Source organism: Pseudomonas sp. 3MAES_34.3B, from assembly GCF_058145875.1.
On sequence record NZ_CM176960.1, the window covers coordinates 4,719,754 to 4,774,856 of the forward strand.

The window sequence follows — 55,103 nt, forward strand, 5'->3', positions numbered from 1 at the left end:
ACGATCGGAACTGGGAGCTGCGCTGGGCCCAGGAGCGGCCGTTGATCAACCTGTCCCGAGCCGTGGCCGTGGACATGGAAAGCGGCACCATCGCCGCCCAGGGTTATCGCCTGCGCGTGCCGTACGGGACGCTACTGTGTGTGTCCGACAAGCCCTTGCACAGCGAGATCAAGCTGCCCGGCTCGGCGAACGCGTTCTACAACCGTGCCGTTAGCCAGCACCTCACCATCGGGATTGCCGCACTGGACCTGTTGCGCACGCAGTTGAATGCCCTCCATTCACGCAAACTGCGCAGCTTCGACGAGCCACCCTTCCGCTGATCGGCCGCAGCGGGGCTGGTATGCTATCGGCCCCGCTGCAATTGGTTGACCTTCATGCCCGCCCCCACTCGCCGCCCTCCGCCACGCCGTGTTGCCAAGGCCCCGCCTGTTGCGCCTCGCCTCGTAGTGCTCAACAAACCCTACGATGTGCTCACCCAGTTCAACGACGATCAGGGCCGGGACACGCTCAAGAACTACCTCGACATGCCCGGCGTCTACCCCGCCGGCCGCCTGGACCGGGACAGCGAAGGCTTGCTGCTGCTGACCAATGACGGTCGCCTTCAGGCGCGTATTGCCGACCCTAAGCACAAGCTGGCGAAAACGTACTGGGTGCAGGTAGAAGGCGAGCCCGAGGAGGCGCAACTGGCGCAGCTACGAGCAGGCGTGGTGTTGAATGACGGCCCCACACTCCCCGCCGAGGCGCGGCTGCTCGCCGAGCCCGACCTGTGGCCACGAAACCCGCCGGTGCGTTTTCGCAAGAGCGTGCCCACGGCCTGGCTGGAACTTACCATCCGCGAAGGCCGCAACCGCCAGGTGAGGCGCATGACCGCCGCGGTAGGCCTGCCGACCTTGCGCCTGGTGCGGGTGCGGATCGGGCCGTTCGATCTGGAAGGCCTCGCGCTCGGGGCATGGCGAGAGGTTGATCCAGCGGTTCTCAAATAGTCTGTGGGACCGCAGCGCGGGGGCTTTGCCCCCTCCTACAGGCCAGGGGCGGATCGCTGGATAAGTTGCTCGACAGCGATACCCCGCGGCAAGGCGCCATAAGCGCCGGCCCTTTGCTCCAGCCGGCTGGCAATAAAAGCATCGCTGACAACGTTGTTGCCACCTTCGAGTAACAGCTTGGCCTGGAGCGTGAGGGCGATGTTTTCGGTGAGTTGCCTGGCTCGATAAGGCAGCTCGGCGGTATCGCGCAAATCGCCCTTCAGTTGTTCAATGGCTGTAGCGAGCCGACGGTCGCCGTGGCCATTACCCAATTCGGCGAACAGAGCGTCCAGCACACCGGCCTCTTTTGATAGCGCCCGCAGCACATCCAGGCATTGCACATTGCCTGAGCCTTCCCAGGTTGAATTCACCGGAGCCTCGCGGTACAGACGGGGAAGAATGCTGTCCTCCACATACCCTGCGCCGCCCAGGCATTCGGCGGCTTCGTTGATCATCCCCGGCGCTCGCTTGCAGATCCAGTATTTACCCACCGCTGTAACCAAGCGGGCGAACAAGGCTTCGGTCGGATCGCTCAGCCGGTCCAGTGCCTGGCCCATGCGCAGGCTCAAGGCCAGGGCAGCCTCGCTCTCCAGCGCCAGGTCTGCCAGTACGTTCTGCATCAAGGGCTGATACACCAGCGGCCGGCCGCCCACGCTACGGTGCGCGCAATGATGCATCGCCTGGGTAAGAGCCTGACGCATCAGTGCGCTGGAGCCCACCATGCAGTCGAACCGGGTCATGGCCACCATTTCGATGATCGTCGGCACTCCCCGACCGGGCTCGCCCACCATCCAGGCCAGCGCGCCACGGTATTCCACTTCGCTGGAGGCGTTGGACTGATTGCCCAGCTTGTGTTTGAGCCGTTGGATATAAAACGCGTTCCGGGTGCCGTCCGGCCGATGGCGCGGCAGTAAAAAGCAGCTCAAGCCTTCGTCGGTATACGCCAGGGTAAGGAAGGCGTCGCACATGGGCGCCGAGCAAAACCATTTGTGGCCCAGCAGTTCATACGGCTGCCCTGGCCCCGGTTGGCCCACGGCAAACGCTCGGGTGGTGTTGGCGCGTACATCCGTGCCGCCCTGCTTCTCGGTCATGGCCATGCCAATGGTCGCACCGGCCTTCTGGCCAATCTCGATATTGCGCGGGTCGTATTCGGTGGAAAGCACCTTGGGCAGCCAGCGCTCGGCAAGGTCCGGCTGCAAGCGCAAGGCGGGTACGCTGGCGAAGGTCATGGTGAGGGGGCAGCCACTGCCGGCTTCGGCCTGGGTATGCAGGTACGTCATCGACGCCCGCGCCACATGAGCGCCCGGCTGTGGCTCCCGCCAGGGCAGCGAGGGCAGGCCATGCTCGATAGCAGCGGCCATGAGCTGATGGTAGGCGGGGTGGAATTCTATAAGGTCGATCCGGTTGCCGTAGCGATCATGGCTATGAAATACCGGCGGGTGCTCATTGGCGAGAAACCCGGCCGCCATCAGCGGCCCGCCCGCCAAGGCCCCATAGGCATCGATTCGTGGCTGCGCCCAGCCCGCACCGAAGCGGCGCGACCACTCCTGCAACGGCAGGTCCAGGCGATAAAGGTTGGCGCCCTCCAGGCCCGGCGGCTGATTGGTCACCTCGTGGGTTTCGGCGAATCGTTGCAGGCTCATGTAAGGCTCCGCGGCATTGGCTGTGCTTGTTCAGTGAAGCACGAGTTGTCGCGAAGCGGCCATGGCCATTGATCTCAACCCGCAGTCAAGCCATCCCCCCCGCCGCCCCGCCATATTGCTGGCCGCTTTCCGCGGCACGTCCGTCTTCCAGCAATACCTCGCTGAACAGGGCTTGCAGTGCCTCGAAGCGTACCGGCCGGGCGATGACGCCGCTGATGCCGGCGTCGCGGCAGCGTTGGCGATCATTGCCCCCACCGCTATCGAGCACCGCCAGCAGTTTCCATTGGGCATTGCTCGCCATTTGCTGCAAGCGCCGGGCCTGTTCCAGCAGGGGCTCCAGCGCGCCGTTACCGTCCAGCAACAACGCGGCTGCAGGGTGGGCGGCCAAGGTTTCGAGCGCCGCAGCCTCGCCTTCTACCGTGCGCACCTCATAACCTAGCCGGAGCAACATGCCACGCGTGAACAGTTGATCTACCCGCTCACTTTCGATCATCACCACCAGGCAATCGCCGGGCCGCCGAACCACTCCATCGGTATCCACAGCGCGGGGGCGCACTGGTTGGGCGGCGGGCGGTGCGTCCACGCCCAAGCTGAGGGTCAATTCAAAGCAGCTGCCTTCACCCGGTGTAGATTGGTGGCTCAGGCTTCCACCTACCAGCGTTGCCAGTTGCCGACAGATTGCCAGGCCAATCCCGAGCCCGCCGTGCTCACGGGTCATCGAGCCATCTACCTGATAAAACTGCTGATACAACGCATCGCTGTCCAGGCTGAAGCCGATGCCGGTGTCGATCACCCGAAACACCACGCGCACTTCGCTGTAATGCTGTTCCACGGCTTCTACCATCAAGGTAACGCCGCCTTCACGGGTGAACTTGATGGCGTTGTCCAGTAGACGGGCCAGGCACAGCGCCATTTTCTTCAAGTCGCCTTGCAGTACACCAGGCACGCCGGGTACCACTTCGGTACGCAGCGCCAGGCCTTTTTCGTTCGCTTGCGCCACAAATTGCATGTGCAAACTGTCGAGTAACACCTGCAAGCGGAAGGGTTCCACCCGCGGCGCCAGCCGGCCGGCTTGCAGCTCGGTAAGTATCAGAATGTCGTCGACCATGCGCATCATGTCGCGGGCCGAGCGGGTGGCGGTTTGCTGATATGAACTGAGCTCGCCGTTCATCGGCACGGTCTGCATCAGCTCCAGGGACCCGATCACTCCGTTCATTGGCGTGCGCAGTTCATGGGTAACCGTAGCCAGGAACTCGTCCTTCAGGCGATTGCTCTGGGACAGGCGCTGGTTCAATGCCTCGAGTTTATGGCCAGCATCCAGCAACACCTGCGCCTGCTGCTCGCGCATCACGTTGATGCGATCGGCCAAGGCGAGCGACAGCAACGCTACTTCCAACGCTGAGCCCAACTGGCTAGCGTACATGGTGAGAAACACGTTAGGCAGCAGCCCGAGCACCATCAAGGTGTTGACGATGCCGCCCACCAAAAACGCCGACCAGGCGATCATGAAATAACGCGCCTGCCGCTGCCCCTTGAACCAGGCGATGATCCCCGCGCTGAAGATCACCACCGTGAACACCAGCGCCAGCCCGGTAGCCAGGCGCAAGGCCAGCCCATAGCTCGCCATCAGGGAGATTGCCATCACCCCAACCCCTGCGCCCATCAACAGCTTGAGCAGCCAATCCAGCCAGCGTGCGTGGCCCGCCGTGCGGAGGAAGTGCCGGGAAAACTGGCAGCCAAAGAAGGCCGCAGCACCGATCAGGAAAGGGGTGGCTGCGTTGGCCCACCAAGGGTTGTTCGGCCAGAAGAACTGGATGCCCGCGCCGTTCACCGACACCTGGTACAGCCCGAACGAGGCGATATAAAGGATGTAGTAGAGGTAGCTGGTATCGCGAACGCTCAGATAAATGAAGAGGTTGTAGACCAGCATCACCAGCAACACGCCGTAGATCAGGCCGAATACGTAGAGCCGTTCGGGTTGGGCCTCCAGAAAGGCTTCGGCAGACCACAGCGACAATGGCACCTGCACCGACCCCTCGCTCTGTACCCGAACCAGGGCCGTGCGTGCTTCGCCGGGTTTGAGCGGCACGTTGAACACATAGTTGTTCTGACGGATGGGACGGCTGTCCCAGGGAAGTTCATCGCCGGTTTTCGCCTCCAGGTGCCAGCTGCCGCGGCCATCCTGAAGGTAAAGATCAACGTGGTCCATCGGCGGATACGCAAGCTCCAGCAGCCACGTTCGCGCACCGCTGTCATCCTGGCGTGGCAAATAACGCAACGGGATTTTCAGCCAGAAGGCCGAGCTGGAATAGCCGGCGTTCAACACCTGGGTGGTGTTAGGCGTGAAGGGCTGGGACAACACCTGCTCAAGGGTTGCGGTGCCGGTTTTATCTTCGAAGTACGACAGCTCCCGGCCCAGCGGCAGGTTGCGGGTGGTGTCGTCAAAGTCGACGGCGGTCGCAAGCGATGGCAACCAGCACAGCATCAGAAAGAGAATGTAGCGCATACAGCCCCAGTTCAGGCACCTGCAGCATCGGGAAGCCTCCCCAGTTCCCTTTGAGTCGACGTGCTGGCAACCTGTTATCAATTTTGCCGCATCCTACCATAGCCTTCGGCGTCTGCATCCTGCTTGCTACAAATGCCGACGACCGCTCTGTGATGCACCGCCGCTGCCCGGGAACAGGGGCTCAGAGGCTTCAAAACGGGTACGCCCCCCGCGAGCCGCACGGCGGGTTTGGTGGTAAGCTCGCGCACCATGAATACCTATACCTCTCGCCCTGTTGTTCTATGCCTCTCGGGCCATGACCCGAGTGGTGGTGCCGGCCTGCAGGCCGATATCGAAGCCCTGCTTGCGCAAGGTTGTCACGCCGCGCCCGCGGTAACGGCCCTTACGGTGCAGAACACCGTGGACGTCATCGACTTCCGCGTGCTCGACCGCGCCTGGGTGCTGGCCCAGGCGCAGGCGGTCATGGCCGATTCGCCTATCGCCGCAATCAAGCTAGGCATGCTCGGCTCGCTGGAAATGGTCGATACCGTCGCCGAGCTGATCCTCGCCAACCCGGGCGTTGCGGTGGTGTGCGATCCCGTGCTGCGCGCGGGCGGGGGTGGGCGGTTGGGCAAGGATGAAGTGGGCTATGCCATCCGCGAGCGGATCTTGCCGCTGGCCACTATCACCACGCCTAACCTTCCCGAGGCTCGCATCCTGGCCGAGCTGCCGGACGGCAGCGCCGAGGCCTGTGCCGAACGGCTGCTCCAGCACTGCGCCCATGTGTTGATCACGGGCGGCCACGGTGACGAACAGGAAATTCATAACCGGCTGTACGGCCGTAACGGCCTGCGAGACACCCGCACTTGCCAGCGCCTGCCTGGCAGCTACCATGGGTCTGGGTGCACCCTGGCCAGCGCCTTGGCCGGCCGCCTGGCGCTGGGCGAAACCCTGCCCAGCGCGGTGCGTTCAGCGCTCGACTACACCTGGCGCACACTGCGTGACGCAGAACGCCTGGGCCAGGGGCAATACGTCCCCCGGCGGCTGCCGCTCGACTTCTGTTCCTGATGATCCGCGACGCCAGGCGCAGGACGCTCCTCGACGCCCCAAGAGGTTTGACATGAAACTACGCGGCCTTTACGCCATCACCGACCACAAGTTGCTCAGTGGCCATTTTCTCGATTACGTGAAAGCGGCCCTGGATGGCGGCGTAACGCTGCTGCAGTATCGAGACAAACGCCAGGAAGATGCCCGGCGCCTGCGCGAAGCCGAAACGCTCAAGCGCCTCTGCGAAGGCTACAAGACCCAACTCATCATCAACGACGACGCCGAGCTGGCCGCCCGCCTTGGTGTTGGGGTTCATCTGGGGCAGACCGACGGCCCGCTGCCTCCGGCACGCAGCCTGCTTGGCCGCAACGCGATAATCGGCGCCACCTGCCACGCCAACCTCGAGCTGGCCCGTGAAGCCGCCACCAATGGCGCAAGCTATGTTGCCTTCGGCCGCTTTTTCAACTCCTCCACCAAACCGGAAGCGCCGCCGGCCAGCCTCGACCTGCTGGCCGATGCCCGGCGCCAGCTCAAGCTGCCGATCTGCGTCATCGGCGGCATTACGCTGGATAACGCGCCCCTGCTGCTTGAACGCGGCGCCGACCTGCTGGCGGTCGTGCATTCGCTGTTCGCTGCAGATACCGCAAATGAAGTCACCCGCCGCGCCCGCGCTTTCAATGCGCTGTTCGGCGCCTGAACCGATCGAGAGAATTGCCCCATGTCCCGCTCTGAAAACCTGTTCGCCGCCGCCCAGAAACACATCCCCGGCGGCGTGAATTCACCCGTCCGCGCGTTCAAGAGCGTTGGCGGTACGCCCCTGTTCTTCAAGCATGCGGCCGGCGCGTATGTGACCGACGAAGACGACAAACGCTATGTGGACTACGTAGGCTCGTGGGGCCCGATGATCCTGGGGCACAGCCACCCCGACGTGCTTCAGGCCGTGCGGGACCAGCTCGAGCATGGCCTTTCCTACGGCGCGCCCACCGAGATGGAAACGCACATGGCCGAGCTGGTGTGCTCGCTGGTGCCCTCCATGGAAATGGTGCGGATGGTCAGCTCCGGCACCGAAGCCACCATGAGCGCCATTCGCCTTGCCCGAGGCTTCACCGGGCGTGACAGCATCATCAAGTTCGAAGGCTGCTACCACGGCCACTCCGATAGCCTGTTGGTAAAGGCCGGCAGCGGCGCGCTCACCCTGGGCGTGCCAAGTTCACCGGGTGTGCCGGCTGCGTTTGCGCGCCACACACTTACCCTGCCCTTCAACGACCTGGACGAAGTTGAAAAAACCCTCGCCGAGTCGGGGTCGGAAGTCGCCTGCATCATCGTTGAGCCCGTGGCCGGGAACATGAACTGCGTGCCGCCAGCGCCGGGCTTCCTGGAAGGCTTGCGCACGCTGTGTGACCGCCATGGCGTGGTGCTGATCTTCGACGAAGTGATGACCGGCTTCCGCGTGGCGCTCGGTGGTGCCCAGGCGTACTACGGGGTCACGCCAGACCTCTCCACCTTCGGCAAGATCATCGGCGGCGGCATGCCCGTGGGCTGTTTCGGCGGCAAGCGCGAGATCATGTCCCACATTGCGCCGCTGGGCCCGGTGTACCAGGCCGGTACGCTCTCAGGTAATCCGCTGGCCATGGCTGCGGGGCTGACCACCCTCAAGCTGATCAGCCGCCCGGGGTTCCATGATGAACTGACGGCCTACACCAGTGCGATGCTGGACGGCCTGCAGCAGCGCGCCGATGCGGCACAGATCCCCTTCGTAACGACCCAGGCGGGTGGCATGTTCGGGCTCTATTTCAGCGGTGCCGACGATATCGTCACGTTCCAGGACGTGATGGCCAGCGACGCGGAACGATTCAAGCGGTTCTTCCATCTCATGCTTGACGGCGGCGTCTATCTCGCGCCTAGCGCGTTCGAAGCGGGCTTCACCTCCATTGCTCATGGCGAAGCGGAAATGAAGATCACCTTGGACGCTGCCGAGCGGGCCTTCGCCCAGCTGTAAGGGGCAATGCCGAGCCACGCGCCCTTATGGCGTGTGGCTATCACGGAAAAATCCGAGTAAAGACTTTGTAAGGTGTGACCGGCTTATTTCATAATGCGCACATTGTTATCCCGAGGGTGGCACTGCCCGCCCGCTCAGAGGTAAATCGATCCCCATGAACCGCACCGGCCGCGCCCTCGCCATGGGCTGCCTGTTGCTTCTCGGTCCGCTGCTGGCTCAAGCTGACGGCAATTCGTTGCTGGTGCCCGCCCCCAGCCGCTGCACCCTTGATACCGCTCCCGCTTCGCTCGCCCAGGCCGTTACGGCATGCCAGCAGGCGGCGGCAGGTGGTGACGCCCAGGCGCAGTACGAACTCGGCCGGTTCTATTACGACGGCAAGCAGACCGAGCGCGACCTCAATCAGGCCTTGAATTATTTCGAGCAGGCTTCGTTGCAGGGCAATGCCGACGCCCAGTATCACCTGGGGTTGATGTTTTTCCGGGGCGAAGGCGTGCCGGCTAACAACATCCAGGCGTATATCGTGCTGAAAATGGCGGCTGTAAACGGGGCCGAGGATGCATTGGACTCTGCCGACGAGGTATCGGCGAGCATGAGCCACGAAGACCTGGAGCGCGCTACCGAGGTGCTGGGGCAGATCTTCCGTAAATACCTGGTCGAGCTACAGACTGCAGACGGGCGCACCCCGTTCGCCCCGCTTCCGTAGCCTATTTTTCGGGCAGGGGAACCGGGAACGGCATCACGTTGCCGGTCATTTTTGCGTCGGAAATCTTTGCGGTACCCAACCGCTCCACTTCATCGATCCGCACGATCGAATGCACCGGTACGAAGCTGCGGGTAACGCCTTCGAACTGAGCCTTGAGCTTTTCTTCGCCCGGATCGACGATCATCTGGGTGCGTTCGCCGAACACGAACTCTTCTACCTCGAGAAAGCCCCACAGGTCACTCTGGTAAATATGCCGGGCATACATTTCGAACACCTGGCCCTGGTTAAGGAAGATCACTTTGTAAATAGGTTCTTCGCGCTTGGTCATCGTAGGCAGGAGTAACAACTGGAAAGAAAAAGGGCGCCGATCATACCACGCTGCCCCCGGCCCAATTCCACCGCTGATGCTTGCCGCGCGGCGCACACGCAACTACCGTGACCCATTGCACCCCCGGTCGAGAGCGCCACGCGTTGCGCTTTCCCCTTCCCGGCTCTGGGGTTATCCTTGAGCCCAACTTCTCAGCCGTAGAGCGGCCAAAAAACGACCTTGAACGCACCCATAGAACCCCATCGTTTCACCCTGGAGCCCTTCGAAGCTCGCCGTTTCGCCAACCTGTGTGGCCAATTCGACGAGCATTTGCGCCTGCTTGAGCAACGCCTGGATGTGGAAATCCGCAACCGGGGCAACCAGTTCGAGCTGATCGGCGACCCCGGGCATACCCATTCCGCCGAGCTTCTTCTGCGCCGCTTGTATCGGGAAACCAAGGCTACCGAGCTTTCACCGGGCCTGGTTCACCTGTTCCTGCAGGAATCTGCCGTCGAACAGTTGGACGACCCGGCCAACAACGAGGTCGCAGTTACCCTGCGTACCCGCAAGGGCATGATCCGCCCCCGCGGGCTGAATCAGCAGCGCTACGTAAAGGCCGTGCTGGCCAACGATATCAACTTCGGTATCGGCCCGGCGGGCACTGGCAAAACGTATCTGGCGGTGGCGTGCGCGGTGGATGCGCTGGAGCGCGAACAGGTGCGCCGCATTCTTCTGGTAAGGCCTGCGGTTGAAGCCGGCGAAAAGCTCGGCTTCCTGCCGGGGGACCTCGCGCAAAAGATCGACCCCTACCTGCGCCCCCTCTACGACGCCTTGTATGAAATGCTCGGCTTCGAACACGTAGCCAAGCTGATCGAGCGCCAGGTGATCGAAATCGCCCCGCTGGCCTACATGCGCGGGCGAACGCTGAACAACAGTTTCATCATCCTCGATGAAAGCCAGAACACCACCACCGAACAGATGAAGATGTTCCTGACCCGGATCGGCTTCGGCTCCACAGCGGTAATCACGGGGGACATCACCCAGGTCGACCTGCCCAAGGGCACTCGCTCGGGCCTGGCACACGTGATCGAAGTGCTCAAGGACGTCCCGGGTATCAGTTTCACCCACTTCAAACCCAAGGATGTGGTGCGCCATCCGCTGGTGCAGCGAATCGTCGAGGCCTACGAGCGGTTCGACGAGCCGAAGCCGCGGGAAACCACACCCCATGGTTGAGCTCGACCTTCAGCAGGCCACTTCAAGCCCGGTGCCCAGCGAGGCGAAATTCCGTCAATGGTGCGAACTGGCCCTACGCCAGCGCACGGCGGATTCGGAACTCACGATCCGCCTCGTTGACGAAGCGGAAGGGCAGATGCTGAACCGCACATACCGCCAGCGGGACTACGCCACCAACGTACTCTCGTTCCCGGCCGATGTGCCTGACGACATGCTGGACATCCCGTTGCTCGGTGACCTTGTCATCTGCGCCGCGGTGGTAGAGCGCGAGGCATCGGAGCAAGCCAAGGCGCCAGAGGCCCATTGGGCCCACATGGTGATCCACGGCTGCCTGCACCTGCTTGGCTACGATCACATCGACGATGAAGAGGCTGAAGAGATGGAAAGCCTGGAACGGGAGTTGCTTGCAGAACTCGGGCACCCGGATCCGTATGCTGAAACCGTCACTGCGCCCCCTACCCTTTAATCCGCTGTATCCAAGGAACACGAGTAAACAACGCCATGAGCGAAGATCGATCGAGCAACGGGCAGAGGTCCTGGCTGGAAAAAATCACCCAGGCTTTTGTCCATGAGCCCAAGAATCGCCAGGAGCTGCTAGAGCTTCTGCGCGAAGCCCACAGCAACAAGCTGCTGGACAGCGAAGCCTTGAGCATCGTTGAAGGCGCCATCCAGGTCGCCGACCTGCAAGTACGGGACATCATGGTCCCGCGCTCGCAGATGATCACCATCAAGGCCGTGCAAACGCCAAAGGACTTCCTTCCTTCGGTCATCGATGCGGCCCACTCGCGCTACCCGGTCATGGGCGAGAACCATGACGAAGTGCTCGGGGTGTTGCTGGCCAAGGACCTGTTGCCGCTTATCCTTCAGGGCAGCACCGAAGGCTTCAATATCAAGGACCTGCTGCGGCCCGCGACGTTCGTGCCCGAGTCCAAGCGCCTGAACGTGCTGCTTCGCGAGTTTCGCGCCAATCACAACCACATGGCGATCGTGATTGACGAATACGGCGGCGTGGCAGGCCTGGTGACCATCGAAGACGTGCTCGAGCAGATCGTAGGTGATATCGAAGACGAGCATGACGTTGAAGAAGACAGCTACATCAAGCCGCTGCCCAGCGGTGACTTCCTCGTCAAGGCACTGACACCGATCGAAAACTTCAACGAGTTTTTCGATAGCGAATTCTCCGATGATGAGTTCGACACCGTGGGCGGCCTGGTAATGAGTGCCTTTGGCCACCTGCCCAAGCGCAACGAAACCACCGTGATCGGTGAATATCGTTTCCGCATCCTCAACGCCGACAGCCGGCGAATCCACTTGCTGCGTATCACCCCGATCAACCGCTAAGGACCTTCATGCGCTGGATTACCCACCCCGGCTGGCCCGGTAACCTGCTGGCCGCGGTGGCCGGCAGCCTGACCACCCTGGCCTTGGCCCCGTTCGATATCTGGCCGCTGGCGGTGCTGTCGCTGGCACTGTTCTATCTGGGCCTGCGCGAGCTCAGCCCGCGCCAGGCGCTTCTACGCGGCTGGTGCTACGGGTTTGGTACCTTTGCCGCCGGCACCAGCTGGATCTACGTCAGCATTCATACCTATGGCGGGGCTTCGGCGCTGCTGGCGGGCTTGTTGATGTTCGGATTCATTGCCGGGGTAGCGCTGTTTTTTGCCCTGCCCGCCTGGCTGTGGGCGCGGCTACTGCGTCGCACCTACGCTCCATTGGCCGACTCACTGGGGTTTGCTGCGCTCTGGGTCGCCCAGGAGGCCTTCCGGGGCTGGTTCCTTACGGGTTTTCCCTGGCTATACGCGGGATACAGCCAGCTGGATGGGCCACTGGGTGGGCTGGCGCCTGTCGGCGGCTTGTGGCTGGTGTCGTTCTGCCTGGCGCTGACGGCCGCGATTCTTTGTAACCTTGTGCGCCTGCGTCAATACAAGGCCGCTCTGGTTACCGCTCTGGTGCTGCTCGTATCCCCCTGGTTGGCCGCCTACGGCCTTCAAGGCCACGCCTGGACTGCGCCGGCAGGCAAGCCGCTGAGCGTTGCCGCACTGCAAGGCAACATTGCACAAAGCCTCAAATGGGACCCTGCGCAAATCGACGATCAGCTGGCGCTTTACCGGGACCTTACGCTGAACGCGCGCCGTACCGACCTGATCATCTGGCCGGAAACGGCAGTGCCCGTTTTGCTGGACAATGCCAGGGGTTACCTGGACCGCTTGGGTGATTTTGCCAATAGCCGGCAGTCGGCGCTGATCACGGGCGTACCGATTCGCCAGGAGGTACGGCATGAACGCCGCTATTTCAATGGCATCACCGTGGTAGGCGCGGGCGAAGGGACGTACCTCAAACAGAAGCTCGTGCCATTCGGCGAATATGTTCCGCTGCAAGACCTGCTCAGAGGGCTGATTGCGTTCTTCGACCTGCCGATGTCCGACTTTGCCCGCGGCCCGGCGGATCAGCCATTGCTGCAGGCCAAGGGCTACGAGATCGCTCCGTTCATTTGCTACGAGGTGGTGTATCCCGAGTTTGCCGCAAGTATGGCTGCACGCAGTGACCTGTTGCTGACGATCAGTAATGACACCTGGTTCGGCACCTCGATCGGCCCCCTTCAGCACTTGCAGATGGCCAGGATGCGGGCATTGGAGGCCGGGAGGTGGATGATCCGGGCCACAAACAGCGGTGTCACTGCATTGATCGATCCGCAAGGCCGGATCACCGAGCGGCTGCCGTCGTTTGAACCAGGCGTGATGTATGGCGAAGTAGTGCCCATGAGTGGGCTTACCCCTTACCTTCAATGGCGTTCATGGCCGCTGATCTGCCTCTGCACGCTCATCTTCGGTTGGGCAGTGTGGCGGCGTTCGAGGGCGCGCCGGCAGGTGTTTACCGCCACACCGGCTCAATAAAACAGCTGGTAACCCAACTGGCCGATCGCCTCGTTCAATAGCTGGCCGTTCTGCCAGAATGCCTTGGCATCGGGCACCCACCCACCGAAGGGGCGCCCGGTGCTGCGGCTCAGAAAGCCTACAGGCGCGCTGACCACTTGCAGGCCGGCGCGCTCGAAGCTCCATCGCGCCCGCGCCATGTGCCAGGCCTGGGTGACTACCACTACCTTGTTGATGCCCTGGGCCTTGAGCAGCGCAGCGCTGAAAGTGGCGTTCTCCCAAGTGGTACGGCTTTGCGGCTCCAGCCAGCGTGTGCTCATGCCGAAATCCTGCTTGAGCGATCTGGCCATGATCTCGGCCTCGCTCGGTGGCTCGCCGTAATGAAGGCCGCCCGAAGTCATGAGGGGCAGGCCGCTGGCGCGGGCCAACGCTGCCGCGTAGCGCATGCGTTCAAGCGCGGTCCCGGTGGGCTGGTCTTCACCGTCCCATGCCGGGTCGCCACGCTCCCGCCCGGCGCCCAGCACTACAATCACTTCACCCTGCTGTGCTAGGTTTGCCCAGGCAGCTACCGGCAAGACGGGCGCTGTCTCAAGCACACCCGCAGCCGTTTGGGTCACCACCGGCAGGCTCATGGCGATCAGCCCCAGCACGCCTGCCGCAAAACACCCTGTTGCCAGGCGCGGCGCGCGGCGGCGCAGCAGCCAACCCAGCAGCAACAGGATGATCAGCAGGCACGGCGGGTAAAAAAGTTGTTTGAGGAAGTAACGCAAAAACATCGGGCACCGCTCGCTGGTTGGGTGCCCGAATCGTAACAGGATCTACTCGAACGTCATCGCCTGGGCGCTGCCCCGGTTGCCCCGCCGGCGCCTGTCCTTGAGCCACGCCACGTTGCTGGCCCGCTCGACGATCGGGCGGGCCGGCGCGGATTGCACGCTGGCGGCGCTTGCATGCAGATAGGCACTGAGCCAATCGAATTCAGCGCGGCTCAGGCCTTTGAGCTCGAGCTCGGCCGGCACTTCCTTGCGCAGGTGAACCGAGGTGCGCGCAGCGTCCAGCGCCAGGCCCAGGCGGTCGATCAAGCGTTCGTAAAGCTCCGGTTTAATGGCTGTGAGATGTGTTTCCACCATCCGCTCACCTCTCTGCTGACGAAACTTCTTGCCCCACACAACAGCTTAGCGTCACCCGCCCCGCCAGCTTGGCGCCGCGACCAACGGAGGCGCAGGCGCAATCAGCGTTTCACGGCCCCCCGGGGGTCATGTATGCTACGGCGTTCATCAAGACACTGGATCGTTGGCCGCTGCGCACGTCAGCTCGTCACTCACTTCCCCAGCAAAAAGTAGCCATGCACGAACACTACCAGCCTCGCGAAATCGAAGCCGCCGCCCAGGCTTTCTGGGATGCGCAAAAGTCCTTTGAAGTCAGTGAAGAGCCCGGCAAGCCGACCTACTACTGCCTGTCCATGTTCCCTTACCCCAGCGGCAAGCTACACATGGGGCATGTGCGCAACTACACCATTGGCGATGTGATCGCTCGCTATCAGCGCATGCTGGGCAAGAACGTGCTGCAGCCCATGGGCTGGGACGCCTTCGGCATGCCGGCGGAAAACGCGGCGATGAAGAACAACGTCGCGCCCGCCAAGTGGACCTACGAAAACATCGCCTACATGAAAACCCAGCTCAAAAGCCTGGGCCTGGCGATCGACTGGTCGCGCGAAGTCACTACCTGCAAGCCGGATTACTACCGCTGGGAACAGTGGCTGTTCACCCGGCTGTTCGAAAAGGGCGTGATCTACCGCCGCAACGGGACCGTGAACTGGGACCCGGTCGACCAGACCGTGCTCGCCAACGAGCAGGTCATCGACGGCCGCGGCTGGCGTTCCGGAGCTGTGATCGAGAAGCGGGAAATCCCGATGTACTACTTCAAGATCACCGCCTATGCCGAAGAGCTGCTGCAAGGCCTGGACGACCTGCCGGGCTGGCCCGAGCAGGTCAAGACCATGCAGCGCAACTGGATCGGCAAGTCCAAGGGCATGGAAGTACGCTTCCCCTATGACCAGGCCTCCATTGGCGAAACCGGCGTGCTCAAGGTGTTCACCACCCGCCCCGACACCCTGATGGGCGCGACCTATGTCGCCGTGGCCGCCGAGCACCCGCTGGCAACCCTCGCCGCACAGAACGACCCCGAACTGCAGGCCTTCATCGCTGAATGCAAGGCTGGCAGTGTCGCCGAAGCTGACGTGGCCACGCAGGAGAAAAAAGGCCGTGCCACCGCCTTGTTCGTGGAGCACCCGCTTACCGGCGAGAAACTCCCTGTATGGGTGGCCAATTACGTACTGATGCATTACGGCGACGGCGCCGTGATGGCAGTGCCGGCCCACGACGAACGCGATTTCGAATTCGCCACCAAGTACAGCCTTCCGATCAAGGCCGTGGTGCGCACCAGCGCCGGGGACACTACCCCTGCCCCCTGGCAGCCTGCCTACGGCGAACATGGTCAGTTGATCAACTCTGGCGAGTTCGACGGGCTGGATTTCGAGGGCGCGTTCGACGCGATCGAAGTGGCGCTGCTGAAAAAAGAACTTGGCCAATCCCGGGTGCAGTACCGCCTGCGCGACTGGGGCATCAGCCGCCAGCGCTACTGGGGCTGCCCGATCCCGATCATCCATTGCGACGGCTGTGGCGACGTTCCCGTCCCCGAAGACCAGTTGCCCGTGGTTCTGCCTGAAAACGTGGTACCCGACGGCGCCGGCTCGCCCTTGGCGCGCATGCCCGAGTTCTACGAGTGCACCTGCCCGCGCTGCGGCCAGGCTGCCCGTCGTGAAACCGACACCATGGATACCTTCGTGGAGTCGTCCTGGTACTTCGCACGCTATGCTTCGCCGAACTACACCGGCGGCATGGTGGACCCGGCTGCGGCCAATCATTGGTTGCCGGTCGACCAGTACATCGGCGGCATCGAGCACGCCATCCTGCACCTGCTGTACGCGCGCTTCTTCCACAAGCTGATGCGCGACGAGGGCCTGGTCACCTCGGACGAGCCCTTCAAGAACCTGCTTACCCAGGGCATGGTGATCGCTGAAACCTACTTCCGCACCGAAGCCAACGGCGGCAAAACCTGGTTCAACCCGGCAGATGTGGACCTCGAGCGTGATGCCAAGGCCAAGGTCATCAGCGCGACACTGCGCAGCGACGGCCTGCCGGTGGAAATCGGTGGCACCGAGAAGATGTCCAAGTCCAAGAACAACGGCGTCGATCCTCAGTCGATGATCGACCAGTTCGGCGCGGATACCTGCCGCCTGTTCATGATGTTCGCCTCGCCGCCTGACATGAGCGCCGAATGGTCCGATGCGGGCGTGGAAGGCGCCAACCGCTTCCTGCGCCGCGTATGGCGGCTGGCTCAGGCACATGTGGCGCAAGGCTTGCCAGGGCCGCTGGACACCGCCGGGCTCAACGATGGTCAGAAAATCGTGCGTCGGGCCATTCACCTGGCTATCCGCCAGGCCAGCCAGGATGTAGGCCAGCACCACAAGTTCAACACGGCCATTGCCCAGGTAATGACGCTGATGAACGTGCTCGAGAAAGCCCCTCAGGCCGATGCGCAGGATCGCGCGCTGCTCCAGGAAGGGCTCGAAGCCGTGGTTCTGCTGCTCGCGCCGATCACACCCCACCTTTCGCATGACCTGTGGCATCACCTGGGCCATGCGCAAGCCGTGATCGACGCCGCCTGGCCTGCCCACGACGAAGACGCACTGGTGCAGGACACCCTCACCCTGGTGATTCAGGTGAACGGCAAGCTGCGTGGCCAGATCGACATGCCGGCAGGTGCAAGCCGCGAAGAGATCGAGGCCGCCGCGCGCAGCAACGAGAATGTACTGCGCTTTACCGAAGGCCAGACCATTCGCAAGGTCATTGTGGTGCCAGGCAAGCTGGTCAATATCGTCGCCAACTGATCCCCGGCCTCGCGGGCGCCCTGCGCCCCGAGGCGCGTCGGCTAAAAAGGTTTGAAGGAGCAACAACCATGATCGTACGTAACCTGCTGGTACTGGGGCTCGCCACGCTGCTGAGCGCCTGCGGTTTCCAGCTGCGCGGCACCGGCACCAATGAAATGGGCATCAAGGAGCTGAACGTCAAGGCTCGCGACGCTTACGGCACTACCGTCACCGACCTGCGTGCAGCGCTCGAGCGCAGCGGTGTTCAAGTCGTGGCCGGCGCGCCCTACACGCTGACGCTTACCGACGAGCAGGAAGAAAACCGTAACGCCACCTACAGCGGCTCGGCGCGCACCTCGGAAGTGGAGATGACCCTGCGGGTGGACTACACCATCACAGGCAGCCAGCAACGTGTACTGCTGGACGATCACATGGATGTGCAGAAGATCTACGTGCATGACAGTAACAACCTGACCGGTTCGGATCAGGAGGCCACCCGTGTGCGCACCGAAATGCGTCGGGAGCTGATCCAGCGCATGATGCTGCGCCTGAGCCAGCTCACGCCGGCCGAGCTGCAAAAGCGTCAGGCCCAGGCAGATGCCAAGGCCGACGCCGACGCCGCTGCAGAAGCTGAAGCGCAGCGCATCCGCGACGAAACCCCGCAACAGTCCCCGATGGAAATGCCCACCAAGTGATCCTGCTTGCCAGCTGCCGGAGGCCCCTGCGTTGAAACTGCCTCCGGCCCAGCTGGGCAAGCACTTGCAGGGCCCTCTGGCATCCATCTACGTGGTCAGTGGTGACGAACCGCTGCTGTGCCAGGAGGTTGCCGACGCCATCCGGGCCGCGGCCCGCAAGCAGGGCTTCGATGAGCGGCAGGTATTCAATGCCGATGCCAGCTTCGATTGGGGCGGCCTGCTCCAGGCTGGCGCCAGCCTTTCCCTTTTCGCCGAGAAGCGCCTGCTCGAGTTGCGCCTGCCTGGCGGCAAGCCCGGCGACAAAGGCGCGGCGGCGCTGCTCGAATATGCGGCGCGCCCTGCCGAGGACACGCTGCTGTTGATCAGCCTGCCCAAGCTGGACGGCAGTACACAAAAAAGCAAATGGGCCTCGGCCCTTATCAATGCCCCTCACGCACAGTTCATCCAGGTGTGGCCGGTGGATGCGAACCATCTGCCCCAATGGATCAACCAGCGCCTGGCGCAGGCAGGCCTTTCTGCGCATCCCGATGCGGTAGAGCTTATCGCTGCCAGGGTTGAGGGCAACCTGCTCGCCGCCGCTCAGGAAGTGGAAAAGCTGAAGCTGCTCGCCGACGGTAATCAGGTCACCCTGGAAACCGTGCAGGCAGCGGTCGCTGACAGTGCGCGCTTCGATGTATTCGGGCTGGTGGACGCGGTGCTGGCCGGCGACGCTACGCATGCGCTGCGTATCCTGGAGGGGCTGCGAGGCGAAGGCGTGGAAGCGCCGGTCATCCTTTGGGCGCTGGCCCGCGAACTCCGCACGCTTGGAGGGGTAGCGCAGCTGTCCAGCCAGGGCGTGCCACTGGACAAAGCCTTCAGCCAGATGAAACCACCTGTGTGGGACAAACGCCGCGCACTGGTCGGCAAGGCCATGCAACGTTACCCGGCGGCACGGTGGAACCTTCTGTTACAAGATGCCCAGGGCTTGGATGCGCAGATCAAAGGGCAGGCGCCGGGCTCGGTGTGGACAGGGCTTTCCCGGCTCACGCTGCTGATGGCCGGTCAACGTTTCGCACTACCCGCGCAATAGCCCCTTGGCGGCCCCCAGCCTTGGCGTGTTAAGGTTTTCCAACACTTACATATGCCTGGGCAATTGCATGTTTTTTCGCCGTATCTGCCGTCGTCGCTCCAGCCGGATCATTGCTGCCTCCAGCCTGTTTGTTCTTGCCGCCTGCTCGGAAACCCCTACCGCCGCCGATGCGCTGCCAACGAGCCCAGCCACCAACGTCGTTGCCGTTGCCACTGATGCAGAGCCTGCGCAGTCCTTCGAGCAGTGGCAGGCGGCATTTCGGGCCCATGCGCTTCAGTCCGGCATTCGTACAGATGTGTTTGACAGCGCTTTCACCGGCGTAAGCCCAGACCCGTCGGTGATTACGGCAGACCGCAGCCAGCCGGAATTCACCCGGCCGGTGTGGGAGTACCTCGACAGCGCCATTTCGCCTATACGGGTACGCAAGGGCCAGGCACTGCTCACCCAATATGCCGACGTGCTGCAGCGCATCGAACAACGCTACGGCGTCGACCGGCAGGCACTCGTCGCCGTGTGGGGCATGGAAAGCAGCTTCGGCCAGTTCCAGGGTGACAAGTCAGTGATTCGCTCGCTGGCTACCCTGGGTTACGAAGGCCGGCGGCCAGGTTTCGCTCAGGAGCAGCTGGTAGCGGCGTTGCAAATCCTGCAGAACGGCGATATCGATCCCGCGCACATGCTGGGGTCGTGGGCCGGGGCTATGGGCCAGACACAGTTCATTCCCACCACCTATAACGCCCATGCCGTGGACTTTGACGATGACGGCCGCCGGGACATCTGGAACAGCGCGGTGGATGCACTGGCTTCCACTGCTCAATACCTGCAAGCGTCCGGTTGGCAGCGTGGCCAGCCCTGGGGCCTGGAAGTGCAGGTACCTGCCGGGTTCGACTACGCCCAGGCGGATGGCAGTCTGCGCAAGCCTATAGCTGAATGGCTCGCCCAAGGCGTGAAGCTGGCGCCAGGCACCTCTCTGCCGCCTACCCTTGGCCAGGCCCAGGCAAACCTGTTGTTGCCAGCGGGCTACCGCGGCCCCGCGTTTCTGGTGCTCGACAACTTCCGCGCCATCCTGAAATACAACAATTCGTCGTCCTACGCGCTCGGCGTCGGCCTGCTGGCACAGCGCTTCGACGGGGGTGGCTTCGTACAGGGTACCTGGCCCAAGGATGACCTGCCGCTCAGCCGTTCCGAGCGTATTGAGTTGCAAACCCTGCTGAGCGCAGCTCAATACGATGCGGGCACACCTGACGGCATCATCGGCAGCAATACCCGCAAAGCCATTCGCGCCGCTCAACAGGCACGCGGCTGGCCCGCGGATGGCTACCCCACGCATAAGCTGCTGGAAAGCCTGCGCGGCATGTAGGCGCGAGGCGAAGCCCGCGAACGCAGCCCTAACGCCTATTCGCGGCCTTCCCGGAGTTGGGCTATGGGGGTTAGCAGGTAATCGGTTGCGCCAGGGTAAGCCGCTGGCTATCGGCATCCAGCACCACCCGTGCCCCCAGGGGCAGGGTGAGGTTAGGGTTGCAGTGGCCACTGCGCCAGCCAGCCAGCACCGGGATACCCAAGCCAGCGAAGGTCGCTTTTATCAGGTCGAACAATGGGCCGAGCTCGACCTTGGCCACATCGCCGAGCAGCACGCCGCGCAGCCCAACGAACTTGCCCGCCAACCGCAGTTGATTCAACGTGCGGTCGATGCGGAACAGCGGCTCGTTCACGTCTTCGATAAACAGCACCGCGCCGTCAGTATCGATCGGCCAAGGCGTGCCTAGCGAAGCGCCGATCATCGTGAGATTGCCACCTACCAGGCGGCCCTCGGCCACGCCGGGGTGCAGCGTGGTCAAAGGCCAGTCCAGAGGGTGATGAATGCAATCCCCCTCCCCTAATTCCCCCCGCAGCATCTGCAACAGCAGTGTTTCAGTCGGTGCCAGGCGAGGGGTAAGCAGGTCCGGGCGCATCATGGGGCCGTGGAAGGTAATGCAGCCGGTTTCGAGAAGGATCGCCTGATGCAGGGCGGTAAGGTCGCTGTACCCAACGAACGGCTTGGGGTTGTTCGCGATCAGGGAATAATCAATCTGGTCCAGCAAGCGAGGGCTGCCATACCCCCCGCGAACGCACAGGATTGCCGCAATGCCGGGGTCGGCAAAGGCCGCATGCAGGTCGGCGAGCCGTACGGCATCGCTGCCAGCGAGGTAACCCGTGGCCTGGGGTACGCCAGGAAAGATCTTGAGGCGGTAGCCATGGCGCTGCGCCCAGGCATGGGCGGCGCCGTGGTCGAACTCAGCGGGGCCGGCCGGTGCGATCAGGCCCAGGCAGTCGCCTGGGCGCAGCGCCGGTACCGGCTGGCCAAAGGCGCCGGTCAAAGCTTGATCTTCGCCTCATGAGCTTGCTGGTCCGCATGGTACGAAGAGCGTACCAACGGCCCGGAAGCCACGTTCTTGAAGCCCAGGCGGTACCCTTCTTCGGCGAACCAGGCGAAGGTGTCCGGATGCACGAAACGCTGCACCGGCAAGTGGCTGCGGGAAGGCTGCAGGTACTGCCCGAGTGTGAGCATGTCGATGTCATGCTCGCGCATCTTGTGCATGACTTCGATCACTTCCTCGTCCGTCTCGCCCAGGCCGAGCATCAGGCCGGATTTGGTCGGTACCGTGGGCACGCGCTGCTTGAACTTCTGCAGCAGGTCCAGGGACCATTCGTAGTCCGAACCCGGGCGCGCGGCGCGGTAAAGGCGCGGTACGGTTTCCAGGTTGTGGTTGAACACGTCTGGCGGTTCCTGCGCGGTGATGTCCAGGGCGACGTCCATGCGGCCGCGATAGTCAGGCACCAGCGTTTCCAGCTGGATACCCGGGGAGAGCTTGCGGATCTCCCGCAGGCAGTCAGCGAAATGCTGTGCACCGCCATCGCGAAGGTCATCGCGGTCCACCGAGGTGATCACCACATACTTCAGGCGCAGGTCGGCAATGGCGACGGCCAGGTTATGAGGTTCGTCCACATCCAGTGGCTTTGGCCGGCCGTGGCCCACATCGCAGAAGGGGCAGCGCCGGGTACAAATGTCACCCATGATCATGAAGGTGGCGGTGCCGCCGGAGAAGCATTCACCCAGGTTCGGGCACGAAGCTTCTTCGCACACGCTGTGCAGCTTGTGCTTGCGCAGCAGTTGCTTGATACGGTCGACTTCCGGCGAGATTGGAATGCGTACGCGAATCCAGTCCGGCTTTTTTGGAAGTTCGTCGGTGGGGATAATCTTCACCGGGATGCGGGCTACCTTGTCGGCGCCCCGCAGCTTCACCCCCGCTTCAACCTTTTTTGGCGCGGAGGGCTTTTGAATCGCGGCCTCTGGGCTGGCGACGGTGTCTTGCGCAGTAGTCATATCAGTCGATTCCGCCCGTGAGGGTCGTCTGCTCAGCATAATCGAGGTGTTCGACGAGCTGCGCGCGCAGCCGGGCACTTACCTCGGAAAGTTCTGCACCGGGCGCATGGTCGGCCAGTTGCGTCATGGCAAGGCCGGCGTAGCCGCACGGGTTGATTCTCTGAAAGGGGCGCAGGTCCATGTCGACGTTCAGCGCCAGGCCATGGAACGACCGACCGTGGCGGATGCGCAACCCCAGCGAGGCGATCTTCGCCCCGTTCACATATACACCGGGCGCGTCGGGCTTCGCCGCCGCGGTTACACCGTAACTGTCGAGCAACGCCACGAGGGCATTTTCGATCCGGGTGACCAGCTCGCGCACTCCAAAACCCCGCTCGCGCAGGTCGAGCAACAGGTAGGCGACCAGTTGGCCGGGGCCGTGGTAGGTCACCTGGCCCCCACGATCGACCTGCACCACCGGGATATCCCCCGGCAGCAACAGATGCTCGGCCTTGCCAGCCTGCCCCTGTGTGAACACCGGCGGGTGTTGCACCAGCCACACCTCGTCGCCCACGCTACGCTCGCGGGCTTCGTCGGTGACCCGACGCATCGCCTGCCACACGGGCTGGTAGGGTTTCAGGCCGAGCTCGCGAAAGCCCAGGCAACCGGGCATCAAAGCACCATGTGCACGAAGCCGGTGGCCCGCAACGCGCTGTTGATGTCGCGCAGCTGCTCCTGGCCGGTAGCAATGATATGCAGCTGCACCGTGGTGTACTTGCCATTGCTGCTTTGCCGCTCCGCCAGGGTTTTTATATCCACCTTGGCGTATTTGGCGAGGATTTCGATGACGGCATCCTTGAACCCCACGACAGTGTCGCCGATGACCTTGATCGGGTAGTCGGGGCAAGGAAACTCAATGATATGAGACTTTACATCTGTGTCTGTCATGGCAGTGACGGCCTCATCAAGCCGTGGAAAAAAGCTACCCCTCCCACAGCCGGGGGCTGGGGAGGGGTAACCGACGGTTCGTCAGTTGAACAAGCCGTAGAAGAATAGACGAATGCTATCCCACAACCGACGGAAGATGCCACCTTCCTCGACGGAGTCCAGGGCAATCAGGTCCTTGGTTTCAACTACCTTGTCGCCGTTCTTCACTTCCACCTTGCCGATCACCTGGCCTTTTTCGATAGGCGCGGTGAGCTGCGGGTTCATGGTCATGCTCGCTTGCAGGTTCTTCAACTGGCCGCGTGGCAGGGTCATGGTGAGGTCTTCGGCCAGGCCGGCCTTCACTTCGTTGGTGGTGCCTTTCCAGACCGGCGCCTTGTTCAGCTCGGTGCCTGCCTTGTAGAAGGTCTGGGTTTCGAAGAAGCGGAAACCGTACGTCAGGAGCTTCTGGGTCTCGGCCGCGCGGGCCTGCTCGCTGTTGGTACCGAACACCACGGCAATCAGGCGGGTGCCGTCGCGTACCGCCGAAGCCACCATGCAATAGCCGGCTTCCTGGGTATGGCCGGTTTTGAGACCGTCAACGGTCTTGTCGCGCCACAGCAGCAGGTTGCGGTTAGGCTGCTTGATGTTGTTCCAGAAGAACTCTTTCTGCGAGTAGATCGCGTAGTGAGCAGGGTCTTCATGGATGATCGCGCGGGCCAGAATGGCCATGTCATGCGCCGAAGCGTAGTGATCCGGGTTCGGCAGGCCGGTCGGGTTCATGAAGTGGCTGTTGTCCATGCCCAGCTTCTTGGCCGTGGCGTTCATCATGTCGGCGAAGGCGTCTTCGCTGCCGGCAATGTGCTCGGCCAGGGCGACGGTGGCGTCGTTGCCCGACTGGATGATGATCCCGTGGAGCAGGTCACTCACGGTCACCTGCGACCCCACCTTGATGAACATCCGCGAACCGCCGGTGCGCCAGGCGTTCTCGCTGACGGTCACCAGATCGTTCTCGCCGATTTGCCCGCGGCGGATTTCCAGCGTAGCGATATAGGCCGACATCAGCTTGGTGAGGCTGGCCGGAGGCAGCCGCTCATCGCCATTGCTGTCGATCAGAACGTTACCGCTGGATGCCTCCATCAGCACATAGGCGCGCGCCGCCAGCTGGGGCGCGGCGGGTACCATCTGGTCGGCAGCCCACGCGGTGGGGGAAAGCAGCAAGGGAACAAGCAGGCACAGGCGTTTGGCAAAGTTGGTGATGTTCATCCGTCTCTCGAGATTACTGATGGCACAGGCCCTGTGGGCAAATCTTTTCAAAGCCTTGTCAGGGCTTACGTGGGTGCCGTCCGTGGCGCACGCTCGCAGGGAGCATGAAGCGATACAGGTGGCGGGTCAGTCCGCCGTGACCATGCTCGGCGAGCCGAGGTTGGCCAGGCGAATGCTGTTCTGCACCTGCTGGGCTTCATCCTGGGTTCCGATCGGCCCCAGCCGAACGCGATAGAGCGTTTGCTGGTTGCGAACCGTAGGGCTGGTAAAGGCCGGGGCCTTGACCATGGTACTCAACTTCGACCGTAGCAGCTCGGCAGCGTCCGGGTTGGCGAAGGCTCCCACCTGGAGATAGAGGCCAGTTGCCTGCGCAGAAGCGTTTTTTTTTGGGTCGATTGCGACCGGAGCAGCCGCCGAGGCGTGTTGCTGCGGTGGCGGGGTGTATTGTTCGATGGTGCCGGTAGCCGGGGTAAGCGCCGGGCGCGCCTGGGCCACCTGCACCGCTGGCTGCTGCAGCACCATGGGCGCCGGCCTGCCGCGTTGGGCCCACCATTGCTGTGGATCGATCCCTTCTACCTTCACCCGGGCGGTACCGGTTTCGGCATAGCCGAGCTTTTTCGCTGCGGCGTAGGACAGGTCGATGATGCGGTCGGAGTAGAACGGCCCGCGATCGTTCACGCGCAGGATCACGCTGCGGTTGTTGTCCAGGTTGGTCACACGCACGTAGCTGGGCAGCGGCAGCGTTTTATGGGCCGCGCTCATGCCGTAGAGGTCGTACACCTCACCGTTGGCGGTGTTCTGCCCGTGGAACTTGGTGCCATACCACGACGCCGTACCTACAGCGACATAGTTGCTGGCATCCGGAATCGGGAAGTAGGTCTTGCCCAGCACCGTGTAGGGGTTGGCCTTGTACGGCCCGGTGTGCAGCGTAGGAATAGCATCGGGAATACGGGAAACATCCACGTCCCACCAAGGGGCGCCGTCCTTGTGGGCACGGTTGATGTCCAGGCCAGGTTGCGCACGCACCGTATAGGTAGGCTCGGGCGAGCGGCTGCTGGAGCAACTGGCCACCAGCAATGCCACCGCTCCATAGAGCGCCAGTTTCAGTGATGTGCGAAACGGCAAAGCCAGCATTACTTGGTGCCCCGTGCTTGAACCAGCATTTGCGACAGTTGGTGAACCGCCATCGCGTACATCGCGCTGCGGTTGTAGCGCGTGATGACGTAGAAGTTCTTCAGGCCCATCCAGTACTCCGGCCCGGCCTCTCCGTCCAGCTTGAACGCAACGACCGGCAAGTCATCGCGGAGCGCATCATGACTCGACCAGCCCAACCCTCGCAACTCTCCAACGGTTTTCGTAGGGTCCAGCCCAGGGCTCAGGCCTTCATCGGCGCGAGGGCCTCGTACGTCGGCGCGGCTGACCACGGGCTCGCCGGCCACCCAGCCATGCCGGGAGAAATAGCTGGCCACGCTGCCGATTGCGTCGGTGGGATCGCTCCAGATATTGATGTGGCCGTCACCGTCGAAATCCACGGCATAGGCGCGGAAGCTGCTGGGCATGAATTGCGGCAGGCCCATCGCCCCGGCATACGAGCCCTTGAGTGTCATGGGGTCGACCTGTTCATCGCGCGCCAACAGCAGGAACTCGCGCAGCTCCTTGCGGAAGAAGTCGGCGCGTGGAGGATAGTCGAAGCCCAGGGTGGACAGCGCATCGATCACCCGGTAGTTACCGGTGTTACGACCGAAGAAGGTTTCCACGCCGATGATCGCGACGATCACCTGGGCGGGCACGCCGTATTCCTGCTCGGCGCGGGCCAGTGCGGCTTCGTGTTGGCGCCAGAAGTCTACGCCCCGGGCGATACGGGCATCGGTGATGAAAATCGGGCGATAGTCTTTCCAGGGTTTCACGCGCTCGGCGGGCCGGGAGATGGCGTCGAGGATTGCCTGCTTGCGCTCCACTTCGCGGAACACACCCATCAGCTGTTCACCGGCAAAGCCATAGTCGCGGGTCATCTCGCCAACGAATTCCGCCACCTGTGGCGACCCTTCGTAATCACCCGCCACAGACGAGGCGGGCGTACCAAGGATGCCAGCCAGGCCGACCCAAGGAGCGTATCGAGCGACCCAGCCGCGCATTGCTTGCATTGAAATCTTCACCTTATTCAAACCTGAGCGATCCACTTGCGATGGGTATGGATCGACATCAAAACCCCAAACGCTGACAGTAGCGTCACGAGCGAAGTTCCGCCGTAACTAATGAAGGGCAAGGGCACGCCAACCACTGGAAGAAGGCCGCTTACCATGCCGATGTTCACGAACACATATACGAAGAACGTCATTGTCAGGCTACCCGCCAGCAGCTTGCCGTAGAGGGTTTGCGCCTGAGCGGTGATCACCAGCCCACGGCCAATGAGCAGCAGATAAATGAGCAGCAGGGCACAGATGCCCACCAGGCCGAACTCTTCGCCGAGGACCGCGATGATAAAGTCCGTGTGGCTTTCAGGCAAAAAATCCAGGTGGGACTGGGTACCCAGCAGCCAGCCCTTGCCAAACACACCGCCCGAGCCGATCGCAGCCTTGGACTGAATGATGTTCCAGCCGGTACCCAGGGGATCGCTTTCAGGATCGAGGAACGTGAGAATCCGCTGCTTCTGGTAGTCGTGCATGATGAAGAACCACATGGCGACTGCCACCGGTACCGCGGCTGCGATCACGCTGAGTATCCAGCGCCACCGCAGGCCTGCCATGAACAGCACGAACGCACCCGAAGCAAGGATCAGCAAGGAGGTGCCCAGGTCAGGCTGGCGCACAATAAGCACGAACGGCACGCCGATCAAGGCGAGGCTGATTGCAACATGTTTGAGGTGAGGCGGCAGGGTTCGCTTGGACAGGTACCAGGCAATGGTTGCCGGCATGATGATCTTCATGAACTCCGAGGGCTGGAAGCGAATCACCCCCGGAATGTTGATCCAGCGCGTAGCCCCCATGGCGTTATGGCCCATCACGTCTACCACCACCAGTAGTACTACCCCGATCACATAGGCGAGCGGCACCCATCGTGCCATGAACCGGGGCTCCAGTTGGGCGATGACGAACATGGACACCAGGCCGATCCCGAAGGACGTGGCCTGCTTGATCAGCAGGTCCCAGCTTTTCCCGCTGGCCGAATACAGCACGAACAGGCTGCCGCTGGCCAGCGTGAGCAGCAGGATGAGCAAGGGGCCATCCACGTGGATGCGCTGCAGGAAGGTGGCGCGGCGGCGCATCACGTCTTCGCTGGAGAGAATACGGTCGAAATTATTCTTCACGGGCGGTTACCTCAGGTGCCGACGCGCTGGCGTACTCCGGCTTCAGCCGGCCGTCCGGGCCAAGCAGCCAGGCGTCCATCACCTGGCGCACCACCGGGGCCGCCACGCCAGAGCCCGACTCGCCGTTTTCCACCATCACCGCTACCACGATTTTTGGGTTGTCTGCTGGCGCGAAGCCCACGAACAGCGCGTGGTCGCGATGCCGTTCCTGAAGTTTGTTGCGGTCATAGCGCTCGCCCTGGCGGATCGCGACCACCTGAGCGGTACCGCTTTTGCCGGCGATGCGGTACACCGAGCCTATCGCCGCCTTGCGCGCGGTGCCCCGGGCGCCCTGCATCACCTGCTCCATGCCGTGTGTCACGCGCGCCCAGTCGCTCGGGTCGCGTAGCACGATATCAGGCATGGGTGAAGGATCTTTCGGCGGCTGGTTCTCGATGGTCCGCGCCAGGTGTGGCCGGTTCCAGCGGCCCTTGTTGGCGATCAACGCGGTCGCTTGGGCTAGTTGCAAAGGCGTGGCCTGCATGTAGCCCTGGCCGATCCCCAGGATGAGGGTTTCACCGGGGAACCACGCCTGCCGGCGGGTAATGCGTTTCCATTCACGCGAAGGCATGAGCCCGGGCGATTCTTCGAACATGTCCAGGGAAACCTTTTGGCCTATGCCGAAGCGAGACAGGTAGTCGCCCAGGCGGTCGATGCCCAGCTTGTGCGCCAGGTCATAAAAATAGGTGTCGTTGGAGCGCATGATCGCGGTGTCGAGGTCGACGAAGCCGTCACCGCTGCGGTTCCAGTTACGGTACTTGTGGTCATAATTGGGCAGCGTGTAATAGCCGGGATCGAACACGCGGCTGGAAGGCGTGATCACGCCGCTGTCGAGCCCGGCGATGGCTACCGCAGGCTTGATGGTCGAGCCGGGAGGGTAAAGGCCGCGCAGCACGCGGTTGAACAGCGGGCGGTCGATGGAATCGCGCAGCTCGGCGTAGGTTTTGAATGGAATGCCGGTGACGAACAGGTTGGGATCGAAGCTGGGCTGGCTGACCATGGCAAGCACTTCGCCATTGCTTGGGTCCAGCGCGACGATGGCCCCGCGGCGCCCGCCGAGCGCCGCCTCGGCAGCTTCCTGCAGCTGGATGTCCAGCGTGAGCTGGATGTCCTTGCCGGGCACGGGGTCGGTGCGCTTGAGCACCCGCAGCACCCGCCCTCGGGCATTGGTTTCTACCTCTTCATAGCCTACCTGCCCATGCAGCTCGGGTTCGTAGAACCGCTCTATACCGGTTTTGCCGATCTGATGGGTGCCGCTGTAATTGACCGGATCGAGCACCTTGAGCTCTTTCTCGTTGATGCGCCCCATGTACCCCACAGAGTGGGCGAAGTGCGCACCCTGGGGATAATGCCGGGTGAGCTGGGCGACCACTTCTACACCGGGTAGGCGGAACTGATTCACCGCAATGCGCGCGATCTGCTCTTCGGTCAGCTCCTGCATCACAGGCACCGGCTCGAACGGCCGCCGGCCCTGCCGCATCCGCTTCTCGAACAGCGTACGGTCTTCGGGGGTGAGCTCCAGTACCTCCACGATCAGGTCGAGAATGGCTTCCCAATCCCCGGCGCGCTCGCGGGTCACGCTCAGGTTGAAGCTCGGCCGGTTGTTGGCAATGATCACCCCGTTACGGTCGTAGATCAGCCCACGGCTTGGCGGAATCGGCTGTACGTGGACCCGGTTGTTCTCCGACAGGGTGGAGTGGTACTCGTACTGCACAACCTGCAGGAAATACAGCCGCGCCACCAGCACGGCGATCAACACCACCACCGCTATCGCGCCCACGACCACGCGCCCACGCACAAGGCGGGCGTCTTTTTCGTGGTCCTTGAGGCGGATTGGCTGGGACATCGAAGAGGGCTTTTTAAGGCTTATTTATGGTAGGGGTGGCCGGACAACACCGTCCACGCCCGATAGACCTGCTCGCCGATCAGAATGCGCACCAGCGGATGGGGCAAGGTAAGCGCCGACAACGACCAGCGTTGGTCGGCCCTTGCGCATACCTCGGGCGCCAACCCCTCGGGCCCGCCCACCATGAAGTTCACGGTGCGCGCATCCAGGCGCCAGCGGTCCAGCTCGGTAGCCAGCTGCTCGGTGCTCCACGGCTTGCCGTGCACTTCCAGGGTAACCACGCGTTCGCCAGGCTGAACCTTGGCCAGCATTGCCTCCCCTTCCTGACGGATCAGGCGGGTGACGTCGGCATTCTTGCCACGGGTATTGAGTGGAATTTCCACCAGCTCGAGCGGCAGTTCCGCCGGCAAGCGGCGAGCGTATTCCTGCCAGCCCTCTTCCACCCATTTCGGCATGCGCGAGCCGACCGCGATCAGACGCAGACGCACGGCGGTACTTATTCCTGGTCGGCAGCGTGCGGGTCGGGCGCGTGCTGGGCGCGGCTTTGCTCGGCACCCTGCCACAGGCGCTCCAGGTCATAGAACTGGCGTGCCGCGGCAGTCATCACATGAACCACCACATCGCCCAGGTCCAGCAGTACCCAGTCGCTGTCGCCCTTGCCTTCTTCACTCAAGGGCTGCACACCTTTGGCCTTCACGTTTTCACGGACCTTCTCGACCATGGCATTGAGCTGGCGGTTGGAAGTACCCGTGGCGATCACCATGTAATCGGTGATGCTCGTCTTGTCTTTCACATCCATGGTGAGGATGTCCTGGCCCTTGACGTCTTCCAGGGCCGCGATGGCCAGTTTGACCAGCTCTTCGCTCTTCATTGCAGGGTTTTTCATATAAAACTCATCAACTCGTGTGGTCGGGGCGCGGAGTATTCCGTCGCTGCCCGGTCAATTGGGCGCACGGTACAGCCCGTGCGCCTCGATGTAGGCCAATACCGCGTCTGGCACCAGGTAACGAACCGACTTGCCGCTGGCCAGCAGCTGACGGATCTGGGTAGCGGACACCGCCAGGGGTGTCTGCCAGACGAAAGCAATACTTCCCGCCGGCCCCTCGAGGCCGGACGGGGAGCTGACCGCGCGGGCGGCCAGCAGGTTACGCAAGGCGTCGGGCGGTTCGCTGTCAGCGTCCGGGCGCTGCAACACAATGATGTGGCAGTGCCAGAGCAGCTCCTCCCAGCGGTGCCAGGCCGGCAGCCCACAGAAGGCATCCCAGCCCACCAGGAGAAACAGCTGATCACCGGTGGCAAGCTCGGCGCGCACGGCTTCCAGCGTTTCGATGGTATAGGACGGCCGCTCACGCAGCAGTTCTCGGCCATCCACCTGAAGCGGAGCGACGCCCTGCACCGCCTGCTGCACCATGGCCAGCCGTTGCTCGGGGCTGACCTGGGGCTGACCGCGGTGCGGTGGGCGGGCATTGGGTACCAGCCTCAACTCACTCAGCGCCAGCATGTCGGCCACCTCGAGCGCACTGCGCAGGTGGCCGATGTGCACAGGATCGAACGTGCCTCCCAGCAACCCGATCCGGCGGGGGCTTGCGCCCTGTGCCTGGTCACTCAATGGGCGTTCGACTCGCCACGCAATTGGCCATCGCCAATCACTACGTATTTTTCGCAGGTGAGCCCTTCGAGGCCCACCGGGCCACGGGCATGCAGTTTATCAGTGGAAATGCCGATTTCTGCGCCAAGGCCATATTCGAAGCCGTCGGCGAAGCAGGTGGGCGCATTGAGCATGACCGACGCCGAATCCACCTCGGCCATGAACCGGCGGGATTCGCCCTGGTGCTCGGTAACGATGGCGTCGGTGTGGTGCGAGCCATAGTGGTTGATATGCTCGATGGCCTGGTCCAGCCCGCTGACGACCCGAATGGAAAGAATGGGTGCCAGGTATTCGGTTTGCCAGTCCTGTTCGGTGGCAGGCAGTGCGTCGATCAGGGCGCGGGTACGCTCGCAGCCACGCAGCTCCACACCCTCTTCGCGCAATTGCGCGGCCATGGCAGGGAGAAACGCGGCAGCCACGGTGGCATCCACCAGCAACGTTTCCATCGCGCCACAGATGCCATAACGGTACGTCTTGGCGTTGAAGGCGATACGTTGCGCTTTGGCCAGGTCGGCGTGGGCAGCAACATACACATGGCAGATGCCGTCCAGGTGTTTGATAACCGGTACGCGTGCGTCGCGGCTGATGCGCTCGATCAGGCCGCGCCCGCCACGGGGCACGATGATGTCCACATACTCGGGCATGGTGATGAGCGCGCCGACGGCGGCGCGGTCGGTGGTCTCCACTACCTGCACCACTGCCGCCGGAAGGCCGGCAGCCTCCAGCCCCTGGCTGACGCAAGCGGCGATGGCCCGGTTGGAATGGATAGCCTCGGAGCCACCGCGCAGAATGGTTGCGTTGCCCGACTTCAGGCACAGGCTGGCGGCGTCGATGGTCACGTTGGGGCGGGATTCGTAGATGATCCCCACCACACCCAGCGGTACGCGCATCTTGCCGACCTGAATACCCGACGGCCGATAGCTCATGTCACGGATGGCACCGACCGGATCGGGCAGCGCCGCGACCTGGCGCAGCCCGGCAATCATGCCGTCGATGCGAGCCGGCGTGAGCGCAAGGCGGTCGACCAGCGCGGGCTCCAGCCCACTGGCGCGGGCGGCGTCCAGATCCAGCTGATTGGCCGTGGCCAGCGACTCACGAGCGGCGTGCAACGCGTCGGCGGTAGCGAGCAGGGCCTGGTTCTTCTGGCGGGTGCTTGCTCGCGCAATGACCCGCGCAGCGTCGCGCGCGGCGCGCCCGAGGCGTTGCATGTAGTCGAGGACGGGCTCAGTCATGATTCCACGGCTTGGAAAAGAGGAAAGCCGCTGATTATAGCTGCGACGGATAGCGACTAACAGCGGCGCCGGGCAGATGGTTACAAACAACCGTTGTCAAGGCGCTGAAACCTTTCCCATGGGCTTGCTATCATCTGGGTTCATTCCATCGGCCGTATTTGGTGATATGCCCTCTCACGCCCCTTTGCCTGACTCTTTTTTCGACCGCGATGCACTGCTTGTAGCCCGCGAGCTGCTGGGCAAGGTCATCCGTCATCGTCAGGGCGATTACTGGCTGGCCGCCCGCATCATCGAGACCGAGGCCTACTATCAGGCAGAAAAAGGCAGCCACTCCTCCCTGGGCTACACCGAAAGCCGCAGGGCCATGTTTCTCGACGGCGGCCATATTTATATGTACTACGCCCGCGGCGGAGACTCGCTGAACCTGAGCGCCCATGGCCCGGGCAACGCCGTGCTGATCAAATCGGGTTTTCCCTGGGTGGACGACGTCAGCGATGAAAACGCGCTTGCACGCATGACCCTCAACAATCCCGATGCCAGCGGCCAGCCGCGGCCACCCGAGCGGCTATGCGCGGGGCAAACCTTGCTGTGCCGGGCCCTGGGATTGAAGGTCCCCATGTGGAACGCTCGGCGGTTCGACCCTCAAGGCCTTTACGTGGAAGACGTTGGCAACCAGGTACCGGTGGTGGTCCAGACTACCCGCCTGGGTATTCCCCTGGGCCGGGACGAGCATTTGCCCTACCGATTCGTGGACGCCCAATACGCTCGCTTCTGTACCCGGAACCCGCTGCGACGGGGGCAAGTCGAAGGTCGCGACTATCAGCTGATTACTCAAGGACACTGACCATGCACGCCTGGCTGGCCGAACTGAACCAATGGCTGGGCGCCAACCCCCAGTGGCTGGGCGCGACGATCTTTACCGTGGCCTGTATCGAATGCCTGGCCGTGGCCGGGCTTGTGGTGCCTGGCACCGTCGCGTTGTTCGCGGTGTCGGCGCTGGCCGGGGGTGGCGCGCTCGGCCTGGGTGACACCTTGCTGCTCGGCTACGCCGGCGGGCTGCTGGGGGACGGGTTGTCCTATGCCATAGGCCGCGGCATGCACCAGAACATCCGGCGCCTGCCCGGCCTGCGCAGCCACCCCCAGTGGCTGGGCGGCGCCGAGACGTTCATTCAACGGTACGGCGTTGCCAGCTTGCTGGTAGGCCGCTTCATCGGCCCGTTGCGCCCGATGCTGCCGATGGTCGCAGGCATGCTTGAAATGCCACTGCCGCGGTTCATTCTGGTAAGCCTGGTGGCCGCCGCGGGGTGGTCCGTGGCGTATCTGCTGCCTGGGTGGATGACCGGCGCCGCCGTACGCTTGCCGCTGCCACCGGGCTTCTGGCCGCAGGCGGCGGTGGTAGTGATCGGCCTGGTAGTGCTTATTGGCCTGGCAGTGAACAGCAGCCTGCGCCGCCAACCCAGCGCCACGGTCGTCACCAGCGCGGCGAGTTTCGTGCTCATGCTCTCGGTGTTCCTGGGCTGGCCTTACCTTACTCACTTCGATGAGGGCTTGGTCACGCTGGTGCAGGAGCACCGCAGCGAACTGCTCGACCGTATCGTGGTGGCGGTGACTCGCCTGGGGGATTTCCGCACCCAGCTCTGCGTAGGCGTGCTGCTCACCAGCCTGCTGCTGGTGGCCCGGCACTGGCGCCATGCACTCTTTGCTGGCGGCGTGTTGCTATGCACAGCGCTGGGCAATGGCACGCTCAAGTGGCTGTTTGCACGCACGCGGCCAGAGGTACTGAGCACACCCTTGAGTACCTACAGCATGCCCAGTGGTCACAGCTCGGCGTCGTTTGCGTTCTTCCTGGTACTGGCGGTACTGGCCAGCCGTGGGCAACCGCCGCGCATGCGCCTCACGTGGGTATTGATGGCGTGCATTCCCGCTTTGTCGATCGCCTTGTCGCGGGTGTATCTGGGTGCCCACTGGCCTACCGACGTGCTGGCCGGCGCCCTGCTGGCGGTGTTTGTGTGCGCTGCGGGGCTGGCGATCACGCTGCGGGTGCACCGCCTCGAACCTCTCGGCTGGCGCACCTGGGTGCTGCTGCTGGTGCCATGCCTGCTGCTGTTTGCCTGGTTCACCTGGCATGACCTGGCCAATGCCCTGGCACGCTATGCATACTGAACCGTTGGCTGGACAGCCCAGGGCGGGTTAGGCCTGAAGGTCACCCTGCATCCGCTCGAGCAGCTCCTGGACCATCGCCAGGCGAATGGTAGGGTCGGTCATCTCGAGGAGGTCGAGCTTGTCCCGTTCATCGAACGGCAGCAGGTACGCCAAGCGGTTGGCCAGGCCCTGGCGCCCGGCAGGCGTGCCACCGAGGTCCAGCGCCGCCACCAGCGGGTGGTCGGCCAGCGCGGACAGGAGCGCGAGCAGGTCTTCGTCCTCTCCCTGCAGCGGCACATCGGGGTGCTCCTGCAGCCAACTCACCTGCGCCACGATCAGTTGGTCCCGCTGCACCTCAACGCTTTCTACCTCAAAGCGGCGCCCGCCTTCGATACGGATGCCGAGCAGGCCGTTGTCCTGCCGCTGGAAGTCCAGCACCCGGGCCTCGCAGCCGATTTCAGCGTAAGCGCTGGCCGCCTCGCCAACCTCGTGGCCCTCCAGGATGCACACGATGCCAAAGCCTTCGCCTTGCTTCATGCACCGGCCAATCATGTCCAGGTAACGCGCTTCAAAAATCTGCAGGTCGAGCGTACATCCCGGAAACAAAACGGTGTTGAGCGGAAATAACGGCAGCGTCATCAGGCTTTCCTCTATACGAACAGGCTAACGGCCAGGGGCAGGAATACCGCCGTGGCCAAACCCATCAAGCTCATGCCCAGCGCGGCGAACCCTCCACAGGTTTCGCCTTCCTGCAGGGCCACCGACGTGCCGACCGCATGGGATGTAAGCCCCAGCGCCATGCCGCGGGCTTCGGGTGCTTCGACCTTCAATAGCCGAAGAATTCCCGGCCCGAAGATCCCGCCGATCACCCCGGTGGTCAGAACGAACACCGCTGCGAGGGCGGGTACCCCGCCAATCTGGTCGGCTACCAGCATTGCGATGGGTGATGTAGCGGACTTCGGCGCCATGGTCATGAGGGTTTCGTGATCCGCCCCGAAGCACCACCCCAACCATACGCCGGAAGCTGTCGCCACCACGCCGCCCACCACGAGCGTGACAAGCGTGGGCCAGAGCAATTGGCGAATGCGCCGCAGGTTAAGGAAAAGCGGCACTGCAAGGGCGACAGTGGCTGGGCCCAGCAGAGTGGCAAAGATTTCAGTGCCTTGCCGGTACTGGGCATAGCTCAGGCCACAGAGCAGCAGCACTGCCACCACCATCACCATCGACAGCAGCACCGGTTGCAGGAACACCAGCCGCGTGCGCTCGTAGAGCGCCATGGCGAGCTGGTAAGCCGCAAGGGTAACGCCCATTCCGAACAAGGGATGGTGAGTGACGGCCGTAACGGCGCCCTGCCAATCAAGCATCATGGCCAAGGCCTCGCTCAGCGCGGCGCGCCTTGGCGGCGATAAGCCGGTTCATCAGCCAGCCGGTAAGCCCCAGCGAGGCGACGACGGAAATACCAAGCGCCCCGATAATGGCCCAGAAGTGTTGAGCAATCAGCGACGCATAAACCATTACACCCACTGCCGGCGGCACCAGCAGCAGGGGCAAGTAGCGCAGCAGGCTGGACGCTGCCAACTCGACAGGCTCCGGTACTTCGCCTTGGTAGATCAGCCAACCCAGCAGGCACAGCAACCCTATGATCGGCCCGGGCAGCAGGGGCAGGAACAATTCATGGATGGCCGTGCCAAACAACTGGAATACGATCAGCCAGGTCAGCCCTTTCAACAACATCGCTCTCTCCGTTATGCGGCAACCCATGATTCGGCGGGCATTATAGCCACGGCATCGGGTATTCATGGAGTGGATCGGGCCAGCCTTCGCTTGACCGTGCCAACGACCGCATGATGAGCTGCGGTGGTTGCCAACCCTGTCTTGCCTTCAGGATTCAACCATGCGCTACGTACCCGCCGACCGTCTGGCGGACCATATCGGCCAGGAGCTCGGCTGCTCCGACTGGCTGACTATCGACCAGGCCCGGATCGATCTGTTCGCCGAAGCAACGGGCGATCATCAGTTCATCCACACCGACCCCGTCCGCGCCGCCGCTACACCCTTCGGTACCACGATTGCCCACGGCTTTCTTACCTTGTCGCTGATCCCGCATCTGCTGGAGGGCATCATGGTGCTGCCGGAAGGCCTGAAGATGGTCGTCAACTATGGGCTTGAAGCGGTGCGCTTCATGCAGCCGGTGCCGGTGAACTCTCGCGTGCGCTTGCGCCTTGCACTGGTAGAAGCCAGTGAGAAGCGAGCGGGCCAATGGCTGCTACGGGCCCGGGCCACGCTGGAAATCGAAGGCCAGGAGAAGCCTGCGTATGTAGCCGAGCCGCTTTCACTGTGTTTCGTCTGAGCAGGCGCGTGTAAGGGCGGCAAAGGCTATATGCGACAACAGCTTGTGCGGCATACTCGGCGCTTCGATTGCCCGGACCCTGTCATGCGCTCACTCGTTCCACTTGCCTTGTGCCTGTTCCTTGCTGCTTGCGGCGAGGGTAAACCGCTGTTGCCCGCCGACGCGCGCCTGCCCGACGGTGGGCAATACCGGGGCGATGTCGTCGATGGTGTGCTACAGGGCCAGGGCCGCGTGGATTACCCCAATGGCAGCTGGTACGCCGGCACCTTCAGGGATGGCCAGTGGAACGGCGCCGGCGAATGGCATGGGCCGAACGGTGAAATTTATCGCGGCGAATTCAACCAAGGGTTGTTCGACGGCCAAGGCACGCTGACCACGGGCGCAACCACCTATACCGGCGCCTTCAAGCGGGGCAAGCGCGAAGGCGAAGGGTTTCTGAAAGAGCCGGGGCGCAGCTACCGCGGCGGCTTCCAGAATGACCAGTATGCCGGCGCGGGCCATCTCGACCTGGACGATGGCAGCACCTATCAGGGCGATTTCGAACGTGGCCAGCCCAATGGTGAAGGCGTGCGCACCGACGCCGACGGCAACCAGTTCAGCGGGCACTTCGTGGACGGCCAACTGGAGGGGCACGGCACCTTCAGCAACGGTGACGGGGACCAGTACATCGGCGACTTCCACCATGGGCGCCTCGAGGGGCGTGGCCGTTACGAAACCCAGGCGGGGGACGTGTGGATCGGCCAGTTCAAGGAAGGCGCACCGAACGGGCCGGGCGATCTCTTCGCCAACGATGGCAGCCATTACCAGGGCGAGTTCGCCGACTGGCATTTCCATGGTGAGGGCCAGCTGGCTTCGGCAGACGGCAGTCTCTACACCGGGGGCTTCGTCAATGACGCCTATCAAGGCAAGGGCACCTTGGTGCTTGCGAACGGCAACCGTCAGGAAGGCTACTGGCTGGAAGGCCGGCGGGTACGTGATGAGCATGACCGTGCCCTGCCCGACCCACTGGAACAAGGGATGCTCGCCCAGGGCAGCCTGTTGGAACGTGCCCTGGCGCGGGTGCCGAACTCCAGCCCTGCCGTTGAGCTCTATAGTTTGACGGTGGGCGGCGACGGGGAACAAAGCGTGTTCATGCGGGAAGCGGATTATGTACATGACCTGCTCGCCAGCCGCTTTGGCGCGGTAGGTGGATTAACGCTTGTGAACCACCGGGACCATATGGTGGACCGGGTGATGGCCACCCGAGAAACCCTCGCCCGTGCAGTGCAAACCATTGCCCAACGCAGCGGCCCGGAAGACCTCGTATTCATTTACCTCACCAGCCACGGCACGCCGGAACATGAGTTAGTGCTGGAGCAACCCCGGCTGCAACTGGGTGACCTTTCTGCCCAGGACCTGGCCGTGTTGATGGCCCCTTTGAAAGACAGGGACAAGGTCGTCGTGGTGTCTGCCTGTTATTCCGGGGGGTTCATTGAGCCACTGAAAAACGACCGCACCTTGGTGATCACCGCCTCCCGGCCAGACCGAGTGTCCTTCGGGTGCTCCGAGGAGGCCGACTTCACCTACTTCGGCGATGCCTTGTTCGCCCAGGCCTTGACCGAAACCGATGACCTGCAAGCGGCTTTCGAACAGGCCGGCGCCATCGTGGCGCAACGCGAGCAGGCCGAGAATTTCGAACCCTCGGAGCCCCAGATGTGGGCGCCCAAGGGCGTTCTGACCCACTGGCATCGGTTACGCCAGCAACAAGCCAGCGCTGCGCTTCATAGCGGCGCCGACCATGACACGCAATCGCAACCGGCGGCCAGCCACTGATAGCGCAGGAGGCACCATGTACCTCACACCGCAAAATATCCTTATGGCGGGTGCCACCGGCCTTACGGGTGAGCATTTGCTGGATCGGCTACTGAACGAGCCAACGGTGAGCCGGGTACTGGCGCCAACCCGCCGCCCTTTGGCAGAGCATGCCCGGCTGGAGAACCCGGTGGGTGAACTGGGCGCTTTGCTACCTACCCTTCAGGGGCCGGTGGATATCGCGTTCTCGTGCCTGGGCACGACCATCAAGCAAGCGGGCTCGCAGGAAGCGTTCCGAGCGATCGACCACGACCTGGTGATCGCATTCGCCCAGCGCGCCCGTGAGCTCGGCGCCCGCCACCTGCTGGTAGTGAGCGCCATCGATGCCGACCCAACGTCGTCCGTGTTTTACAGCCGGGTGAAGGGTGAGCTGGAGCTGGCGCTCAGGGAGCAGGATTGGCCACAACTCACCCTGGCACGCCCTTCGATCCTGATCGGCAACCGTAGCGAACCCCGCCTGGCGGAACAGATCGCCGCCCCGCTTTCCCGGCTGATTCCGGGTAAATACCATGGGATCGAAGCCTGCCACCTGGCCCGCGCCCTGTGGCGGCTGGCGCTGGAGGAGGACAACGGCGTGCGGGTGGTGGAATCGGACGAACTGCGTAAGCTGGGGCGATAAGCGGGGCGAACCTACAGCCCGCCCTGAGCCTGGTAGCCGATCCCTAGCGTTGCCAGCAGCGAAAACGGCAACAGCACCGTATCCAGCAGGGCACTGGCGGGCAAATCAGCGGCAGGCCAGGCGGGCGCTTGCGTGCCGAAGCGGTCCATTGCGCAGCAGCCGCCGTTCAGCGCATACAGGTCCAGCCGTGTGCCGGCATACACCAACGGCGCGCCGGGCTTGGCGGCATCCAGGGTTTTGACGCTGGCACAGCCCGTGGCCAGCGCCAGCATCAATAAAAGCCAGGCTTTATTCATCATTGCCCACGTGGTACTCGCCCCAGCGTGGGAGCATGTCCTGCGGGATGTCCAGCAGGTTGAGAATGCGCGCCACCACGAAGTCCACCAGGTCGTCGATGGTCTGCGGCTGATGATAAAAACCCGGAGAAGCCGGCACGATGATCGCGCCGATCCGGGACAGCTTGAGCATGTTTTCCAGGTGCAGCGTGGAATACGGTGCTTCGCGAGGCACCAGGATCAACGGGCGGCGTTCCTTCAGGGTAACGTCTGCGGCGCGCTCGATCAGGTTGTTGCAGGCACCGGTGGCGATGGCCGACAGCGTGCCGGTAGAGCATGGCACCACCACCATGGCGCCGGGCGCTCCGGAGCCAGACGCAACCGGGGCCATCCAGTCTTCCTTGCCGTAAACCTTCACCTGGCCAGCGCTGGCACCGGTGTATTCGGTAAGGAATGCCTGCATCGCCTGGGGCTTGGCCGGTAGGGTAACGTCGGTTTCCGTGGCGAGCACCAACTGCGCCGCCTTGGAAATCAGGAAATGCACCTCGCGGTCTTCGCGCACCAGGCAATCGAGCAGCCGCAGGCCGTATTGGGCGCCTGACGCGCCGGTCATCGCCAGGGTGATACGTTCCGGGCCACTCATTTCAACGCCTCAGCCAGTTTGCCGTGAAGGCCGCCGAAACCGCCGTTGCTCATGATCACCACATGCGTGCCGGGCGTTGCCTGTGCCTTTACCTGAGCGATGATCGCGTCCAGGTTATCGGCGACTGTGCTCGATACCGTGCACTGGGCCGCGGTAGCCGCCAGGTCCCAGCCCAGGTTCGGCGGGGCATACCAGATCACCTGGTCCGCCTGGCTGACGCTGGCGGGCAGCCCGTCGCGGTGAGCGCCCAGCTTCATGGAATTGGAGCGCGGCTCGACGATGGCAATGATAGGGGCGGAGCCTACCCGCTTGCGCAAACCGTCCAGGGTAGTCGCAATGGCGGTGGGATGGTGGGCGAAGTCGTCATACACGGTAATACCGTTTACTTCGGCCACAACTTCCATGCGCCGCTTCACGTTGCGGAAACGGGACAGTGCTTCAATCCCCAGCGCCGGTACCACGCCTACGTGCCGCGCTGCCGCCAGGCACGCCAGGGCGTTGGCCACGTTATGCTGGCCGGTGAGCGGCCATTCCACTACGCCTTCGGCGTTTCCATCGAACACCACTTCAAACCGGGAGCCGTCCTCGGCCAATAGCCGCGCCTGCCATTGCCCACCTTCGCCAGTGGTTTGCACCGGCGTCCAGCAGCCCATGTCCACCACGCGGGCCAGGGCCGTTTCGCTCTGCGGATGGATGATCAGCCCCTCGCCCGGAATGGTACGTACCAAGTGATGGAACTGCCGCTCGATCGCTGCCAGGTCAGGGAAGATGTCTGCATGGTCGAATTCAAGGTTGTTCAGGATAGCGGTACGCGGCCGGTAATGAACAAACTTGGAACGCTTGTCGAAGAACGCGCTGTCATATTCGTCCGCTTCCACCACGAAGAACGGCGTATCGCCCAACCGGGCGGACACTTCGAAATTCTGCGGAATGCCACCGATCAGGAACCCCGGCGCCATGCCAGCATGCTCCAGCACCCACGCGAGCATGCTGCTTGTGGTGGTTTTGCCGTGAGTGCCTGCGACCGCGAGCACCCAGCGCCCTTGCAGCACGTGATCGGCCAACCATTGCGGCCCGGAGACGTACGGCAAGCCTTTGTTCAGCACATATTCCACGGCAGGGTTGCCGCGCGACAAGGCGTTGCCGATCACCACCAGGTCCGGGGCGGGCTCAAGCTGCGCCGGATCGTAGCCTTGGGTGAGTTCGATGCCCTGGGCCTGAAGCTGCGTGCTCATGGGCGGGTACACATTGGCGTCGGAGCCGGTTACCCGGTGCCCCGATTCCTTGGCGAGAACCGCCAGCGAGCCCATGAAAGTACCGCAGATGCCAAGAATGTGGATATGCATGTTCGACCTCGAAAAACGTCGAGGCAGGGTAGCCCAGGCCAAGAAGAATTTCACCCGCGACGAAGCGGGTGTCAGTGATCCCGCGCCAGGCCGTGACGGCGCATCTTGCGATACAGCGTGTTGCGGCTGAGGCCAAGCGCCTCGGCGGTGCGGGTTACATGCCACTGTTGCGCCTTGAGCGCTGTCAGCAGGGCCTCCCGCTCGGCGTCGGCCAACGGCGCCGCTGCCACGCTCGGTTCACGCCTGAACTCTACAGGTAGTGCTTGGAGGTCGATCACCCCGCCGTCCGCCAAGGCAACGAGCGTTCGCAGTACTGTCCGCAATTGCCGTACGTTGCCCGGCCAGGAATGGGCGAGCAGGCATGCGCGGGCCTCTTCGCTCAGCCAGATAGCGCCATCCGGCGCTTCCATCGCCAGCAGGTGATCGAGCAGTTGTGATTTGTCGGTACGGTCACGCAGGGGCGGCAGATCAATGGTCAGGCCGGCCAGGCGGTAATAGAGGTCTTCCCGAAAGGTACCTTCGTGCACGCGCTCCAGCAGGTTCCTATGGCTCGCACTGATGATGCACACATCCAGCGCTTCCGGCTCGCCGCCGATGGGCTCCACTTCTCTGGCTTCCAGCACCCGCAACAACCGGGTTTGCAGGCCAAGCGGCATGTCGCCGATTTCGTCCAGCAAGAGGGTGCCACCGTGTGCCTGCCGTAACTTGCCCCGCTGCCCATCCTTGCTCGCGCCGGTGAAACTGCCGGGGCGATAGCCGAACAACTCGCTCTCGATCAAGCCTTCGGGAATGGATGCACAATTGAGCGCCACGAATGGCTGGCCGGTGCGGCTGCTGGCCAGGTGGACGGCCCTTGCGAAGGCCTCTTTGCCCGAGCCGGTTTCGCCGCTGAGCAGCAACGGTACGTCGCGCTCCACAACCCGGCAGGCCCGGCGAAACGCCTCGGCAAGTGCAGGGTCTTCGAGGCAAGGGCCAGTCTGCGCAGGTGTGGCGGCTTTAGCGGTCACCGCTGGCACGCGCGCCGATGGTGCCCTTGATACCCGGGCGGGCGCGCCGGAGACAGAAGCGAACAACGCCCTGCCGTCGCGGCAGCGTAATGGCCAGGTTGCCGAAGTGGCCTGTCGGGAGCGGTCGAGGAAAGATGCTTCTGAACAGTCGAACAGTTCGTGCAGCGCTCGTCCTTTCAGCGCGGCCTGCCCAAGCAGCTTTATCGCGCTCTGGTTCGCCGCCCTTATCCGGCCGTCTTCGCCAAACGCCAGCAGCCCATCAGAAAATGCACCGGCCGGCCCCGGTCGCACTTGCAAGCGCAGCAGCCACTGGTTTTGGTATTGGCGCAGGAAGTAGGCGTTTTCGATGCTCCTCGCCGTCAGGTTTACCAAGGCTACGGTATGAAACTGGCTCTGCCGGCTGCCATCGGCCACCGCAGAAACATCCAGCACCGCCAGCAACTCTCCACTGGGATCGAACACCGGGCTGGCAGAGCAGGTGAGCCCGGTATGGCGGCTGCGGAAGTGTTCGTTACCGTGGATGGTCAGTGGCTGGCGTTCCACAAGGCAGGTGCCAATGCCGTTGGTGCCTTCGCAGGCTTCGCTCCAATCCGCTCCCAGCCACAAGCCAGCCTGCTCGAATACCCGGCGCTCGGGGCTTGCCGTCACACAGCTGAGGATCACACCACTGGCATCGGTGAGTAGCACCGCATGCCCGGCGCCCCCTAGCTGCCGGTGCAGGTCGTTCATCTCGCCGTCTGCCACGCCAAGCACCTGCCGGAGGCGCTCGCGGCCGTCGAGCACGCGGCTGTGCTCTACCACGCAAGGCGCGGCCAGGGTGGCAGGGTCCAGCTTGTAGTCATCCAGGCAGCGCAACCACGAACGGGTGACCGCCAACTCGGCGGCCGGCGCCGGTGACTGGGCCAGGCTTCGGGCCGCGCTGATGACATGCCGCACATGGCGGCTGGATGGATCGCTGTGCATTGTTGTTGTACTCCCTTGCCGGGGGAGCATCAGCATCCTCCAGCCCTGCGGGCAATGCAACGCCGCAGCCGATGTGCGCCGCCGGTGTATCGGATATGGCACAACTTTGTCACTCAGCCGTGTCGCAACCGGTACAACCGCTGCGCTGCAAGGGCTGGGAGTGCCTGAAACAGGAGGCCCCAGCGCAGTGGCCCGGGCTTTGCTCTACGCTCTACAGACGCTAACGCGCGTGTTCCGCAAACAATAAAAGCCCAGGAGACACCCATGCGATACGCACACCCCGGCACCGAAGGCGCCACCGTTTCCTTCAAGGAACGCTATGGCAACTACATCGGTGGCCGTTTCGTAGAACCGGTGAAAGGGCAGTACTTCACCAATACCTCCCCGATCAATGGCCAGCCCATTGCCGAATTCCCGCGTTCAACCGCCGAGGACATCGACAAGGCACTGGACGCCGCCCACGCCGCTGCCGATGACTGGGGCCGCACCTCGGCACAGGCGCGCTCGCTGGTGCTGCTGAAGATTGCCGACCGCATCGAGCAGAATCTCGAACTGCTGGCCATTACCGAAACCTGGGACAACGGCAAGGCCATTCGCGAAACGCTGAATGCTGATATCCCGCTGGCGGCGGACCACTTCCGCTACTTTGCCGGGGCCCTGCGCGCCCAGGAGGGCAGTGCGGCCGAGATCGACGGCAATACCGTGGCTTATCACATCCATGAACCGCTCGGCGTGGTCGGCCAGATCATCCCTTGGAACTTCCCCATCCTGATGGCCGCCTGGAAGCTGGCCCCGGCACTGGCGGCAGGCAACTGCGTGGTGCTCAAGCCCGCCGAGCAGACCCCGCTGGGGATCTCGGTACTGCTGGAAGTGATCGGAGACCTGCTGCCACCGGGCGTGCTCAACGTTGTGCAGGGCTATGGCAAGGAAGCGGGTGAAGCCCTGGCCACCAGCAAGCGTATCGCCAAGATCGCATTCACCGGGTCTACCCCGGTGGGTTCGCACATCATGAAATGTGCAGCGGAGAACATCATCCCCAGCACGGTGGAGCTGGGCGGCAAGTCACCGAACATTTTCTTCGAAGACATCATGCAGGCCGAACCTTCGTTTATCGAAAAAGCCGCCGAAGGTGTGGTACTGGCCTTCTTCAACCAAGGTGAGGTGTGCACCTGCCCGTCCCGGGTACTGGTTCAGGAGTCGATCTACGGGGCCTTCATGCAAGAGGTAATGAAGAAGGTCGAGCAGATCAAACGCGGCGACCCACTCGATACCGACACCATGATCGGCGCCCAGGCTTCGCAGCAGCAGTTCGACAAGATCCTGTCCTACCTGCAGATCGCCAAGGATGAAGGCGCCGAATTGCTGGCCGGCGGCCAGGTGGAAAAACTCGAGGGCGACCTGTCCACGGGCTACTACATCCAGCCTACCTTGCTCAAGGGCAATAACCGCATGCGGGTGTTCCAGGAGGAGATCTTCGGGCCGGTGGTCAGCGTGACCACCTTCAAGGATGAGGCCGAAGCGCTGGCAATCGCCAACGATACCGAGTTTGGCCTGGGCGCCGGGGTGTGGACCCGCGACATCAATCGCGCCTATCGCATGGGCCGCGGCATCAAGGCCGGGCGCGTATGGACCAACTGCTACCATCTCTACCCCGCGCATGCGGCCTTCGGTGGCTACAAGAAGTCCGGCGTAGGCCGCGAAACCCACAAGATGATGCTCGATCACTACCAGCAAACCAAGAACCTGTTGGTGAGCTACGACATCAACCCGCTCGGCTTCTTCTAAAACGCCCCTGGCAGGCGCCTTCCCGAGGGCGCCTGCCGTCTGTTTCCTGCCAGGTGGGCTTGCCCTTCGCCCACTGTGCGCTATCTATTGCTCATTGCCCGATTCCCACGGTGCTTCGCCGTACCTGCCATTGCCCTGCGTTTCTGCGCAACCTGACCCACGAGGCACTGATGCATATCACCCAAGCCACACTGGATCACCTGGACCTGATTGCCCCGTTGTTCGTGAAATATCGGGAGTTTTACGGGGAGCTGTCGTTTCCCGAGGCGTCTCGAACGTTTCTGGAAAAGCGATTGCGGCGCAAGGAGTCGGTGATCTTCCTCGCGTTCCCAGACGCTGACAGCCAACGTTTGCTGGGCTTTTGCCAGCTTTATCCGAGCTTTTCCTCTCTCGCCTTGAAGCGCGTGTGGATACTCAACGATATCTATGTGGCTGAAGATGCACGACGTATGTTGGTGGCCGACAACCTGATGCGCACAGCCAGGAAGCTGGCCCGTGACAGCAATTCAGTCCGTATGCGCGTGTCCAGCAGTGTGAACAACGAAGTCGCGCATCGCGTGTACGAATCCATCGGGTTCGTCGAGGACCACGAGTTCAAGAACTATGTGTTGCCGATCACCGACTGAACATCGTGGGTGATCACCCGTATAATGGCCGCTTTTGCCCTGCTGGGCCGGATACAGGTGGCGTATATGGACTTCAACCCGCTGGACCTCATTCTTCACCTGGACGTGTACCTGAACCAGCTGGTGACCCAGTACGGAAGCTGGATCTACCTTATTCTGTTCGCCGTGATCTTCTGCGAAACCGGGCTGGTAGTGCTGCCGTTCCTGCCGGGCGACTCGTTGCTGTTCATTGCGGGTGCCGTAGCGGCCGGCGGCGGCATGGACCCTGTAATGCTCGCCGGGCTATTGATGGCGGCGGCGATCCTGGGTGACAGCACCAACTACGTGGTAGGCCGTACGATTGGCGAAAGGCTGTTCGCCAACCCGCATTCCCGTGTGTTCCGCCGGGATTACCTGCTGCGCACGCAAGCCTTCTACGACCGCCACGGCGGGAAAACCGTCACCCTGGCGCGCTTCCTGCCTATCATCCGCACCTTCGCACCCTTCGTTGCAGGTGTGGCCCACATGCCTTACCTGCGCTTCGTGGCCTTCAGCGTGGCCGGCACCGTGGCCTGGGTAGGCGGGTTGGTCACCTTGGGCTACTTCTTCGGCAACGTTCCGTTCATCAAGCAAAACCTTACCCTGATGGTGCTGTTCATCGTGGGGCTGTCGTTGCTGCCGATGATTATCGGTTTGGTCCGCGCCCGCACAGGCGGCGCGGCAAAGGCCGCCAGCCGCTGATGTGGAGTTGGCAGGCCTGGAAGCGTCGGCGCACCCTGCGCCGGCATGCGATCAGCGAGGCTCAGTGGGCCGCTGTACGCCAGGCCCTGCCGATACTCGATGGCATTAGCCCGGAAGCCGACCACCAACTGCGCGAGCGTAGCTTGCTGTTCCTTGCCGACAAAACCCTCACCACCCTCCCCGGCCTTGAGCTGACCGACCACGACTGCCTGCTGCTTGCCGCCCAGGCGCAGCTGCCGCTGCTGGGGCTGGACGAGCTGGGCTGGTACAACGGCTTTCACGAGATCGTGCTGTACCCCGACGATTTCCGCAGCCCACAGCGCCATCGCGACGCCAGCGGGATCGAACATGAATGGGACGCCGAACACAGTGGCGAAGCGTGGCAGCAAGGCCCGGTCATTCTTGCCTGGCCGGGCGTGAGCTCCAGCGGTGGGTGGGACGGCTACAACCTGGTGATTCACGAGCTGGCACACAAGCTGGACATGCTCAATGGCGACGCCAACGGCCTGCCCCCGCTGCACCGGGGCATGCCGGTGCGAAAGTGGGCCGAGGCCATGCAGCACGCTTTCGATGACCTCAATGCCCAGCTGGATGTGGATGAAAACGCCGAAACCGCCATTGACCCGTACGCAGCGGAAAACCCGGCGGAGTTCTTTGCCGTTGCCAGCGAATATTTCTTCAGCGCGCCCGACCTGCTGGTCGCCGCCTACCCTGAGGTTTACCAGCAACTTCAGGCGTTCTACCGGCAGGATCCCCTGCATCGCCTGCACACGTCGCAAGCAGTGCCGACTGCCGCCGAACCGCTGGCCTGAGGGCCGTGCAACCGACCGCTCGCATGGCGGTCCTACCGTGGCGCCGTATTCGCGATATGCCTATAATCCCGCCACTTTTGCCAAAAACTGGCCTCAACGATCCGACTGTTAACGGGAGCACTATTGATGAGCTACAGCAAGATCCCAGCCGGCAAGGACCTGCCGAACGACATTCATGTCGTTATCGAGATCCCGGCCAACCACGCGCCGATCAAGTACGAAGTGGACAAGGACAGCGACGCGCTTTTCGTTGACCGCTTTGTCGCTACCCCGATGTTCTACCCGGCCAACTACGGCTACATCCCCAACACCCTGGCCGATGATGGCGACCCGCTGGACGTGCTGGTAGTGACCCCGTACCCGGTTGTGCCTGGCTCGGTCATTCGCGCCCGCCCGGTTGGCGTGCTGATGATGGACGACGAAGGTGGCGGCGACGCCAAGGTCCTGGCCGTGCCTCATGACAAGTTGAGCGCGCTGTACAAGGATGTGAAGGAATACACCGATCTGCCGCCACTGCTGCTGCAACAGATCCAGCACTTCTTCGAGAACTACAAGGCCCTGGAGCCTGGCAAGTGGGTAAAACTCAAGGACTGGGGCAACGCTGACGCTGCCCGCGCGGAAATCACCAAGTCCGTAGCGGCTTACAAAGAGTAAGTACGCGGTTGAGTGAAAAGAAGCCCTGGCCTTGTGCCGGGGCTTTTTTTGTTCCAACCACTTGCCGATTCCGCCGCTCTGCTGGGCGGGCCGCCGCCAACGCGTGCTGCTACAGTGTTGGACGTGCTCCTGTGGCAGGAGGCCTTGGCGCGACAGCTTTTTTTGCAGCCGCTGGCCCGATTACCCCTATCCAACCCCCGCCTGCGCCGCTACCATGGCGCCACTTCGGTACCAGCCTTCGGGCCAGTGCCCGGCGAGCCAGCTACCCGCCAGCCCGCCTGCTATTGCTTGATGCAGCAGCACCCTACCTTTTGCAGATAGGTACGGCCTACCAAAAATAGGCCAGACTTATCGACGAGAAGCCGGCCACAAGCCGGCTTTTTAATGTTCGTAATTCGGCCGCTGAAACATACGGATTCGCCATGCCTTACACCCTGCTGCTTGTAGTCCTGTATGTCGTTTCGCTGATAGCGTTCTGCATAATCGCCGCCCGGCTTCCCGTGCTGTCGAAAGAGGCCCTGCACCGGGTTTCATCACTCGATGGCCTTCGGGGAATCCTGGCGACTTCCGTCATGGCGAGCCATTTCGCGATCAGCTATTACTGGCACACTACCGGTGTGTGGCAAACCACGGACAGCCGACTGCTGAACAATATGGGCGCGGTACCCGTCTCGCTGTTTTTCATGATTACCGGCTACCTGTTCACCGCCAAGGTGTACAAGACCACCCCGCGCTGGGGGGCAGTATTGTCGTCCCGTTTGCGACGTATCTTCCCGATGTACCTGTTCACCATCCTGTTGATCGGCGCCATCAGTGTTTATCAAACCCGCGGCACCCTTGCTCCATTGGGGGAAACATTGGCTGGCCTGTGGCACTGGGTGATTTTCATTGGCAAGCCCATCAATGGTTTTCAGGACACGGTACGCATAAACGCTTCGGTGCAATGGACATTGCTATACGAAGCGGTCTTCTACCTGAGCCTGCCCGCGATCTACTGCATTCTGCGCCGCCGGTTGCCGGGGATGGCGCTGCTGGTCTCGGTAGTAGCGCTCGCGCTGCTATGGCCGGAGTACCATCACCACTTCCATACAAAATTCATCAAGCTGTTTGTCGTCGGCGGGGCCGTGGCACTTTTCGAGGACCGGTTGAAAAACCTGTCGATCAATTACGCTGGCCTTGGATGCACCGCGGTTGCACTCATTGTGCTGGTCGCCAGCCTGTACATGAAGTCCTACTCGAAACTGCAGATGATCATTCTCGGGATTCCATTTGCGTTGTTCGTGCTCGGAAACAGCCTGCACGGGCTGCTGGAAAATCGCGGTTTGAAAGTTCTTGGCGAAGCGAGCTTCAGCATTTACCTGCTGCACGGCATCGTGATCTACACCCTCTTCAGCCTGTTCTCGGTATACGACTTCGATACGCCTGATTTCTCACGTTACGTGCTTTATCTGCCGGTCGTGATCATCCTGGTCAGTGCTTTGAGCGTACTGACCTACTGGTGTATCGAGCGCCCGTTTCTGCGCAGCAGCAGCCGGGGCGCCTCGACCGGGAGCGGTGGCGAAAGCGCCAAGGCCTGAGCGGGCAGCATTCGCCGGGATCGCCCCCAAGGCAGCGTCGGCCTGCACTTGGGCGTGGCTCAAATTGTTACCTCATCTTCAGCCGCCATTAAGCAACCGCTCAGAACCTTCCCGCTCGCAGGTGCCTCCAACCCTCACGCCTTTGACCGGAGCCGTCTGCCATGCGCCTCAACGCCGCCTCTCCTCCACGCATTACTGCTGCGTTGTTTATCCTGTTTGGCTTGCTGATGCTCGGGGCGGGGGGCTGGTTGGCGGTGCTGGGGGGCTCCTGGTATTACCTGTTTGCCGGTATCGGCCTGGCGGCCAGTGGCAGGCTGCTGTGGCGTGGCCGGCGGCTGGGTGTGCGGTTGTATGGCGCGCTGTGGCTGCTGACAGTTATCTGGGCCTTCTGGGAGGTAGGGCTGGATGTCTGGGGGTTGCTCCCCCGGGTACTGGTACCGACCTTGCTGGGTTTATACCTGCTGCTGCCTTTCGTTCAGCGCGGGCTCGACCGCAGCGGGCCGGTGAGCAACCGGCGTTACTTCTGGGTACCACTATGTGGCGTGGCGCTGGTGGCGGCGCTTGTGGCCTACAAACCTTCAGAGCCGGCCGCCAGAGGCTTGCCTGAGGTAATGGCGGGCTTCACCGGCGCGAACCAGGACGGCCAGGATTGGCGCTATTACGGCGGCACGCCGGCGGGGGATCGCTGGTCACCGCTGGGGCAGATCACCCCGGCCAATGTGGATAACCTGCAGCTGGCCTGGAGCTTGCGAACAGGCGACCTGCCCAGGCAAGGCGAGAACAGCCACGGGTATGAATTCAATTTCGAAGTCACCCCGCTCAAGGTGGGCGATAGCCTCTACATCTGCACGCCGCACCGGGAAGTCATTGCCCTTGATGCCGTGACAGGGGCGCAGCGGTGGCGCTTCACGCCGCAGAACGACACCTCCAACAACGCCTACCTGGCCTGCCGCGGCGTGGCGTATTACCAAGCGCCGGCCGGCACCCCCTGCCCGCAGCGAATCATTTCTACTACCGCGGATGCCCGGCTGTTCGCGCTGGACGCCACCACTGGCGCCCTGTGCGAAGGCTTTGGTGATCACGGCTTCGTGAACCTTCGCGCGCATCTTGGGGACGTCCCCAAGGGCTTCCACTTCATCACCTCGCCGCCCTTGGTAGCCAAAGGCAAACTGCTGCTGGGCGGCTGGATCTACGATGGCCAGAAAACCAACGAACCGTCTGGCGCGGTGAGAGCGTTCGACCCTGTCACGGGCGAGCTGCTTTGGGCCTGGGATGTGGGCCGGCCGGAGGAAGCGGTCCAGCACCCGTCGGCGGACGAACACTTCACGCCCGGCACGCCCAACGCCTGGGGCGTATATACCGCAGACGTGGAACATGGGCTGGTGTACCTGCCCACGGGTAACGCCGTGCCGGACTACTACGGGGCCAAGCGGCGGCCTTTCGATGAGCGCTACTCCAGTTCTGTAGTGGCTGTGGATATCGATACCGGCGCACCGCGCTGGAGCTTCCAGACGCTGCACCATGACCTGTGGGATATGGACGTGCCTATCGGCCCCTCCCTGCTGGACATTCCCGGTGCCGGCGGTGAACCTATTCCTGCGCTGGTGCAAACCACGAAACGTGGCGAGCTGTTTGTACTCAACCGGCTTACCGGCGAACCGATCGTTCCGGTTGAAGAGCGCCCAGCGCCGCAGGGTGGATTGCCGGATGATCCAACCGCACCCACACAACCCTACTCGGCAGGCCTGCCCAGCTTCGCGCCACCCGCAGTGCGCGAGAAGGATGCGTGGGGTATCACCCCGGTGGACCAACTGCTGTGCCGGCTGGAATTCAAGCGGCTGAACTACCAGGGCGCGTTCACGCCGTTCTCGCTTGAGCGTAAAACCCTGGTGTACCCGGCGTTCGACGGGGTGATCGACTGGCACGGCGCAAGTGTGGACCCACAGCGGCAGCGCCTGTACGCGAACTTGAGCTACATCCCGTTCACGGCCAAGGTGGAACCCCGCGAACAGGCGGAGGCCAATGGCACCGTTGAACCGTGGAACGGCGTGGGCCAACCGCCTCGCCCCAAGGAATTCGCGGTGAACCCGCAATACGGAACGCCCTATGTCGTTACCGTGGAACCTTGGCTGGGCGTATTGGGCGCGCCCTGCAAGGCGCCGCCATGGGGGCAGCTGGCTTCGATCGACCTGAAAACCCGCCAATTGTTGTGGCGGCGCGACGTGGGCACCACCCGGGACATGGGCCTGTTCAAGACCCATTTCAACCTGCCGCTGTCCACGGGCATCTTTAACATCGGCGGCAACCTGAACACCGCCAGTGGCGTGGTATTCATGGGTGCCACCGCCGATGACTACCTGCGGGCGTTCGAAGCGGGCAGCGGCCGTGAGCTGTGGCGCCAGCGCCTGCCTGCGGGTGGCCAGGCCACCCCTATGACCTATCAAGGCGCCGATGGCCGGCAATACGTGGTAATCGCCGCCGGTGGGCACGGTGGGTTGGGTACGCGGGCCGGGGACTACATCATGGCCTACGCGCTGCCGAAGGCATCACAATGATGCCTTCGGCGGATGCTCAAGCCAAAGGGCCGCCCTCGCCGGCCAGCTCCCGCTCGATCTGCTCGATGCTGGGCAGGCTGGCCTGCAGCTCGGCAGGCAACGCCCCTACCAGTTGATATTCAGCCACTCCCATGGGGCGGGCGCTGTTTCGCAGGGCGTATTCCGCCACCACCTTGTTCTTGCTCTTGCACAACAGCAAGCCAATGGTGGGGCCGTCCTGGGGATGCTTGAGCTGTGCGTCCACTGCGGTGAGGTAGAAGCTCAGCTGGCCAAGGTGCTCGGGCTTGAACTTGCCGGCCTTGAGCTCGATCACCACATAGCAGCGCAGCTTGAGGTGGTAGAACAGCAGGTCGATGAAGAACTCGTCCCCGCCGACATCCAGCAATACCTGCTTGCCAACGAAGGCGAAACCCGCGCCCAGCTCCAGCAGAAAGTCGGTGACATGCCGAACGAGCGCGCTTTCGATATCGCGCTCCTGGGCCTCGACCGTCAAGCCGAGGAAGTCGAAACGGTACGGATCTTTCAGAGACTCCCGGGCCAGGTCGGATTGCGCCCAGGGGAGGCGGCTGTCGAAGTTACTTACGGCCTGGCCCGTGCGCTCCAGCAGGCGGGCTTCGATCTGCATCACCAGTACGTTGCGCGACCAGTTGTGTTCGATGGCTTTGGCGGCATACCAGCGTCGGGTTTCAGGGCCAGGGAGTTTGTCCAGCAACGCCAACTGGTGATACCACGGCAATTGTGCAAGCACCTCTTGCACAAACTCCGCGTCGGGCCAGGCTTCGGCAAACGCGCGCATGTATTTGAGGTTGCGGGGCGAAAACCCTTTCATGTCCGGGAACGCCGCACGCAGGTCGCGTGCCAGCCGGTCGATTACCTTGGTGCCCCAGCCCTGCTCGGCCTGACGACCAAGAATATCGCGGCCGATGTGCCAATAAAGCAGTACCAGCTCGCGATTTACCGCAAGGGTGGCCCGTTGCTGCGCGCCATGGATTCGGTTTTTGAGGTCGGCAAGCCAGGCGCTGTAGCCTTCAGGAGGCAGGCCGGGGCCAACAGAAATGTCACTCATGCCTTTGCTCGCGCAGGTAGAAGGCGCCTACCTTAAATCAACACCGAAACGAGCCCAAGAACCCGCGGGCTGACTATGTGAGCAGAGGTTACCAACAGGGCTTTCTACGAGAGAGGGAGCAAAAGCAGCGATGGGCCGGCGTCCTGCCGGCCCGGGGATTACCTTCAGTGCCATAACCCTGCCAGGTACTCATGACCGGCAGCGGTTAACGTAAGCCTGAACACGATGGCCCGATCCGGGTTGTACACGCGTTCACTGCGAAGAAAGCCCGCAAGCACCAAGGCTTGCAAGGTCTGCGTCAACTGCCCGCGATGGGTAGATTGACCGGAGGCTACGTCAGCAAGAAGGCAGCGATGGGTTTTCTTATAGTCAAGCATGGCAAACTTCCTTCTACAGTTTTCTTATTGTTAAGAAGCACTGTAGCCCACCCTTGAGCGCTCTACCATGCGGGTCACGTGAATAGTCCGGATCGGGCGGGACCGGCAATTCCGGAAACAGGAACCGAAGCCCCGGTTTCCGTGGCTTCGGGTAATTGTGACAGGCGTCACAGCGGGGGAAAAAATTTTTGCATGTGGGCTCAAAGCGCAATCAGCCCGCGAACAGACCGTTCGCGGGCCGTTTTGACCTGTAGCGAGGTTTACTTGTTCAGGAACGCCAACAGGTCTTCGTTCAGCTGTTCCTGGTGGGTCACAGCGAAGCCATGAGGGGCGCCTTCGTACACTTTCAGCTCGGCGCCGGGCACCGCTTGAGCCGCCAGCTTGCCCGTGGTCTCGAAGGGCACGATCTGGTCCGCATCGCCGTGGATGACCAGCGTGGGCACGTCAACCTTGGCCAGGTCCGCGCGGAAGTCAGTTCCGGAGAAGGCGGTAACGCAATCCACAGTGCCTTTGAGCGAGGCCAGCAGCGCGATATTCAACGTTTGCGTGAGCACGCCCTCGGAGACGGTCTGGTTTTTGTTGGTGCCATAGAATGGCGCGGCGAAGTCGCTGATGAACTGCGCGCGGTCCTTCAGCAGGCCGGCCTTGATACCGTCGAACACGTCCTTGGGCACGCCCTCGGGGAAGCTCTCGGTCTTGCCGAAGATGGGCGTTACCGCGCCCAGCAGCACCAGCCCAGCCACTTTAGCCGTGCCGTGGCGGCCGATGTATCGGCTGATGTCGCCGCCGCCCATGGAGAACCCGACCAGCGTTACGCTCTCCAGGCCCAGGTGCTCGATCAGCTGGTGAATGTCCTCGGCGAAGGTGTCGTAGTCATAACCGGTCCATGGTTGGCTGGAGCGGCCGAACCCGCGGCGGTCGAAGGCGATGGTGCGGTAGCCCCGGGAGGCCAGGTAATGCATTTGCGAATCCCACATGTCCGCGTCCAGCGGCCAGCCGTGGCTGAACAGTACGGCCTTGCCCTGGCCCCAGTCCTTGAAGTAGATCTCGGTGCCATCAGCGGTGGTAAAGGTGCTCATACGTCTTGCCTCCAGTGCGTGGTTTACGGTTTAAACGGGAGCCAGCGCCGAAT

Annotated in this window: 55 protein-coding genes (2 of these 55 only partly in view); 26 read left to right on the forward strand and 29 right to left on the reverse strand. The window is 62.8% G+C overall.

Annotation, left to right across the window (positions count from 1 at the left end; all coding sequences use genetic code 11):
* Window positions 1-320: the final stretch of an AMP nucleosidase gene (gene amn, locus AC3Z8Y_RS21050; protein WP_490087430.1), read on the forward strand. Its footprint begins 1,153 nt before the window's first position; the window shows 320 of its 1,473 coding nt (coding positions 1,154-1,473); its start codon lies off the left edge, out of view; its stop codon occupies window positions 318-320.
* Window positions 321-374: 54 nt separating this feature from the next.
* The gene (locus AC3Z8Y_RS21055; RefSeq protein WP_490087431.1) at window positions 375-983 is read left to right on the forward strand and encodes a pseudouridine synthase; all 609 of its coding nucleotides are present in this window, start codon (window positions 375-377) and stop codon (window positions 981-983) included.
* Window positions 984-1,018: 35 nt separating this feature from the next.
* On the opposite strand, the gene AC3Z8Y_RS21060 is transcribed toward AC3Z8Y_RS21055, so the two are convergent.
* Both AC3Z8Y_RS21060 and AC3Z8Y_RS21065 read right to left on the reverse strand, forming a co-directional pair.
* Window positions 1,019-2,665 carry an acyl-CoA dehydrogenase family protein gene (locus AC3Z8Y_RS21060; RefSeq protein WP_490087432.1) on the reverse strand — a complete coding sequence of 549 codons (1,647 nt, stop codon included), beginning with the start codon at window positions 2,663-2,665 and terminating at the stop codon, window positions 1,019-1,021.
* Between the two features lie 85 nt (window positions 2,666-2,750).
* Entirely contained in the window at window positions 2,751-5,171 is a 2,421-nt protein-coding gene (locus tag AC3Z8Y_RS21065) for a 7TM diverse intracellular signaling domain-containing protein (RefSeq protein ID WP_490087433.1), read from the reverse strand.
* A 249-nt stretch (window positions 5,172-5,420) separates the two neighbouring features.
* Between AC3Z8Y_RS21065 and AC3Z8Y_RS21070 the strand changes: the two genes are divergently transcribed.
* The 4 genes from AC3Z8Y_RS21070 to AC3Z8Y_RS21085 all read left to right on the forward strand — a co-directional run bounded on the left by AC3Z8Y_RS21070 (window position 5,421) and on the right by AC3Z8Y_RS21085 (window position 8,899).
* Window positions 5,421-6,218 carry a bifunctional hydroxymethylpyrimidine kinase/phosphomethylpyrimidine kinase gene (locus AC3Z8Y_RS21070; protein WP_490087434.1) on the forward strand — a complete coding sequence of 266 codons (798 nt, stop codon included), beginning with the start codon at window positions 5,421-5,423 and terminating at the stop codon, window positions 6,216-6,218.
* 52 nt (window positions 6,219-6,270) lie between these two features.
* The gene (thiE, locus tag AC3Z8Y_RS21075; protein WP_490087435.1) at window positions 6,271-6,894 is read left to right on the forward strand and encodes a thiamine phosphate synthase; all 624 of its coding nucleotides are present in this window, start codon (window positions 6,271-6,273) and stop codon (window positions 6,892-6,894) included.
* A gap of 21 nt (window positions 6,895-6,915) precedes the next feature.
* Window positions 6,916-8,196, forward strand: a complete 1,281-nt coding sequence (gene hemL / locus AC3Z8Y_RS21080) for a glutamate-1-semialdehyde 2,1-aminomutase (RefSeq protein WP_181117409.1) — start codon at window positions 6,916-6,918, stop codon at window positions 8,194-8,196.
* Window positions 8,197-8,350: 154 nt separating this feature from the next.
* The gene (locus AC3Z8Y_RS21085) at window positions 8,351-8,899 is read left to right on the forward strand and encodes a tetratricopeptide repeat protein (protein ID WP_490087436.1); all 549 of its coding nucleotides are present in this window, start codon (window positions 8,351-8,353) and stop codon (window positions 8,897-8,899) included.
* A gap of 1 nt (window position 8,900) precedes the next feature.
* Here AC3Z8Y_RS21085 and AC3Z8Y_RS21090 read toward each other — a convergent pair whose 3' ends face one another.
* Window positions 8,901-9,227, reverse strand: coding sequence for a DUF1820 family protein (locus AC3Z8Y_RS21090; protein WP_181117411.1), 327 nt, complete (start codon window positions 9,225-9,227; stop codon window positions 8,901-8,903).
* A 219-nt stretch (window positions 9,228-9,446) separates the two neighbouring features.
* Here AC3Z8Y_RS21090 and AC3Z8Y_RS21095 point away from each other — a divergent pair, with 219 nt between their 5' ends.
* The 4 genes from AC3Z8Y_RS21095 to lnt are packed head-to-tail and all read left to right on the forward strand — an operon-like array spanning window position 9,447 to window position 13,330.
* The gene (locus AC3Z8Y_RS21095; RefSeq protein ID WP_490087437.1) at window positions 9,447-10,439 is read left to right on the forward strand and encodes a PhoH family protein; all 993 of its coding nucleotides are present in this window, start codon (window positions 9,447-9,449) and stop codon (window positions 10,437-10,439) included.
* Window positions 10,432-10,905, forward strand: coding sequence for an rRNA maturation RNase YbeY (ybeY, locus tag AC3Z8Y_RS21100; RefSeq protein WP_490087438.1), 474 nt, complete (start codon window positions 10,432-10,434; stop codon window positions 10,903-10,905). The genes AC3Z8Y_RS21095 and ybeY overlap by 8 nt, the downstream gene beginning before the upstream one ends.
* A gap of 35 nt (window positions 10,906-10,940) precedes the next feature.
* Window positions 10,941-11,780, forward strand: a complete 840-nt coding sequence (locus AC3Z8Y_RS21105) for a CorC family transporter (protein ID WP_181117414.1) — start codon at window positions 10,941-10,943, stop codon at window positions 11,778-11,780.
* Window positions 11,781-11,788: 8 nt separating this feature from the next.
* The gene (lnt, locus tag AC3Z8Y_RS21110) at window positions 11,789-13,330 is read left to right on the forward strand and encodes an apolipoprotein N-acyltransferase (protein ID WP_490087439.1); all 1,542 of its coding nucleotides are present in this window, start codon (window positions 11,789-11,791) and stop codon (window positions 13,328-13,330) included.
* On the opposite strand, the gene AC3Z8Y_RS21115 is transcribed toward lnt, so the two are convergent.
* Both AC3Z8Y_RS21115 and AC3Z8Y_RS21120 read right to left on the reverse strand, forming a co-directional pair.
* Entirely contained in the window at window positions 13,324-14,085 is a 762-nt protein-coding gene (locus AC3Z8Y_RS21115) for a YdcF family protein (protein ID WP_490087440.1), read from the reverse strand. The two genes, lnt and AC3Z8Y_RS21115, sit on opposite strands and share 7 nt — an antisense overlap.
* A gap of 42 nt (window positions 14,086-14,127) precedes the next feature.
* Window positions 14,128-14,436, reverse strand: coding sequence for a hypothetical protein (locus tag AC3Z8Y_RS21120; RefSeq protein ID WP_181117417.1), 309 nt, complete (start codon window positions 14,434-14,436; stop codon window positions 14,128-14,130).
* Between the two features lie 215 nt (window positions 14,437-14,651).
* Between AC3Z8Y_RS21120 and leuS the strand changes: the two genes are divergently transcribed.
* From leuS to AC3Z8Y_RS21140, 4 genes are all read left to right on the forward strand, one after another.
* Window positions 14,652-17,258, forward strand: a complete 2,607-nt coding sequence (gene leuS, locus AC3Z8Y_RS21125) for a leucine--tRNA ligase (RefSeq protein ID WP_490087441.1) — start codon at window positions 14,652-14,654, stop codon at window positions 17,256-17,258.
* A gap of 68 nt (window positions 17,259-17,326) precedes the next feature.
* Window positions 17,327-17,932 (forward strand): LPS-assembly lipoprotein LptE, encoded by a 606-nt coding sequence (locus tag AC3Z8Y_RS21130; RefSeq protein WP_490087442.1) that lies wholly within the window; start codon window positions 17,327-17,329, stop codon window positions 17,930-17,932.
* Between the two features lie 31 nt (window positions 17,933-17,963).
* Window positions 17,964-19,001 carry a DNA polymerase III subunit delta gene (holA, locus tag AC3Z8Y_RS21135; RefSeq protein ID WP_490087443.1) on the forward strand — a complete coding sequence of 346 codons (1,038 nt, stop codon included), beginning with the start codon at window positions 17,964-17,966 and terminating at the stop codon, window positions 18,999-19,001.
* A gap of 67 nt (window positions 19,002-19,068) precedes the next feature.
* Window positions 19,069-20,358, forward strand: coding sequence for a lytic murein transglycosylase (locus AC3Z8Y_RS21140; protein WP_490087444.1), 1,290 nt, complete (start codon window positions 19,069-19,071; stop codon window positions 20,356-20,358).
* Window positions 20,359-20,428: 70 nt separating this feature from the next.
* Here the strand turns inward: AC3Z8Y_RS21140 and AC3Z8Y_RS21145 are convergent, their stop codons facing one another.
* From AC3Z8Y_RS21145 to AC3Z8Y_RS21205, 13 genes are all read right to left on the reverse strand, one after another.
* Window positions 20,429-21,355 (reverse strand): S66 peptidase family protein, encoded by a 927-nt coding sequence (locus AC3Z8Y_RS21145; RefSeq protein WP_490087445.1) that lies wholly within the window; start codon window positions 21,353-21,355, stop codon window positions 20,429-20,431.
* On the reverse strand, window positions 21,352-22,362 hold the full coding sequence (gene lipA / locus AC3Z8Y_RS21150) for a lipoyl synthase (RefSeq protein WP_490087446.1): 1,011 nt from the start codon (window positions 22,360-22,362) through the stop codon (window positions 21,352-21,354). Before lipA ends, AC3Z8Y_RS21145 begins: the two co-directional genes overlap by 4 nt.
* Before the next feature lies 1 nt (window position 22,363).
* Window positions 22,364-23,014 (reverse strand): lipoyl(octanoyl) transferase LipB, encoded by a 651-nt coding sequence (gene lipB, locus AC3Z8Y_RS21155; RefSeq protein WP_490087447.1) that lies wholly within the window; start codon window positions 23,012-23,014, stop codon window positions 22,364-22,366.
* Window positions 23,014-23,289, reverse strand: a complete 276-nt coding sequence (locus AC3Z8Y_RS21160) for a DUF493 domain-containing protein (protein WP_181117425.1) — start codon at window positions 23,287-23,289, stop codon at window positions 23,014-23,016. The genes lipB and AC3Z8Y_RS21160 overlap by 1 nt, the downstream gene beginning before the upstream one ends.
* A gap of 81 nt (window positions 23,290-23,370) precedes the next feature.
* Window positions 23,371-24,531 carry a D-alanyl-D-alanine carboxypeptidase family protein gene (locus AC3Z8Y_RS21165; protein ID WP_181117426.1) on the reverse strand — a complete coding sequence of 387 codons (1,161 nt, stop codon included), beginning with the start codon at window positions 24,529-24,531 and terminating at the stop codon, window positions 23,371-23,373.
* A gap of 126 nt (window positions 24,532-24,657) precedes the next feature.
* Window positions 24,658-25,665, reverse strand: a complete 1,008-nt coding sequence (locus tag AC3Z8Y_RS21170; protein WP_490087448.1) for a septal ring lytic transglycosylase RlpA family protein — start codon at window positions 25,663-25,665, stop codon at window positions 24,658-24,660.
* Complete coding sequence (gene mltB, locus AC3Z8Y_RS21175; protein WP_490087449.1) at window positions 25,665-26,675, reverse strand: lytic murein transglycosylase B; 1,011 nt, start codon at window positions 26,673-26,675, stop codon at window positions 25,665-25,667. The genes AC3Z8Y_RS21170 and mltB overlap by 1 nt, the downstream gene beginning before the upstream one ends.
* Window positions 26,676-26,692: 17 nt before the next feature.
* Window positions 26,693-27,796 carry a rod shape-determining protein RodA gene (gene rodA, locus AC3Z8Y_RS21180; RefSeq protein ID WP_181117556.1) on the reverse strand — a complete coding sequence of 368 codons (1,104 nt, stop codon included), beginning with the start codon at window positions 27,794-27,796 and terminating at the stop codon, window positions 26,693-26,695.
* A gap of 31 nt (window positions 27,797-27,827) precedes the next feature.
* Window positions 27,828-29,723, reverse strand: a complete 1,896-nt coding sequence (gene mrdA / locus AC3Z8Y_RS21185) for a penicillin-binding protein 2 (protein WP_490087450.1) — start codon at window positions 29,721-29,723, stop codon at window positions 27,828-27,830.
* 20 nt (window positions 29,724-29,743) lie between these two features.
* Window positions 29,744-30,211, reverse strand: coding sequence for a 23S rRNA (pseudouridine(1915)-N(3))-methyltransferase RlmH (rlmH, locus tag AC3Z8Y_RS21190; protein ID WP_490087451.1), 468 nt, complete (start codon window positions 30,209-30,211; stop codon window positions 29,744-29,746).
* Between the two features lie 8 nt (window positions 30,212-30,219).
* Entirely contained in the window at window positions 30,220-30,609 is a 390-nt protein-coding gene (gene rsfS / locus AC3Z8Y_RS21195) for a ribosome silencing factor (RefSeq protein ID WP_490087452.1), read from the reverse strand.
* Window positions 30,610-30,663: 54 nt separating this feature from the next.
* Window positions 30,664-31,332, reverse strand: coding sequence for a nicotinate-nucleotide adenylyltransferase (gene nadD, locus AC3Z8Y_RS21200; RefSeq protein WP_490087453.1), 669 nt, complete (start codon window positions 31,330-31,332; stop codon window positions 30,664-30,666).
* Window positions 31,329-32,603 carry a glutamate-5-semialdehyde dehydrogenase gene (locus AC3Z8Y_RS21205; RefSeq protein ID WP_490087454.1) on the reverse strand — a complete coding sequence of 425 codons (1,275 nt, stop codon included), beginning with the start codon at window positions 32,601-32,603 and terminating at the stop codon, window positions 31,329-31,331. Before AC3Z8Y_RS21205 ends, nadD begins: the two co-directional genes overlap by 4 nt.
* A gap of 166 nt (window positions 32,604-32,769) precedes the next feature.
* Between AC3Z8Y_RS21205 and AC3Z8Y_RS21210 the strand changes: the two genes are divergently transcribed.
* Both AC3Z8Y_RS21210 and AC3Z8Y_RS21215 read left to right on the forward strand, forming a co-directional pair.
* On the forward strand, window positions 32,770-33,447 hold the full coding sequence (locus tag AC3Z8Y_RS21210) for a DNA-3-methyladenine glycosylase (RefSeq protein ID WP_490087455.1): 678 nt from the start codon (window positions 32,770-32,772) through the stop codon (window positions 33,445-33,447).
* Window positions 33,448-33,449: 2 nt separating this feature from the next.
* On the forward strand, window positions 33,450-34,766 hold the full coding sequence (locus AC3Z8Y_RS21215; RefSeq protein WP_490087456.1) for a bifunctional DedA family/phosphatase PAP2 family protein: 1,317 nt from the start codon (window positions 33,450-33,452) through the stop codon (window positions 34,764-34,766).
* 27 nt (window positions 34,767-34,793) lie between these two features.
* Here AC3Z8Y_RS21215 and AC3Z8Y_RS21220 read toward each other — a convergent pair whose 3' ends face one another.
* From AC3Z8Y_RS21220 to AC3Z8Y_RS21230, 3 genes are read right to left on the reverse strand one after another with little or no spacing between them, the layout of a single operon-like run.
* On the reverse strand, window positions 34,794-35,384 hold the full coding sequence (locus tag AC3Z8Y_RS21220) for an LON peptidase substrate-binding domain-containing protein (protein WP_490087457.1): 591 nt from the start codon (window positions 35,382-35,384) through the stop codon (window positions 34,794-34,796).
* 11 nt (window positions 35,385-35,395) lie between these two features.
* Window positions 35,396-36,112: an LrgB family protein gene (locus AC3Z8Y_RS21225; protein WP_490087458.1), complete on the reverse strand. Its 717-nt coding sequence runs from the start codon at window positions 36,110-36,112 to the stop codon at window positions 35,396-35,398.
* Window positions 36,102-36,479, reverse strand: a complete 378-nt coding sequence (locus tag AC3Z8Y_RS21230) for a CidA/LrgA family protein (protein WP_490087459.1) — start codon at window positions 36,477-36,479, stop codon at window positions 36,102-36,104. Before AC3Z8Y_RS21230 ends, AC3Z8Y_RS21225 begins: the two co-directional genes overlap by 11 nt.
* Before the next feature lie 160 nt (window positions 36,480-36,639).
* Here AC3Z8Y_RS21230 and AC3Z8Y_RS21235 point away from each other — a divergent pair, with 160 nt between their 5' ends.
* The 3 genes from AC3Z8Y_RS21235 (at window position 36,640) to AC3Z8Y_RS21245 (ending at window position 39,565) form a co-directional block, all read left to right on the forward strand.
* Window positions 36,640-37,095, forward strand: coding sequence for a MaoC family dehydratase (locus AC3Z8Y_RS21235; RefSeq protein ID WP_490087460.1), 456 nt, complete (start codon window positions 36,640-36,642; stop codon window positions 37,093-37,095).
* Window positions 37,096-37,179: 84 nt separating this feature from the next.
* Window positions 37,180-38,907, forward strand: coding sequence for a C13 family peptidase (locus tag AC3Z8Y_RS21240; protein WP_490087461.1), 1,728 nt, complete (start codon window positions 37,180-37,182; stop codon window positions 38,905-38,907).
* A gap of 16 nt (window positions 38,908-38,923) precedes the next feature.
* Complete coding sequence (locus AC3Z8Y_RS21245; protein WP_490087462.1) at window positions 38,924-39,565, forward strand: Rossmann-fold NAD(P)-binding domain-containing protein; 642 nt, start codon at window positions 38,924-38,926, stop codon at window positions 39,563-39,565.
* An 11-nt stretch (window positions 39,566-39,576) separates the two neighbouring features.
* Here the strand turns inward: AC3Z8Y_RS21245 and AC3Z8Y_RS21250 are convergent, their stop codons facing one another.
* The 4 genes from AC3Z8Y_RS21250 to AC3Z8Y_RS21265 all read right to left on the reverse strand — a co-directional run bounded on the left by AC3Z8Y_RS21250 (window position 39,577) and on the right by AC3Z8Y_RS21265 (window position 43,799).
* Window positions 39,577-39,861 carry a YceK/YidQ family lipoprotein gene (locus AC3Z8Y_RS21250; protein WP_490087463.1) on the reverse strand — a complete coding sequence of 95 codons (285 nt, stop codon included), beginning with the start codon at window positions 39,859-39,861 and terminating at the stop codon, window positions 39,577-39,579.
* Window positions 39,854-40,483 (reverse strand): flavin prenyltransferase UbiX, encoded by a 630-nt coding sequence (gene ubiX, locus AC3Z8Y_RS21255; protein ID WP_181117443.1) that lies wholly within the window; start codon window positions 40,481-40,483, stop codon window positions 39,854-39,856. Before ubiX ends, AC3Z8Y_RS21250 begins: the two co-directional genes overlap by 8 nt.
* Entirely contained in the window at window positions 40,480-41,829 is a 1,350-nt protein-coding gene (gene mpl / locus AC3Z8Y_RS21260) for a UDP-N-acetylmuramate:L-alanyl-gamma-D-glutamyl-meso-diaminopimelate ligase (RefSeq protein ID WP_490087464.1), read from the reverse strand. Before mpl ends, ubiX begins: the two co-directional genes overlap by 4 nt.
* Window positions 41,830-41,900: 71 nt before the next feature.
* Complete coding sequence (locus AC3Z8Y_RS21265) at window positions 41,901-43,799, reverse strand: sigma-54-dependent Fis family transcriptional regulator (RefSeq protein WP_490087465.1); 1,899 nt, start codon at window positions 43,797-43,799, stop codon at window positions 41,901-41,903.
* A 264-nt stretch (window positions 43,800-44,063) separates the two neighbouring features.
* On the opposite strand from AC3Z8Y_RS21265, the gene exaC reads away from it, so the two are divergent.
* From exaC to AC3Z8Y_RS21300, 7 genes are all read left to right on the forward strand, one after another.
* Window positions 44,064-45,584, forward strand: coding sequence for an acetaldehyde dehydrogenase ExaC (exaC, locus tag AC3Z8Y_RS21270; RefSeq protein ID WP_490087466.1), 1,521 nt, complete (start codon window positions 44,064-44,066; stop codon window positions 45,582-45,584).
* 170 nt (window positions 45,585-45,754) lie between these two features.
* On the forward strand, window positions 45,755-46,210 hold the full coding sequence (locus AC3Z8Y_RS21275) for a GNAT family N-acetyltransferase (protein ID WP_490087467.1): 456 nt from the start codon (window positions 45,755-45,757) through the stop codon (window positions 46,208-46,210).
* A 66-nt stretch (window positions 46,211-46,276) separates the two neighbouring features.
* Entirely contained in the window at window positions 46,277-46,930 is a 654-nt protein-coding gene (locus tag AC3Z8Y_RS21280; RefSeq protein WP_490090061.1) for a DedA family protein, read from the forward strand.
* Window positions 46,930-47,742 carry a M90 family metallopeptidase gene (locus AC3Z8Y_RS21285; protein WP_490087468.1) on the forward strand — a complete coding sequence of 271 codons (813 nt, stop codon included), beginning with the start codon at window positions 46,930-46,932 and terminating at the stop codon, window positions 47,740-47,742. Before AC3Z8Y_RS21280 ends, AC3Z8Y_RS21285 begins: the two co-directional genes overlap by 1 nt.
* Before the next feature lie 126 nt (window positions 47,743-47,868).
* Window positions 47,869-48,396, forward strand: a complete 528-nt coding sequence (ppa, locus tag AC3Z8Y_RS21290; RefSeq protein WP_490087469.1) for an inorganic diphosphatase — start codon at window positions 47,869-47,871, stop codon at window positions 48,394-48,396.
* Window positions 48,397-48,818: 422 nt separating this feature from the next.
* Window positions 48,819-49,973, forward strand: coding sequence for an acyltransferase family protein (locus AC3Z8Y_RS21295; protein ID WP_490087470.1), 1,155 nt, complete (start codon window positions 48,819-48,821; stop codon window positions 49,971-49,973).
* Window positions 49,974-50,134: 161 nt separating this feature from the next.
* Window positions 50,135-52,528: a membrane-bound PQQ-dependent dehydrogenase, glucose/quinate/shikimate family gene (locus tag AC3Z8Y_RS21300; protein ID WP_490087471.1), complete on the forward strand. Its 2,394-nt coding sequence runs from the start codon at window positions 50,135-50,137 to the stop codon at window positions 52,526-52,528.
* Between the two features lie 16 nt (window positions 52,529-52,544).
* Here the strand turns inward: AC3Z8Y_RS21300 and AC3Z8Y_RS21305 are convergent, their stop codons facing one another.
* The 4 genes from AC3Z8Y_RS21305 to AC3Z8Y_RS21320 all read right to left on the reverse strand — a co-directional run.
* A complete protein-coding gene (locus AC3Z8Y_RS21305) occupies window positions 52,545-53,594 on the reverse strand; it encodes a PDDEXK nuclease domain-containing protein (protein ID WP_490087472.1) in 1,050 nt (349 codons plus the stop codon).
* 164 nt (window positions 53,595-53,758) lie between these two features.
* Window positions 53,759-53,971: a hypothetical protein gene (locus AC3Z8Y_RS21310; protein WP_181117453.1), complete on the reverse strand. Its 213-nt coding sequence runs from the start codon at window positions 53,969-53,971 to the stop codon at window positions 53,759-53,761.
* A 260-nt stretch (window positions 53,972-54,231) separates the two neighbouring features.
* A complete protein-coding gene (locus AC3Z8Y_RS21315) occupies window positions 54,232-55,050 on the reverse strand; it encodes an alpha/beta fold hydrolase (RefSeq protein WP_181117454.1) in 819 nt (272 codons plus the stop codon).
* A 30-nt stretch (window positions 55,051-55,080) separates the two neighbouring features.
* A protein-coding gene (locus AC3Z8Y_RS21320) for an OsmC family protein (RefSeq protein ID WP_490087473.1) crosses the window boundary here: on the reverse strand, window positions 55,081-55,103 show its 3' portion. Its footprint extends 379 nt past the window's final position; 23 of the gene's 402 nt are visible here — the last part of the coding sequence; the start codon falls outside the window, past its right edge — the gene reads right to left on this strand; the stop codon is at window positions 55,081-55,083.

Excerpts from the sequence above, each read along its gene's own strand:
- AC3Z8Y_RS21235 (WP_490087460.1), top strand. The coding sequence starts at position 36,640 with ATGCGCTACGTACCCGCCGACCGTCTGGCGGACCATATCGGCCAGGAG.
- mrdA (WP_490087450.1), bottom strand. The coding sequence starts at position 29,723 with ATGTCCCAGCCAATCCGCCTCAAGGACCACGAAAAAGACGCCCGCCTT.
- AC3Z8Y_RS21090 (WP_181117411.1), bottom strand. The coding sequence starts at position 9,227 with ATGACCAAGCGCGAAGAACCTATTTACAAAGTGATCTTCCTTAACCAG.
- leuS (WP_490087441.1), top strand. The coding sequence starts at position 14,652 with ATGCACGAACACTACCAGCCTCGCGAAATCGAAGCCGCCGCCCAGGCT.
- AC3Z8Y_RS21115 (WP_490087440.1), bottom strand. The coding sequence starts at position 14,085 with ATGTTTTTGCGTTACTTCCTCAAACAACTTTTTTACCCGCCGTGCCTG.
- lnt (WP_490087439.1), top strand. The coding sequence starts at position 11,789 with ATGCGCTGGATTACCCACCCCGGCTGGCCCGGTAACCTGCTGGCCGCG.
- AC3Z8Y_RS21305 (WP_490087472.1), bottom strand. The coding sequence starts at position 53,594 with ATGAGTGACATTTCTGTTGGCCCCGGCCTGCCTCCTGAAGGCTACAGC.
- AC3Z8Y_RS21070 (WP_490087434.1), top strand. The coding sequence starts at position 5,421 with ATGAATACCTATACCTCTCGCCCTGTTGTTCTATGCCTCTCGGGCCAT.
- mltB (WP_490087449.1), bottom strand. The coding sequence starts at position 26,675 with ATGCAAGCAATGCGCGGCTGGGTCGCTCGATACGCTCCTTGGGTCGGC.
- AC3Z8Y_RS21220 (WP_490087457.1), bottom strand. The coding sequence starts at position 35,384 with ATGACGCTGCCGTTATTTCCGCTCAACACCGTTTTGTTTCCGGGATGT.
- AC3Z8Y_RS21230 (WP_490087459.1), bottom strand. The coding sequence starts at position 36,479 with ATGTTGTTGAAAGGGCTGACCTGGCTGATCGTATTCCAGTTGTTTGGC.
- AC3Z8Y_RS21210 (WP_490087455.1), top strand. The coding sequence starts at position 32,770 with ATGCCCTCTCACGCCCCTTTGCCTGACTCTTTTTTCGACCGCGATGCA.
- ppa (WP_490087469.1), top strand. The coding sequence starts at position 47,869 with ATGAGCTACAGCAAGATCCCAGCCGGCAAGGACCTGCCGAACGACATT.
- rsfS (WP_490087452.1), bottom strand. The coding sequence starts at position 30,609 with ATGAAAAACCCTGCAATGAAGAGCGAAGAGCTGGTCAAACTGGCCATC.
- AC3Z8Y_RS21165 (WP_181117426.1), bottom strand. The coding sequence starts at position 24,531 with ATGAACATCACCAACTTTGCCAAACGCCTGTGCCTGCTTGTTCCCTTG.
- thiE (WP_490087435.1), top strand. The coding sequence starts at position 6,271 with ATGAAACTACGCGGCCTTTACGCCATCACCGACCACAAGTTGCTCAGT.
- hemL (WP_181117409.1), top strand. The coding sequence starts at position 6,916 with ATGTCCCGCTCTGAAAACCTGTTCGCCGCCGCCCAGAAACACATCCCC.
- AC3Z8Y_RS21130 (WP_490087442.1), top strand. The coding sequence starts at position 17,327 with ATGATCGTACGTAACCTGCTGGTACTGGGGCTCGCCACGCTGCTGAGC.
- AC3Z8Y_RS21275 (WP_490087467.1), top strand. The coding sequence starts at position 45,755 with ATGCATATCACCCAAGCCACACTGGATCACCTGGACCTGATTGCCCCG.
- AC3Z8Y_RS21215 (WP_490087456.1), top strand. The coding sequence starts at position 33,450 with ATGCACGCCTGGCTGGCCGAACTGAACCAATGGCTGGGCGCCAACCCC.
- mpl (WP_490087464.1), bottom strand. The coding sequence starts at position 41,829 with ATGCATATCCACATTCTTGGCATCTGCGGTACTTTCATGGGCTCGCTG.
- AC3Z8Y_RS21065 (WP_490087433.1), bottom strand. The coding sequence starts at position 5,171 with ATGCGCTACATTCTCTTTCTGATGCTGTGCTGGTTGCCATCGCTTGCG.
- AC3Z8Y_RS21140 (WP_490087444.1), top strand. The coding sequence starts at position 19,069 with ATGTTTTTTCGCCGTATCTGCCGTCGTCGCTCCAGCCGGATCATTGCT.
- AC3Z8Y_RS21240 (WP_490087461.1), top strand. The coding sequence starts at position 37,180 with ATGCGCTCACTCGTTCCACTTGCCTTGTGCCTGTTCCTTGCTGCTTGC.
- AC3Z8Y_RS21315 (WP_181117454.1), bottom strand. The coding sequence starts at position 55,050 with ATGAGCACCTTTACCACCGCTGATGGCACCGAGATCTACTTCAAGGAC.
- AC3Z8Y_RS21170 (WP_490087448.1), bottom strand. The coding sequence starts at position 25,665 with ATGCTGGCTTTGCCGTTTCGCACATCACTGAAACTGGCGCTCTATGGA.
- AC3Z8Y_RS21120 (WP_181117417.1), bottom strand. The coding sequence starts at position 14,436 with ATGGTGGAAACACATCTCACAGCCATTAAACCGGAGCTTTACGAACGC.
- AC3Z8Y_RS21250 (WP_490087463.1), bottom strand. The coding sequence starts at position 39,861 with ATGAATAAAGCCTGGCTTTTATTGATGCTGGCGCTGGCCACGGGCTGT.
- AC3Z8Y_RS21310 (WP_181117453.1), bottom strand. The coding sequence starts at position 53,971 with ATGCTTGACTATAAGAAAACCCATCGCTGCCTTCTTGCTGACGTAGCC.
- AC3Z8Y_RS21205 (WP_490087454.1), bottom strand. The coding sequence starts at position 32,603 with ATGACTGAGCCCGTCCTCGACTACATGCAACGCCTCGGGCGCGCCGCG.
- AC3Z8Y_RS21245 (WP_490087462.1), top strand. The coding sequence starts at position 38,924 with ATGTACCTCACACCGCAAAATATCCTTATGGCGGGTGCCACCGGCCTT.
- AC3Z8Y_RS21280 (WP_490090061.1), top strand. The coding sequence starts at position 46,277 with ATGGACTTCAACCCGCTGGACCTCATTCTTCACCTGGACGTGTACCTG.
- ybeY (WP_490087438.1), top strand. The coding sequence starts at position 10,432 with ATGGTTGAGCTCGACCTTCAGCAGGCCACTTCAAGCCCGGTGCCCAGC.
- AC3Z8Y_RS21285 (WP_490087468.1), top strand. The coding sequence starts at position 46,930 with ATGTGGAGTTGGCAGGCCTGGAAGCGTCGGCGCACCCTGCGCCGGCAT.
- lipB (WP_490087447.1), bottom strand. The coding sequence starts at position 23,014 with ATGCCCGGTTGCCTGGGCTTTCGCGAGCTCGGCCTGAAACCCTACCAG.
- AC3Z8Y_RS21160 (WP_181117425.1), bottom strand. The coding sequence starts at position 23,289 with ATGACAGACACAGATGTAAAGTCTCATATCATTGAGTTTCCTTGCCCC.
- AC3Z8Y_RS21085 (WP_490087436.1), top strand. The coding sequence starts at position 8,351 with ATGAACCGCACCGGCCGCGCCCTCGCCATGGGCTGCCTGTTGCTTCTC.
- AC3Z8Y_RS21055 (WP_490087431.1), top strand. The coding sequence starts at position 375 with ATGCCCGCCCCCACTCGCCGCCCTCCGCCACGCCGTGTTGCCAAGGCC.
- AC3Z8Y_RS21105 (WP_181117414.1), top strand. The coding sequence starts at position 10,941 with ATGAGCGAAGATCGATCGAGCAACGGGCAGAGGTCCTGGCTGGAAAAA.
- rodA (WP_181117556.1), bottom strand. The coding sequence starts at position 27,796 with ATGCGCCGCCGCGCCACCTTCCTGCAGCGCATCCACGTGGATGGCCCC.
- AC3Z8Y_RS21265 (WP_490087465.1), bottom strand. The coding sequence starts at position 43,799 with ATGCACAGCGATCCATCCAGCCGCCATGTGCGGCATGTCATCAGCGCG.
- AC3Z8Y_RS21300 (WP_490087471.1), top strand. The coding sequence starts at position 50,135 with ATGCGCCTCAACGCCGCCTCTCCTCCACGCATTACTGCTGCGTTGTTT.
- AC3Z8Y_RS21295 (WP_490087470.1), top strand. The coding sequence starts at position 48,819 with ATGCCTTACACCCTGCTGCTTGTAGTCCTGTATGTCGTTTCGCTGATA.
- lipA (WP_490087446.1), bottom strand. The coding sequence starts at position 22,362 with ATGACTACTGCGCAAGACACCGTCGCCAGCCCAGAGGCCGCGATTCAA.
- ubiX (WP_181117443.1), bottom strand. The coding sequence starts at position 40,483 with ATGAGTGGCCCGGAACGTATCACCCTGGCGATGACCGGCGCGTCAGGC.
- exaC (WP_490087466.1), top strand. The coding sequence starts at position 44,064 with ATGCGATACGCACACCCCGGCACCGAAGGCGCCACCGTTTCCTTCAAG.
- AC3Z8Y_RS21225 (WP_490087458.1), bottom strand. The coding sequence starts at position 36,112 with ATGATGCTTGATTGGCAGGGCGCCGTTACGGCCGTCACTCACCATCCC.
- AC3Z8Y_RS21060 (WP_490087432.1), bottom strand. The coding sequence starts at position 2,665 with ATGAGCCTGCAACGATTCGCCGAAACCCACGAGGTGACCAATCAGCCG.